Genomic DNA, 46,601 nt, shown 5'->3' with positions numbered 1-46,601 from the left:
ACGTCAATCACTCCTGGTCTCCTGCTGCACATAAAAGCAGCAGGCTAGGGTTAATGCGTGGGTCAGATTGAGATGGAAAAACCGGGGGCTAGTGGGTCACTTCTGGATGGAAATCAACAGTCCACATCCAGCATCAGCAGCGACAGTGGAGTTTTGGAGCGGTGCGCGCGCTGCCACTCGGACTCCAGCACTTCATCGAAGCGGCGGCGGTTGGCCAGGCCGGTCAGCGCGTCCTTGATCGCCAGCGACTCCAGGTGCTGGGTGAGCTGCTTCAAGGCTTCCTGCTGTTGCCGGGATTCCGTCACATCGACATGGGAGAGAAAGTTGCTGCCATTGGTCTGGGTGCCACGCAGTTCCACCACGCGCACCCAGCGGTTGTTGGGCAGTGCCAGCACGTAGGGGGCGCCTGAAAAGCGCTGGTGTTCCTTGAGGAGACCCAGGCTGGCGACATACTCCGCCGTGGGGACTTCGTGTTGCCAGGCCTGGGTGTAGAGCTGTGCAAAATCGCGCAGCTTCAGCGCATCGGTGCTGGGCAGCCCGTAAAGCTCCAGAAATGCGTGGTTGGCCCAGATGGCACGACCGATCTCATCGACCATCAAGATCCCGTCCGCCAGGCTTTCCAGTGCCATGGCTGTGTCTGGCAGGATTTGTGTGGGCAGTGGCTTGGTGTCAGGATTGATGCGGTCCTGCATGCCGGTCAGCAGTGGTGCCGTTTTGCGCCACAGCCTGACGCGACCATAGGCACCCAGTGGCAGGGACGCCACGCGCACGCGGTAGTCGTGGTGGTCAAACTCAAAAGCCCGCAACTGGTTGCGGTGCCGCAGCACACCTTCCTCGATGTAGCGATCGATCTGTGGCAACTCCTCGGCCGAGAGCCTTTGCAGATAGAAACGCCGCAGGTTATCGCGGTAGTCCTCCCCCACATGGACATGGCCTGCATGCTCTGGAAAGAACTGCAGGAAGGTGTCGTTCCAAACGAGTGCCTTGTCCTCTGCATCAAAAATGCAGATGGCGACCTCAAGCTGGTCGAGGGCTACTGCTATTGGTTTGAGGATTGAGATCAAGTGGGGCTATCCAAAAAGCTGTCTGAGTCTAGCTTGTAAGTTTTTTGTAACGAACCATGCTAAACCCGTGTAACACCCGCCATCCGCGGTGGCTGCCATCGCCATGTGCGCACGCGTCGGACGGGGCCTTTGCCTGGGTAGGTGTGCGCTGACGGCAGTCTGTCCAAAGGATAGGCATCAAAAGTGGTGCTGGCGCTGATGGAGAAAGCGCGAGCAGCTATGGAAGTTGATAGCGCTCACGTGCAGGAGCGGGGGCTGTACGGTGTGCAACGGGCACGAGGAGGTGGGGTACCACAAGTCGCGTGCGCGTCACCAAAAATTACAAATTCACTGTACTGAAGCATCTGGGTGAATCCAGGTTTCATCGACGGCCGAAGGGCGGTTGGGGAACCGCGGCTGCCCCCACCACCACACCGATGGCGCCAGACGCAGGTTCTTGGTGTGGCACAGTTGGCTGTAATACCCCCACAAAAAAGCCCAACCGGCAGGTCGGGCTTGGTGGGCTGCGCTCCGGGCTGGGCCAGGGAACGCGGCAATTGCAGCGTGGGTTATTGGATGGTGGCGCCCGAAGCTTCCACCACCGCCTTGGAGTTGGCGAAGTCTGCGCGGTACATCTTGTCAAACTCGGCAATGCTCATGGCCTTCGGCTCGGCGCCTTGGGCCAGGATGGCTTCCTGGGTTTCGGGCTTGGCCAGCAGCTTGTTGACTTCGGCATTCATCTTGGCCGTGATGTCGGCCGGTGTGCCAGCCGGCATGAACAGGCCGTACCAGGTGCTGACATCAAAACCCTTCATGCCCTGTTCCTGCATGGTGGGCACATCGGGCAGCGAAGTGGACCGTTTGGCCGAGGTCACGGCCAGCGGGCGCAGCTTGCCGGCCTTGATCTGTGCGATGGCAGAAGGGATGGAGGAGACCAGCAGATCCACGTTGCCAGCAATGGCATCCATCAGCGCCGGGTTCGAGCCCTTGTAGGGCACGTGGGTCAGCTGCACGCCCGCTGCCTTTTCGAACATGTGGCCGGCAATGTGGATGCTGGTGCCGTTGCCGGGCGAGCCGTAGGTGATCTTGGCGGGCGAGGCCTTGGCGGCGGCCACCACGTCGGCAATGCTCTTGTAGGGCGAATTCACGCTGGTGGCGATGATGACCGGGGTGTAGGCAATGTGGGCCACCGGCGTCAGGTCCTTGGTGGGGTTCCAGGGTAGGTTCTTGTACAGGTAGGGGCCGAGGATCAGGTTGTCCTTTTGGCCCATGACCATTTCATAGCCTGTGGCAGGGGCCTTGGCCGCCTCGGTGATGCCGATGGTGCCGCCGGCGCCGGCCTTGTTCTCGGGAACAATGGTCCACTTGGTGGCTTCGGTCAGCTTGTTGGCCATCACGCGCGACAGGATGTCTGTACCGCCGCCGGGGGGGAAGGGGATGACCAGCCGGATGGGTTTGCCGGGGTATTGGTCTGCTGATTGTGCGAGCACGGGGGCGGCAGCGCCTGCGGCCAACGCCAGGGTCGTGCAGGTAATCAGTGTGCGGTACATGAAGGTCTCCAAAAAACTCAGACATCAAAACTGCGGCTGGAGGCGCAAAGTACAGCGAGCCAGCCGCTTTCAAGCAGATTTGTGGGCCGTTGGATGGCACGGGGTGCAGGCCATCAGGCATGGAGTACCGGGTGAGCGCCTGTTTGCACGCAGCCTGCAGGGGTGGCCTGCAGATTGATCACTGGCTGCAGACACCGATCAGATGGTGCAGCACTGTGTGGCCCACGTAGCGCAAACAGGTTCTTGGGATAGCCGAATGTTAGCGCTGGAATCCTTCTCAAAAGACGGATCCTGCAAAAAATGCCTGCTGTTGGTGCATCAAGGCCGGTGCTTAGGCGGTGCGCACATCGGCCAGCACCGGATTGCCGAAGTCGGCACGCTCCAGCCAGGCCAGGACCCGTGCAGCGGCTTCGTCGGCCGACGTCAGTGCCCCTGAGCTGTGCAACTGGGCAAAGCGCTGCACGTCCGGGAAGGCCTGGCTGGAGGCGCTGCGCAACTGGCGTTGCATGTCCGTGTCGATAACGCCAGGGGCCAGCGAGCAGATTTTTGCGCCATTGGGTTTGAGGGCTTCGTCCAGCGCCACGGACACCGAGAAGTTGTCCATCCCGGCCTTGGCGGCGCAATAGGTGGCCTGCGAGGCGATGGCGCGGCGGCCCAGGCCCGACGAGATGTTGAGCACCTGGCGTGGAATGTCCCAGGCCTCGGTGGCTTGCAGGAACGCTGCGGTCAGCAGCATCGGGGCTTCCAGGCCCACACGCAGGGCCTGGGCAATCGCATTCCAGTCGCTGTCAGCCAGCGGGGCGATGGGGGGGATGACCCCTGCGTTGTTGATCAGGACCACGCGGGCGTAGTCGCCGGGTGTTTGCGCGCGGAGCCAGTCTTTCAATTGCTGGGCCGCAGCCTGCGGTGCTGCCAGATCGTGCTGCCATTGCAGCAGCGTGGCGTGGCCTTCGCGGGCTGTGGCGTCCAGGTCTGCGTTGCGGTGGCGCGCAATGCCCACCAGGTGGTGGCCCTGGCGCAGGATCTGCCGGGCCATGGACAGGCCCATGCCGCGCGAGCCGCCGGTCAGGATGTAAAGCTGAGGTTTCATGCGCCGTATCGTAGCGGCTCCATCCGGCGCATGAACCCTCAGGGGGGCGATCAACCGCCCAGGTAGGCTTTGCGCACGGCGTCGTTGCGCAGCAGGTTGGCGCCGGTGTCTTCCAGCACCAGCTGCCCGGTTTCCAGCACGTAGCCGCGGTCGGCAATCTGCAGGGCGCGGTTGGCGTTCTGCTCCACCAGGAACACCGTGACGCCTTGGCTGCGGATGGTCTGGATGATGTCGAAGATCTGCGCAATGATCAGCGGCGCCAGGCCCAGCGTGGGCTCATCCATCAACAGCAGACGCGGCTTGGACATCAGCGCACGGCCAATCGCCAGCATCTGTTGCTCGCCGCCCGACATCGTGCCCGCGCGTTGTGCCGCACGTTCCTTCAAGCGTGGGAACAGGTGGAATACGTGGTCCATGCCCGCTTCAATGTCGTGCTTGTTCAGGAAGAAGCCCCCCATCTGAAGGTTCTCCGTGACTGTGAGGTCCGGGAAGATGCGCCGCCCCTCGGGGGAGACGGCGATACCGCGCTGCATGATGTGGTGCGTGGGCAGGCTGGTGATGTCCTCGCCTTCGAACTGGATGGTGCCACTGGAGGCGCGGGGATTGCCGCACACCGTCATCAGCAGCGAGGTCTTGCCGGCGCCGTTGGAGCCGATCAGGCTGACGATCTCGCCCTTGTTGACGTGCAGCGACACCTTGTTGACGGCACAAATCGAGCCGTAATGCGTGCTGATGCTGTCCAGCTCCAGCATCGGTGGGTGTGTGCTCATCATGCCTCTCCCAGGTAGGCCTTGATGACCCGTTCGTTGTTTCTGACTTCCTCCGGCGTGCCATGGGCAATCGGCTTGCCGTATTCCATGACGGTGATGCGTTCGGAGACGCCCATGACCAGGCCCATGTCGTGCTCGATCAGCAGGATGGCGACGCCGTACTGGTCGCGCAGCTGGCGGATCAGGGCTTGCAGATCGAGCTTTTCCTGGGGGTTCAGGCCGGCGGCGGGTTCGTCCAGCATCAGCACCTTGGGCTCGGTGATCATGCAGCGCGCGATTTCCAGGCGGCGCTGGTGACCATAGGCCAGGTTGCCTGCTTCACGGTTCGCGAAATCGCGCAGCCCCATGTAGTCCAGCCAGTGCAGGCTGCGCGCGATGGACTCCGCTTCCTGGCGGCGGAAGCTGGGGGTGTTGAACAGGCCGGCCAGGACGGAGGCGCGATTTTTCTGGTGCTGGGCCACCAGCAGGTTTTCCAGCACCGTCATCTTCTTGAACAGCCGTACGTTCTGGAAGGTGCGCACGACGCCCTTGCGGGCGACCGTGTGGCTGCCCAGTCCGGCAATGCTGGCGTTCTGCAGCAGGATGCTGCCGCCTGTGGGGTTGTAGAAACCACTGATGCAGTTGAACACCGTGGTCTTGCCGGCCCCGTTGGGGCCGATGATGGCGAGAATCTGCTTCTCACCCAATTCGAGGCTGACGCCATCGACCGCAAGCAAGCCGCCAAAGCGCATGCTCAGGTCCTTGACGTCCAACAAATGACTGCTAGGCATGCTGGAGTGTTTTCTTCAAAGAGTGCATGGGATGGAGGGTCAGGCGCTGCGTTTGGCGGGCACCTTCACATGGTTGCGCGTGACCGGGAACAGTCCCTGGGGGCGCCACACCATCATCAGGATCATCACGAGACCGAAGATCAGCATGCGGTATTCGGAGAACTCGCGGGCCAGCTCCGGCAGCACGGTGATCAAAATCGCCGCGACGATCACCCCCAGCTGCGATCCCATGCCCCCCAGCACCACGATGGCCAGAATCAGGGCCGACTCGATGAAGGTGAAGGATTCGGGGTTCACGATGCCCTGGCGCGCTGCGAAGAACGCGCCCCCAAAGCCTGCGAACATGGCCCCCAGGGTGAAGGCGGACAGCTTGATGTGCATGGGGTTCAGCCCCAGGGAGCGGCAGGCAATCTCATCCTCGCGCAGGGCTTCCCAGGCGCGGCCGATGGGCATGCGGATGAGGCGGCTGGAGATCCACAGCGTCACCACTGCCAGCATCAGTGCCATCAGGTACAGGAAGATGACCATGTGCACGGAGCTGAACTCCCAGCCCATGAACTGGTGGAAGGTGGTGGCGCCTTCGACGCTCGGATTGCGTGTCATTTCCAGACCCAGCACCGTGGGCTTGGGAATGCCGGAAATCCCGTCAGGGCCACCGGTCCAGTCGTTCAGGTTGATCAGCAGCAGGCGGATGATTTCACCGAAGCCCAGTGTCACGATGGCCAGGTAGTCACCGCGCAGTCGCAGCACAGGAAAGCCCAGCACGAAGCCGAACAGGGCCGATGCAGCCCCTGCCAGTGGCAGGGCCTCCCAGAAGCTCCAGCCGGCCCAGTGGAACAGCAGGGCGTAGGTGTAAGCGCCGACGGCATAGAAGCCGACAAAGCCCAGGTCCAGCAGGCCGGCAAAGCCCACCACGATGTTCAGGCCCAGACCCAGCATGATGTAGATCATCGCCAGGGTGGCAATGTCCACGGCGTTGCGGCCCGCAAAGAAGGGCCAGGACACGGCCATCAGCAGGGCGGCGAACACCAGGGCATTGCGCAGTTTGGGCGTCAGTGCCGGCAGGCTGGGCAGGCGCAGGCCCTGGGTGGCACCGCGCAGGGTGGGCTTGAGCAGTTGCACCACGAACACCAGCACAGCGGCGCCGAGGACGTAGTTCCAGTGCGGCTCCAGCGTCATGCGGCCGCCGACGCGCTGCAGCTGCAAACCAAAGATGGGGGTGACGACCACGGCGGTGATGACGGCTGCCATCAGGGCCGGGCCCAGGTTCAGGAGAAGGCGTTGCATCAGACTTTCTCCACTTCAGGCTTGCCCAGCAGACCTGTGGGGCGGAACAGCAAGATCAGCACCAGCAGGCTGAATGCCACGATGTCCTTGTACTCGGAAGAGATGTAGGCGGCCGCCAGGGTCTCGGCGACGCCCAGGATCACACCACCCAGCATGGCGCCGGGGATGCTGCCGATGCCCCCCAGCACGGCGGCGGTGAAAGCCTTGATGCCAGCCAGAAAACCGATGAAGGGGTTGAGCTTGCCCACGGCCAGGGCAATCAGTACGCCGCCCACGGCCGCCAGCATTGCCCCCAGGATGAAAGTGAACGAAATCACGCGGTTGGTGTTGATACCCAGCAGGCTGGCCATGTGCATGTCCTGGGAGCAGGCGCGCGAGGCACGGCCCATGCGCGAGTGCTTGATGTACAGGGTCAGGGCAATCATCAGCACGACCGCCACGGCAATGATCAGCACGCGGGTGTAGGGCACGAACACCTCGAATCCGCTGCCCATCTCAAACTGGAAAGCACCAGGCAGCAGCGAAGGCACGGCCATGTCGCGCGCACCCTGGCCCAGGGCGACCCAGTTCTGCAAGAAGATGGACATACCGATCGCGGAGATCAGTGCCACCAGCCGGGGGCTGCTGCGCACCGGCTTGTAGGCCACCTGTTCGACGGCAAAGCCATAGATGCCGGTGATGACCACGGCCACGATGAGCATCAGGCCGATCACCATCCATATGGGCACGGTGCCCTGGATGCCGACGGCCGACAGGGTCACCAGCCCCACGTAGGCACCAATCATGTAGATGTCCCCGTGAGCGAAATTGATCATACCGATGATGCCGTAGACCATGGTGTAGCCGATGGCGATCAAAGCGTAGATGGCCCCGAGTGAGAGCCCGTTGAAAAGCTGCTGTAGCAGTTGGGGGAGAAAGTCGTTCATGTGCGCAAAGGCCTAACTAAATTGGAGGGCGCAGCAATACCCGTGTTGAACTGAAAAGCTCACAGGCTTGGTGCAAAGCGCTGTGGGCTTGGTCAGTGGCTACGGATTACTTGGTTGCAGGCGTCTTGCTGCCGTCCTTGTGCCACTGGAAGATCTGGAAGTCGAACGCGTTCAGGTCGCCTTGCTTGTTCCAGGACACAGGGCCGATCACGGTGTTGATGGTCGCCTTGTGCAGGTGGTCGGCCACCTTCTTGGGATCGTCACCCACGGCCTTGATGCTCTCGGCGATCGCCTGCGTTGCCGCATACGCGGTCAGCTGGAACGCGCCGGAAGGATTGCGCTTCTTGTCCTGGAACGCCTTCACGATGGCCGCATTCTTGGGGTTGGTGGAGAAGTCAGCAGGCAGGGTCACCAGCATGCCTTCGACGGCATTGCCGGCAATCGCATTAACTTCAGGGTTGCCCACGCCTTCGGGGCCCATCATGCGCACCTTCAGGCCTTGCTCGCTGGACTGGCGCAGCAGCAGACCCATTTCGGGGTGGTAGCCGCCGTAGTAGACAAAGTCGACGCCCGCGCTCTTGAGCTTGGTGATGATGGCGGAGTAGTCGCTGTCGCCGGCGTTGATGCCTTCAAACAGGGCCACGTTGACCTTGGCCTTTTGCAGTTGGTCGCGCACGGACGAGGCAATGCCCTGGCCATACGACTGCTTGTCGTGCAGCACGGCGACCTTGGTGGGCTTGGCCTTTTCGATGATGAACTTGGCGGCGGAAGGACCTTGTTGGTCGTCGCGACCGATGGTGCGGAAGATGTAGTGGAAGTTCTTGCCTTCGGTCAGCGCGGGCGACGTGGCCGAAGGGGTCACCACCACCACGCCTTCGTTGTCATAGATGGGGGCTGCGGCAATCGCAGCGCCGGAGCAGACGGGGCCGATCATGTAGCCGATCTTGCTGTTGACCACGCGGTTGGCAGCCACAGGGCCTTGCTTGGGTTCGCAGGCATCGTCCACGGTGGTGACTTCGATCTTCTTGCCATTGATGCCGCCGGCCGCGTTGATTTGTTCCACGGCGGTGGAGACGCCTTCCTTCACCATGTCCCCGTACTGGGTCAGCGGACCGGTGGTTGGGATCACCATGGCGAACTTGATGTTTTGTGCGTAGGCTTGGCTGGTGACGGCTGCGCCCAGCAGGCCCAGGGTTGCCACGATGGTTTCAATTGAAACGAAGCACGCATGGTTGTATGTCCTCTTGGTTGGTTTTGCATCCGGCATTTGCATGCCCTTGAGGGATAGCTGCAAATTGCATGCCTGATGCGCGAGGTGCCAAGCTTAAAAATTTGCTAGCAAAGGCGCAACCGGGTTTGTCTCTATGGCGCTGCGTGCAGAGGGAAAGTTTGCAAATCGCTGCGGAGAATCAAGATTAATGCGCGCGTGGTCGCTTATTTAGAATTTGCTGTTGTGGCATGGGGTAAGCCCGGGTGCTCAAAACGGAGCCGGGCTTTGAACCTGCAATGGGCTGCCGGATACCGGGTGCTGGAACTGCAACATGGTCGCGTGCAGCAGCAGTCTGGGGGCCATGGCGACGACGGCCGCAGGGGCGTACAAGGCGTCGCCCAGCATCGGGTGACCCATGTGGGTCATGTGCACCCGCAATTGGTGGGAGCGGCCAGTGATGGGTTCTAGCCACAGCCGGGTGCTGTGCGGGGGAATTCCGCGCTGGTCGGGATGCAACTGGTAGCGGGTCTGGCTGGGCTTGCCGGTCTCTGGACACACGATCTGCAACGGGCGGCGCTCCCAGTCGCACACCAACGGGGCATCCACCATGCCCCAATCCTGTTCGGGCGCAGCGACCTGGCCGAAGACCACGGCGGTATAGCGCTTGTGAACTTCGCGGCCCGCAAAGGCCTTGCCCAGATCGCTTTGCACTGTCTTGGTGCGCGCCAGGATGACCAGACCCGACGTGGCCATGTCCAGGCGGTGGACCACCAGGGCGTCGGGCCAGTGCTGCAAGGCACGGTGGATCAGGCAGTCCTGCTTGTCCTCGCCGCGGCCTGGAACGCTCAGCAGGCCGGAGGGTTTTTCGAGCACCAGCAGGTGCTCGTCTTCATACAGACAAGAAGGACGGGGCGCAACAACAGTCATCAGGGCTTTTGGTGGAGGAGGCGGTCCACCGTCTCGCACAGTTCGTCCACATCGTTCGGTTTATGAATCAGGGCCAGGGCCCCGGCGTCCAGGGCCTGGGCCTCGATCTCGGCGGTGACATAGCCGGATGCCAGTGCGACGGGCAGGTCCGGGCGGATGCGTTTGGAGTCCCGCACCAGATCGACCCCGCAGTAGCCAGGCATGTTGTAGTCGGTCACCAGCAAGTCGTAGGCGTGTGGGTTTTGCTCCAGCGCCGCCGTGGCTTCACGGGGGTCCAGAAAGCCGGAGACTTGGTAGCCGCGGCGGCGCAACAGGCGTTGCACTAGCGAGACCAGGGCGTGGTCATCGTCCACATACATCACATGCGGGCACTCTTGCGTGGATACGGCGGCACTGGCCGGGGGCAGGGTGCTGAGGTGTGGGGCGGCAAAGCGCGGGGGTGGGACCGGTGGGACCGAGGCCAGGATGTTGACAGGAAAATACAGGGTGAATGCGCTGCCCTGGCCGAGTTTGCTGGTCACGTCCACGGCGCCCCCATGGGTGCGCATCACGCCATGCACCACCGCCAGCCCCAGGCCGGTGCCCTGGCCCACGGGCTTGGTGGTGAAAAAGGGTTCAAAGATGCGCTGCAGGGTCTCGGGCGACATGCCAGGGCCGTTGTCCTGCACCGTGATGGCGATGTAGTCGCCCAGGCTCAGACCCAGTCGTTCGCACAGGCGCTGCTCGGACATGCTGAGCGTGGCCTCCATGCGGACCAGGCCGCGTTGGTCGCCAATCGCGTGCACGGCGTTGGTGGTCAGGTTGAACAGCGCCTGCTCGACCTGGGTGGGGTCGGCCAGCATGTGGGGCAGTTCCGAAGGGGCATCCACCTGCAGCTCAATCGCCGGCGGCAGGGTGACGCGCAGCAGGCGCTCGGTGTCGCGCATCACTTCCGAGGCGCGGACGGCATAACGCTTGGGCGGCTCATTGCGGCTGAAGGTCAGGATCTGGCGCACCAGATCACGGGCTCGGCGGCCGGCTTTTTCGATCTCCAGCAGGCTTTCCATGGCCAGCGGGTTGTGGCTGCAGTCCGCTTTGGCCAGCTCCACATTGCCCAGAATGGCGCCCACGATGTTGTTGAAATCGTGCGCAATGCCACCGGCCATGGTGCCCAGGGCCTGCATCTTGTGCGACTCACGCAGCTGCAGCTCCAGCTCGCTGCGCTGGGCTTCGGCGCGCTTGCGGCTGGTCAGGTCGCGTGCGAAGACGGTGGTGATCTCGCCGTCGGACAGGCGTTCGAAGGACATGCCCACTTCCACCGGCAAGGTCTTGCCCGTGGCGGTGAGGGCGGTCATCTCGCCCAGCATGGCCTGGGTGGTCAGGGGGGCGAACTCCAGGGCGTGCACAGCGTCCGGCAGGAAGCGCGACAGCTGGCTGCCCAGGGCATCCGTGGCCGGGCACAGGAACAGGGCCGCCGCCGTGGGGTTGAAGACCGTGATGCACTGGTTCTGGTCCACGCAGATGATGGCATCCAACGAGCTGTTGATCACCGATTCCAGGCGACGCTCGCTGGCATGCAGCTGGTCGTTGCGCTGCTGCAGTTGCTGGCGCTCGGCCAGCAAGGGCCCCTGGTCCACCAGGGCGCACATGAATTGCGCAATCGTCGGGCCTTCGCGCTGGGGAATCTGGATGCAGGCGATGTGCAGGTCACCCTGCATTTGTTCGCCGTTGCCCAGGCTGAAGACCACTTCCTGCACTTCGCTGCGCCCGGCCTGGCGTGCCAGCACAAAGCCTTCTGCCACGCGGTCATTGTCGGCGGGGCTGACCAGGGGCATGAACGAGACAAACAGTCGGTCTTGGTCTTCGGCCTGGAAAGCGTTGTAGGCCATGGCATTGGCCTGGATGACCATGTCATGCTCATCCAGCACCAGCAGCGGCAGCGGCACGCTGGAGAACAGGGCCTCAAAGCGCTCCGAGGCACTCTCGGCCACGGCTTGGCTGTAATCCAGCACCTTGTTCTGGATTTCCAGCTCGTTCTGGTAGTTGCGCAGCTCGGCGATCAGGGCCGCCAGCGGGTCGTCGCTCAGCGATTCCTCGCTCACCTGCAGCGCCGGCAGCACATCCAGCGCGGCGGGGTCCAGTTCGGGCAGCAAATCCTGGACGGGCGTGGAAGCGTCTGCTTCGCGGGTGATCAGAAAGGAAAGGTCTGGGCGACTCATGGGCGGCAGCACCGGCAGCGGGACGTGGAGGCGCAGTGTAAGCGCCCTCCGTGAAGGGCACGACGGGAAACCCCCAGATGACTGGGGATCAACTCAGGTAAGCCGCCAGCGGAGGGCAGGTGCACACTATGTTGCGGTCGCCATAGACGTTGTCGATACGCGACACTGGCGGAAAATACTTGTGCGCCAGTGCGGTCTGGCCAGCGGCCTGCTGGCGGCTGTAGGCGTGCGGCCAGGGCTCTTGCAGCAGTTGCGCGGCAGTGTGCGGGGCGTGCTTGAGCGGGTTGTCGTCCCGGGTCCAGTCGCCGCGTTCGATCTGGCGGATTTCCTCGCGGATGGCCAGCATCGCGTCGATGAAGCGGTCCAGCTCCGACAGCGGCTCGCTTTCCGTGGGCTCCACCATCAGGGTCCCGGGCACGGGGAAGGACAGGGTCGGTGCGTGGAAGCCATAGTCGATCAGGCGCTTGGCCACGTCCTCGGCGGTGACGCCGCTGCTGTCCTTCAGGGGGCGCAGGTCCAGGATGCACTCGTGCGCCACCAGCCCGCCAGGGCCGGTGTATAGCGTGGGGTAGTGGCCTTGCAGGCGGGCGCTGATGTAGTTGGCGTTGAGGATGGCCGTCTCCGTGGCGTGGCGCAGGCCGTGTGCACCCATCATGCGGATGTACATCCAGCTGATCGGCAGCACGGAGGCATTGCCATAGGGCGCGGCCGAGATGGCTCCCACCGGGCTGGTCGTGGTGCTGGCCGGGTGCCCGGGCAGGTAGGGCACCAGATCGGCGGCCACGCAGACCGGGCCCACGCCGGGGCCGCCACCGCCGTGCGGAATGCAGAAGGTCTTGTGCAGGTTCAGGTGGCTGACGTCGCCGCCGAAGGCGCCGGGCGCCGCCACGCCGACCAGGGCGTTCATGTTGGCGCCGTCCACATAGACGCGGCCGCCGTGTTGGTGCACCAGGTCGCACAGCGGGCGCACGGCGTCCTCGAACACGCCATGGGTGCTGGGGTAGGTGATCATGATGCAGGCCAGCCGGTCGCTGTGCGCCTCGCACTTGGCCTGCAGGTCCGCCATGTCGACGTTGCCCTGCGCATCGCAGGCCACCACCACCACCTGCATGCCGCACATCTGGGCGCTGGCCGGGTTGGTGCCGTGGGCGCTGGACGGAATCAGGCAGATGGTGCGCTGGGGCTGCCCCTGGGCGGCGTGCCAGGCGCGGATGGCCAGCAGGCCGGCGTATTCGCCCTGCGAGCCGGCGTTGGGCTGCAGGCTCACGTCGGCATAGCCGGTGATGCCCGACAGCCACTGGCGCAGCTGCTGGTCCAGCAGGGCATAGCCTTGCTGCTGGTCGGCCGGCGCGAAGGGGTGGATGTGGGCGAAGTCCGGCCAGGTGATGGGCAGCATCTCACTGGTGGCGTTGAGCTTCATGGTGCACGAACCCAGCGGGATCATGCAGCGGTCCAGTGCCAGGTCCTTGTCCGACAGGCTGCGGATGTAGCGCAGCATGGCGGTTTCGCTGCGGTGGCGGTGGAACACCGGGTGCGTCAGATAGGGGGAGTGGCGCTGCAGCGCCGCCGGGATCAATGGAGCGGCCTGGCTGTCCAGCACCGGCGTGGCGGTGGCGCCAAACAGGCGCAGCAGCAGGGCCACATCGGCCGGGGTGCTGGTTTCATCCAGCGAGATGCCCAGCGCGGATTCAGAGACTTTTCGCAGGTTGACGCCCGCCAGCTCTGCGCGGGTAGCTATATTGATCGCAGCATGCGGCACGCGCACAGTCAGGGTGTCGAAGGCCGTGTCGTGGACCAGGGCATGGCCTTGGGCCTGCAGACCGTGGGCCAGGGTGGCGGTCAGGTCGGCAATGCGCTGCGCAATCTGGCGCAGGCCGTCGGGGCCGTGGTAGACCGCATACATGCTGGCCAGCACGGCCGGCAGTACCTGGGCCGTGCAGATGTTGGAGGTGGCCTTTTCGCGGCGGATGTGCTGTTCACGCGTTTGGAGTGCCAGGCGCAGGGCAGGTGCGCCCTGGCTGTCCACACTGACCCCGACCAGACGCCCGGGCAGGGCGCGCTTGTAGGCCTCCTGGCAGGCCATGAAGGCTGCATGCGGGCCACCGGCCCCCAGCGGCAGGCCCAGGCGCTGGCTGCTGCCGACCACGATGTCGGCGCCCCATTCGCCGGGCGGTGTCAACAGCGTCAGGGCCAGCAGGTCGGTGGCGACGATGAACAGCGCCTGCTGCTGGTGGCTGTGTGCGGCCGCATCGCGCCAGTCGGTCAGGGCCCCGGTGCTGCCGGGGTACTGCACCAGGGCACCAAAGTGCGGCGCTTGCAGGGCGGTGTGGAAGGCGGCGTCGTCGGCGGGGCAGTCCAGTTGCCAGCCCAGGGGCTCGGCGCGGGTGCGCAGCACGGCCAGGGTCTGAGGGTGGGTGTCGGGGTGGACCAGGAAGGTGCTGCTGGGCGAGGCTGCGCTGCGGCGCGCCAGCGCCATGGCTTCGGCAGCGGCGGTGGCCTCGTCCAGCATGGAGGCATTGGCCACGGGCATGGCCGTGAGGTCGCAGACCAGGGTCTGGAAGTTCAGCAGGGCCTCCAGGCGCCCTTGCGAGATTTCGGCCTGGTAGGGGGTGTAGGCCGTGTACCAGGCAGGATTTTCCAGGATGTTGCGCTGGATGACGCCCGGGGTGTGGGCGGCGTAATAGCCCTGGCCGATGAAGCTCTTGAGCACGCGGTTGCGCGCGGCGATGGTCTTGAGTTCGTGCAGCGCCTCGGCTTCGCTGAGTGCCGGGGGCAGGTCCATGGGGCGGTTCTGCACGATGTCGGGGGGCACCAGCGCATCCATCAGGGCCTGGCGTGAGGACTGGCCGATGGCCCGCAGCATGTGCGCTTCGTCCGGCGCACTGGGCCCGATGTGGCGCCGCGCGAAGGCGTCGCTCTCGTGCAGTTCAGACAGGGGTGCTTGCAGTCGCTGATTCATCATCCCACCTTCCCTCTCATCGATACAGTGCGCGGGCCGGGTTGCGGCTGCGGCGGCAGGCGCGCAGCCACCCCGATCTGGGCGGCGCAGGCCCAGAGCAGGGTGCAGGCGCTCAGGCGCTGGCGGCGAAGTTGCCGTAGGCGGTTTCGTCCATCAGGCCGTCGAGCTGGCTGGGGTCGCTGAGCTTGACCTTGAAGAACCAGCCGGCGCCCAGCGGGTCGGTGTTGGCCAGCGAGGGATCGGCGCGCAGGGCTTCATTGACTTCGACGATTTCGCCGGTCACGGGCATGAAGACGTCGGCTGCGGCCTTGACGGACTCGACCACGCCGGTCACGTCGCCCTGCTGGAAGGTGGTGCCCACGGCGGGCAGGTCCACAAACACCACGTCACCCAGGGCGTCCTGGGCGTGCACGGTGATGCCGACGATGGCGGCTTCAGGCTGGGCGGCGTTGACCCATTCGTGTTCTTTGGAAAATTTGAGGCTCATGGGAAAAACTCCGTGATGCAAGAAAAGGCAAAAAGCGTGCCGCAGGCCGGCGCGCGTTGGCTCACACTGTAGCCGGGTTGGCAGGCGCCGACGGCGTTGCCAGCCTAGCTTTTGCGGTAGCGGGTCCCTATGAAAGGCAGAGGAATGACCTCCATGGGCACGGGCTTGCCACGCACCATGGCATCCAGCCGGGTGCCGTGGGCGGCGCAGTCGGGCGGGACATAGCCCATGGCGATCGGGCGGTCGGTGCTGGGTGACAGCAGGCCGCTGGTGACCTGGCCGACCGCGATGCCCCCCGGGCGGTGCAGGGGGCTGCCGTCGCGCACGGGGATGCGCTCCATGGCGTGCAGGCCCACGCGCACGCCGGCCACGGGCGCCTGGCCCTCAATCTGCGGCAGCACCACGTCGGCGCCGATGAAACCGCCGGCACGCTGGCCCCCGGTGCGGCGCACCTTGGGGATGCTCCAGTTCAGGGCAGCCTGGGTGGGGGTGGTGCGCTGGTCCATGTCGGTGCCGTACAGGCACAGCCCTGCCTCCAGGCGCAGCGAGTTGCGGGCCCCCAGGCCGGCCGGCAGCACGCCGGGCTGCTTGAGCAGCCAGCGCGCCAGGGCATCGGCGTGGCTGGCGGGGATGGAGATTTCAAAGCCGTCCTCCCCGGTGTAGCCGCTGCGGGTGATGTAGCCGCGCGCATCCTTGAAGTCGAACGGCGTGCCCTGCATGAACAGCAGCGGGCCGGTGGCCGGCACCGGGCGCTGCAGCACGGCACCGGCCTGCGGGCCTTGCAGGGCCAGCAGGGCCATCTCGGGCAGGGGCTGGACCTGGCATTCGTGGCCGATGTGGGCCTGCAGCCAGGCCAGGTCTTCGTGCTTGCGGGCGGCGTTGACGATCAGCAGGTAGTCCTGGCCGCGGTTGATGACCATCAGGTCGTCGAGGATGCCACCGTCCTCGGCCAGCATCAGGGCGTAGCGCTGGCGGTGCAGGCCGAGGTCCATCACGTCGATGGGCAGCACCTGTTCCAGTGCGGCGGCGGCCGAGGGGCCGCTGACGCTGATCTGCCCCATGTGCGAGACGTCGAACAGACTGACTTTCTCGCGCGTGTGCTTGTGCTCGGCCAGCAGGCCGGCGGGGTATTGCACGGGCATGTCATAGCCGGCAAAGCGCACCATGCGCGCGCCCAGCTCCAGGTGCAGGGCGTGCAAGGGGGTGCGCAGGGCGGGGGCCTCGGTGGGCGGCACGGTGGTCATGGCCAGGTCCTCGTTCTTGGTGGTTGGAACGATTCTAGGGGGCTGCCGCCGCTTGTGGCTGCGCGTTGTCGCGGGAGCGCACGTGCAGTTGACAGCCCCGTGGCGGGCGCACCTGGGCGGGGTGTGCCGCGCACGGGCCATGCCTGCCAGGAGCCGCTGGCGCTGGTTTCACCTGACTTTCAGAGCGAAAAGTGCCCGAAGTGCAGGCAGGGCGTGCACCAGCAGCTCTCTTTTTGAGTGAATGTGCTCAGTGGGGGCGTACCTCGAAATAGCAGCCTTCCTCGCCGCCCAGGCCTTGCATGCCGGCCTCGGCCGCGGCGCGGGCGGCCTTCATCCAGCGTTGGTAGATGGCCTTGGCATCGTCGGTGATTTCCTCGGGCGGGGCGTCTTCCAGGCGCTCCAGCGTGCGCAGGGCGTCGGCCACCTGGGCCTCGCCGCCGAGTTGGCGCGCCAGCGTGCGGGCGTAGCGGGTTTCGGCGCGCTGGCGCTCGAACTCCGGCAGGCCGGGGTAGTCGCACAGGGCCACGGTGAAGCAGGGTTGGTCTTGAACAGTATCGGTTGCGAACATGGATATGTATAAAACAACAGTGACTGTATGAATGTACAGTTTTTTGTGACCGCTGCGCAAGTGTTTTTGCAGGGCCCATCACCCGGGGGGCCACTGCGTTGGTCGCCGTGGCGCGGTGGCTGGCGGGCCGTGGGTCTGCGTGGCCGCCTTGGTGGATTCACTAGGTGGTGGCTTCACCCGTGCGACAGCGCGATGCGGGTGGGGCATTTCACAATGCAGGCGCAGGCCCCGAACGAGGGCCGTTTCCATCCATGACCACCAGGAGACTTCGTCCATGACGCGTACCGTGCAACAACTCTTCAACCTGCAAGGCAAGACGGCCTTGGTGACCGGTGGCTCGCGCGGCCTGGGGCTGCAGATGGCGCAGGCCCTGGGGGAGGCCGGTGCGCGCGTGGTGCTGACCTCGCGCAAGGCGCAGGACCTGGAGGCGGCCGCGGCCGAGTTGCAGGCCCAGGGCATCGACGCGCAGTGGATTGCCGCGGACTGTGCCAAGGAAGAGGACATCCTGCGCCTGGTGGCCGAGACCGTGCAGCGCGTCGGCCCCATCGACATCCTGGTCAACAACGCGGGCGCCAGCTGGGGCGCCCCGGCGGAAAGCCACCCCGTGGCGGCCTGGGACAAGGTGATGAACCTGAACATCCGGGGTTATTTCCTGCTGAGCCAGGCCGTGGCCAACGCCGGCATGCTGCAGCGCGGCGGGCGCATCATCAACCTGGCCTCGATCGCCGGCCTGGGCGGCAACCCCATCGAGATGAAGACGATTGCCTACAACACCTCCAAGGGCGCGGTGCTGAACTTCACGCGCGCGCTGGCGGCCGAGTGGGGTCCCCACCATGTGACGGTGAATGCCATCTGCCCGGGCTTCTTTCGCACCAAGATGGCCGAGGTGCTGATCGACACCATGGGCGAGGACAACATGGCCAGCCGCGCACCGCTGCGCCGCCTGGGCGATGACGAAGGCCTGAAGGGCCTGACCGTGCTGCTGGCCAGCGATGCCGGCAAGCACATCACCGGCCAGTGGGTGGCAGTGGACGGCGGCGTGAGCGCGGTGCTGGGCTGATGGGCATGCGCGCGCGGTCATCGGCCCTGTCCCAGTGGTGTGTCTGCAGCGCCCAGGGTCCAGCCCGCGCGGGCGGCGGCCTGCGTGGACGGGATTGTCGCCATTACTCCAATGCGACAGCTTTTTGCCCAGAGCCCACCGCCTGCGCCGCTATGCTTGCGCGCATTTCCCCCTGATATGAATGACGGAGACACCGCATGCTGAGTTTTGGCGCCCACCCCATCCCCTTTGTGAACCACCTGGGCTTCACCCTGCACCACATGGCCAACGGGGAGTCCGAGCTGCGCTACACCGCCAAGCCCGAGCACCTGAACACCTTCGACGTGACGCACGGCGGTGCCAGCATGACGCTGATGGACGTGGCCATGGCCGTGGCCGCGCGCAGCCTGGAGAGCGACGATTTCGGTTGCGTCACCATCGAGATGAAGACCAGCTTCATGCAGGCCGCGCGCGGCCCGCTGGTGGCCAAGGGACTGGTGCTGCACCGCACCAAGACCATGGCCTATTGCGAAGGCAAGATCTATGACAGCGAGGGCCGCCTGTGCACCCATGCCACCGGCACCTTCAAGTACATGCCGCGCACCGTCAAGCCTGGTCAGAAACCCGGTAGCGCCACCACCGTGATTGCCACAGACTGAGCCAGCGGCCAGCCAGGGCTGGCTTGAGTTTCATGTATCAAATGTGCTGTTTGCGCTTATCTGGCAAGCGCTGACAGCTATCAAAAGGAGACAAGTCACATGCCCGCCAATCAACAGATCCTGCTGGACAACCGCCCCCAGGGCGAAGCCACGGTCGACAACTTCAAGCTGGTCGAGACGGTCACCCCCGCGCTGCAGGACGGCGAGGTGCTGGTGCGCCACCACTACCTGAGCCTGGACCCCTACATGCGCGGCCGCATGAACGACAGCAAGAGCTATGCGGCCAGCCAGGCCCTGGGCGAAGTGATGATCGGCGGCACCGTGGGCGAGGTGGTGGAAAGCCGCCACCCCAAGTTCCAGCCCGGCGACCAGGTCGTGGGCATGGGCGGCTGGCAGCTGTACAGCGTGGTCGACGGCCATGCCCCCGGCATGCTGCGCAAGGTGGACACTACCCACGTGCCGTTGTCCTACTACCTGGGCGCCGTGGGCATGCCCGGTGTCACCGCCTGGTACGGGCTGGTGAAGATCATCCAGCCCAAGGCGGGCGAGACCGTGGTCGTCAGCGCCGCCACCGGTGCCGTGGGCAGTGCCTTTGCGGCCCTGGCCAAGGCCCGCGGCTGCCGCGTGGTGGGCATTGCCGGCGGGGCGGAAAAATGCGCCTACGCCACGGGCGAGCTGGGCTTTGACGCCTGCATCGACTACAAGGCCCACCCCGACCTGAAGTCCATGGCCAAGGCCCTCAAGGAAGCCTGCCCCGACGGCATCGATGGCTACTTCGAGAACGTCGGCGGCTACATCCTCGACGCCGTGCTGCTGCGCGCCAACGCGTTCGCTCGCGTGGCCGTGTGCGGGATGATCGCCGGCTACGACGGACAGCCCCTGCCGCTGGCCAACCCGGCGCTGATCCTGATCAACCGCATGAAGGTCGAAGGCTTCATCGTCAGCGAACACATGGACGTCTGGCCCGAGGCCCTGACCGAGCTGGGCACCCTGGTGGCCCAGGGCAAGCTGCGCCCGCGCGAGAGCATTGCCCACGGCCTGCCAAACGCCCCCGAGGCCTTCCTGGGCCTGCTCAAGGGCAAGAACTTCGGCAAGCAACTGGTTCAGCTGGTCTGAGCCACCTCCCTGCAAGGCGCTCCGGTGGCGCCTTTTTTGCGGGCGGCGGCGGGCAGTGACGGATGCGAGGACAGGATCACACACAAGGAGACACAAAGATGCTGAATGGACTGGCAGGCAAGACGGCGGTGCTGACGGGCGCGGGCTCGGGCTTTGGACTGGAGTGCATGCGCATCGCCGCCCACGGCGGCATGCGCCTGGTGCTGGTGGATGTGCAGGCCGACGCCCTGGTCGCGGCCGAGGCCGAAGCCCGGCGCCTGGGCGCGGCCGACGTGCTGGCGCGGCAGGTGGACGTGAGCCAGGCGCCGGCCATGGAGCAACTGGCGGCCGAGGTGCAGGCCCGCTTCGGGGCGCCGCACTTCGTGTTCAACAACGCCGGCGTGGGCGGTGGCGGCCTGCTGTGGGAGCAGTCCGTGCAGGACTGGGAGTGGGTGCTGGGCGTGAACCTGTGGGGCGTGATCCACGGCGTGCGCCTGTTCACCCCGATGATGCTGGAGGCCGCGCGCCAGGACCCGGACTGGCAGGGTCACATCGTCAATACGGCCAGCATGGCCGGGCTGCTGGCGCCGCCGAACATGGGCGTGTACAACGTCAGCAAGCATGCCGTGGTCAGCCTGACCGAAACCCTGTACCAGGACCTGCGGCTGGTCAGCGACCAGGTGCATTGCAGCGTGCTGTGCCCGTATTTTGTGCCGACCGGCATAGCCAACAGCGAGCGCAACCGCCCCGGGGGCGTGGACACGCAGCAGCTGACCACCAGCCAGCAGATTGCGCGCGCCATGTCGCAAAAGGCCGTCAGCTCCGGCAAGGTCACGGCCGAGGACATCGCCAGCAAGGTGTTCGCGGCCATGGCCGACAACCAGTTCTACATCTTCAGCCACCCGCATGCGCTGGGGAATGTGCAGACGCGCCTGGAGGACATCCTGGAGATGCGCAACCCCACCGATGCCTTTGCGGACCGCCCCGACGTGGGCACCCAGCTGCGCAACGCCCTGCGCACGCCGGCCGCCGCCTGATTACGCCCCGCACGGGCCGCGGTCCCTGTACCCGCCGCACGGACCTGCAGCCCCGCTGGCCGGGGCTGTGTCGCATCTGGCGGGTGCGTGCCGGAATTTGTGTGGACAGGATGTAGGGAACTGTTACAGACTCTCGCAGTCTCAGCACAAGGCGCAGGCAGGCCGCGGCTGCAATCTGGCGCAAAGCAGGTGATGGCGCGCGGTCTTGCTACCAATTTCCCCGGTTTTGGGCCGGGCGCTTTACAAAAACTCAACATTGCGGGCCCAGAATGGCGCCGTTTCGCTCCACTGATTGCCTCTCCATGACGCACTGCCTTGTCACTTCACGCGCCGCTTCCCGTTTGCCGGACTGTTTTTCACCCGGGCACCAGCGGCCACAAGGCAGGTGGCGCATGGCCGCCGCAGCGCTGGCGGTGGTGCTGGTGGCTGCGTGCGGCAAGACCGCGGACAAGCCCGCCGCGCAGAATGCACCGGCCAAGGTGGGCGTGGTGGTGCTGCAAAAGCAAAGCCAGATGCTGGACACGGTGCTGCCCGGGCGCACCCAGGCCTTCCTGAGCGCCGAGGTGCGGCCGCAGGTCAGCGGCATCGTGCAAAAGCGCCTGTTCACCGAGGGTGGCATGGTCAAGCAGGGGCAGCCGCTGTACCAGCTGGATGCGGCCAGCCTGCGCGCGGCCGAAGCCAGCGCGGTGGCGGCCCTGGCCAAGGCCGAAGCCAGCCAGCAGACCCTGGAAGCCACGGCACGGCGCAATGCCGAGCTGGTGAAGATCACGGCCATCAGCCAGCAGGCCTATGAAGAAAGCCAGGCCGCGGCCAAGCAGTCGCGTGCCGACGTGGCCGTGGCGCGCGCCAACCTGGAGAACGCGCGCATCAACCTGAAGTACAGCCGCATCGAGGCCCCGATCTCGGGCCGCATCAGCCTGTCCAGCGTCACGCCCGGCGCCCTGGTCACGGCCAACCAGACCACGCCGCTGACCAACATCGTGCAGATGGACCCCATGTACGTGGACTTCACCCAGTCTTCGGCCGATTTGCTGCAATTGCGGCGTGACTGGGAGGAGGGGCGCTATCAAAAAATTGAAGGCGAGCAGATGCCGGTGCGCATCCGCCTGGAAGACGGGAGCGACTACCCACACGAAGGCAAGTTGCAGTTTGCGGGCCTGATCGTCAACGCCACCATGGGCACGGTCACGCTGCGCGCGGTGGTGCCCAACCCCGAAGGCCTGCTGATGCCCGGCATGTTCGTGCAGGCGCAGTTGCCCACGGGGCTGGCGCCGGAGGCCATCCTGGTGCCCCAGCAGTCGGTGACACGCGACCTGACGGGCCGCCCCAGCGTGCTGGTGGTCAAGGACGGCGATGTGGTGGAAAAGCGCGCTGTGGAGCTGAGCCGCGCCGTCGGCACCTACTGGCTGCTGGACAGCGGCCTGCAACCCGGGGAGCGCGTGGTGGTCGACGGCTTCCAGCGCATCAAGCCGGGCGATACCGTCAGCGTGGTCGAGGTGGACCTGAAGGCCAAGCAAGGGCCCAAGCGTGTCGATGCCCAGGCCGCTGCCGCGAATTTGCGAGCGGCCGTGCAGGCTTCCAAGTAAGCGGGAAGCGATCGCACCATGGCGCAGTTCTTCATCAACCGGCCCATCTTCGCGTGGGTCATCTCCATCGTCATCATGCTGGCGGGGGGGCTGTCGATCTACACCCTGCCGCTGGAGCAGTACCCCGACATCGCCCCGCCGCGGGTGACGATCGGTGCACAGTACACGGGCGCCTCGGCCGAGACGGTCGAAAACTCGGTCACCCAGATCATCGAGCAGCAGCTCAAGGGCATCGACAACATGCTCTACATGAGCTCGACCTCGGATGCCTCGGGCCGTGCGCGCACCACCTTGACCTTCGCGCCGGGCACCGACATCGATGTGGCCCAGGTGCAGGTGCAAAACAAGCTGCAGTCGGCCATGAACCGCCTGCCCGAGGCGGTCAAAAGCCGCGGCGTGTTCGTGAACAAGGGGGGGCAGGACTACCTGGTCACCTACAGCTTTTACTCGACCGATCCGTCCATGACGCAGGTGGACATCGGCGACTACCTGAACTCCAACCTGGTCGATGTGCTGGGCCGGCTGGACGGGGTGGGGGACATCAGCGTGTTCGGCACCAACTACGCCATGCGCATCTGGATGGATCCGGCGCTGATGCAGAAGTACGCGCTGATGCCGTCGGACCTGATCAATGCCCTGAATGCCCAGAACGCCCAGGTGTCGGCCGGCCAGCTGGGGGCATTGCCCGCCGTGGCCAACCAGCAGCTCAACGCCACCATCACCGCGCGCACCAAGCTGCAGACGGTGGAGCAGTTCGAGAACATCGTGCTCAAGGCTGCCACGGATGGTTCGGTCGTGACCATGAAGGATGTGGCCCGGGTCGAGCTGGGGCCGGACAACCTGACCGTGAAGTCCAAGCTCAACGGCATGGTGGGCGCGGGCCTGGGCATCGTGCTGGCCGATGGCGCGAATGCCATGCAGGTTTCGGATGCGGTCGCCGCCAAGCTGGCGGAAATGAAGGCCTTCTTCCCCAACGATATCGACTACTTCGTCAGCTCCGACTCGACGCCGTTTGTGCGCGCCTCGATCCACGAGGTGGTCAAGGCCCTGGGCGAGGCCATGGTGCTGGTGGTGATCGTGATGTTCATCTTCCTGCAGAACTTCCGCGCCACGCTGATTCCGGCGATTGCCGTGCCCGTGGTGCTGCTGGGCACCTTCGGTGTGCTGTCTGCGGCGGGCTACTCGATCAACACGCTGACCATGTTCGCCATGGTGCTGGCGATCGGCCTGCTGGTGGATGACGCCATCGTGGTGGTGGAAAACGTCGAGCGCGTGATGCACGAGACCGGGCTGTCGGCCAAAGAGGCCACGCGGCGTTCGATGCGCGAGATCACCTCGGCGCTGGTCGGCATCGGCGTGACGCTGTCGGCAGTGTTCGTGCCCATGGCCTTTTTCGGTGGTTCCACGGGGGTCATCTACCGCCAGTTCTCCATCACCATCGTGGCGGCCATGGCCTTGTCGGTGTTTGTGGCGCTGACCCTCACGCCGGCCCTGTGCGCCACCATCCTCAAGCCGCCCTCGCAGCACGGCCATGAACGGCAGCTGCGCCGCGGCATCCTGGGGCTGAACGACCGCTTCTTCCGCTGGTTCAACCACCACTTTGACGCCACGGCCCTGCGCTACCAGGGCGGGGTGGTGTGGGCGCTGCGCCGGACCAAGCGCATGACCCTGGTCTTTGTGCTGATCCTGGCGGCCGTGTGGCTGCTGCTGGCGCGCCTGCCCACGTCCTTCCTGCCCGATGAGGACCAGGGTTTTGTCAGCGTCAGCGTGAACCTGCCCGCCGGTGCGGCCGATGCGCGCCTGCAGGAGGTGCTGGACCAGGTGCGCGATTACTTTGCCCAGCAGCCGGAGGTGATCAGCTTCAACCAGGTCTCGGGCCTGAGCGGGGACCAGAGCTCGGCGCGCGGCTTCGTGCGGCTCAAGCCCTGGGAGGCCCGCCCGCTGGCGTCGCAGTCGGCGGCAGCGATTGCCCACCGGGCCACCCAGGAGCTGGCGGCCATCCGTGACGCGCGCATCTTCGTGACCCAGCCACCCGCCGTGCGCGGCCTGGGCTCGAACGCCGGCTTCAACTTCATGCTCAAGGACCTGAATGGCCTGGGCCACGAAGCCTTGCTGGCAGCCAAGGACAAGTTCCTGGCCGAGTCGCGCAAGCACCCCGAACTGTCCAGCGTGCGCACCACCAACCTGGACGATGCCACCGAGCTGCGCCTGGACATCGACGACCGCAAGGCCGCCGCGCTGAACCTGTCGTACAGCGACATCAACAGCGTGCTGTCCAGCGCCATGGGCGGGACCTATGTGAACGACTTCTTGAACAACGGCCGCGTCAAGCGGGTGTACATCCAGGGCGATGCGCCGCACCGCATGCTGCCCCAGGACATTGCCAAGTGGAGCGTGCGCAACAAGAACGGCGAGATGGTGCCTTTCAGCGCCTTCTCCACCTCGTACTGGGCCTACGGCTCGCCCCAGCTGGTGCGCTACAACGGTGCGCCGGCCTATGAAATCGTGGGCAATGCGGCACCTGGCGTGAGCTCTGGTGTGGCCATGCAGATTGTGGAGAGCACCCTGCGCGACATGCCCAACGGCATTGGCTATGAATGGACGGGGGCCTCGCTGCAGGAGCGCCAGTCGGGCGCGCAGGCGCCGCTGCTGTATGCCATCTCCATCCTGTTCGTCTTCCTGTGCCTGGCCGCGCTGTACGAAAGCTGGACCGTGCCGCTGTCGGTGATGCTGGCCGTGCCGCTGGGCGTGGTGGGTGCGCTGCTGGCCACCTATACCCGCGGGCTGTCGAACGACGTGTATTTCCAGGTGGGCCTGCTGACCACGGTGGGCCTGGCCTCCAAGAACGCCATCCTGATCGTGGAGTTTGCGGTGCAGTTGCAGGAGCAGGGCAAGAACCTGTTCGATGCCACGGTGGAAGCCGTGCGCATGCGGTTGCGCCCCATCCTGATGACCTCGCTGGCGTTCGGTTTTGGCGTGGTGCCGCTGGCGCTGGGCACGGGCGCGGGCGCCGGTGGGCGCAATGCCATCGGCACGGCGGTGCTGGGGGGCACGGTGGCCTCCACGGTGCTGGGCCTGTTCATGGTGCCGGTGTTCTTCCTGCTGGTGCGCAGCTGGTTCAAGAGCCGCTCGCGCCGCGATGACACCCCCGACCACCAGGAAAGCGCTGCATGATGACTTCTTTGAATTTGCGGCCTGCGGCCGCCGCTGCCCTGGCTGCCGTGCTGCTGTCAGCCTGCAACCTGGCACCCCATTACGTTCCGCCGGTGCCCGGCGTGCCGGATACCCTGAGCGGGCAGACGGGCACGCCCGTGCAAGCCAGCACGGGCGCGCTGGAGTTCGCGCAGGCGCAAACCTGGATCCAAAGCCCGCAGCTGCGCGAAGTGGTGGCACTGGCCTTGAGCCACAACCGCGACTTGCGCGTGGCCGTGGACAACATCGAAAAAGCGCGGGCCCAATACGGCATCACGCGCGCCGATTTGCTGCCGGGCATCTCCGCGCAAGGCCAGGGCACGCGCAGCCGCAGCAGTGCGGAGCTGAGCAATTCCGGCCAGTCCACGGTCACTGAGCAATACACCGCGCAGCTGGGCTTTACCAGCTATGAGATCGACTTCTGGGGCCGGGTGCGCAACCTCAGCGAGGCGGGCTTGCAAGCGTTCCTGCAGTCGGAGCAGAACCAGCGCAATGTGCAGATCGGCCTGGTGGCCGATGTCAGCAATGCCTGGTTGACCTTGGCCGCCGACCTGGCGCGCCTGGAACTGGCGCAGAACACCTTGGACAGCCGTGAAAAGGCCTACGCGCTGACCAAGCGCATGTTCGATATCGGTGCCACCTCGGGGCTGGTGATCGCGCAAAACCTCTCAACCGTAGAATCGGCCCGCAGCGATGTGGCCGCCTATACCTCGCAAGCCGCACGCAGTCGCAATGCCCTGCAATTGCTGGTCGGCGGCGCGGTGCCCGAGGCCTTGCTGCCCACGGCACAGACCATGGCCGCGAACGATGCCAACAACATGGCATTTGTGCCGGTGCCGCTGAACCTGCACTCCAGCGTGTTGTTGCAGCGCCCGGATGTGCAGGCGGCAGAGCACAACCTGCGCGCCATGAGCGCCAACATCGGTGCCGCGCGGGCGGCCCTGTTCCCCAGCATCACGCTCACGGGCAGCATCGGTTCGGGCAGCCGGGAACTGGACAGCTTGTTTGGCGGTGGCAATGGCACCTGGAGCTTCATGCCGCAAATCAAGCTGCCCATTTTTGATGGGGGTCGCTTGAGTGCCGGCGTGCAGGTGGCCGAGGCCAACCAGCGAATTGCCACTTCGCAGTACGAAAAAACCGTGCAAACGGCCTTCAAGGAGGCCGCCGATGCGCTGGCCGACCGGGCACAGTGGGCCAACCGCCTGGGCGCGCAGACCGGCATGGTCTATGCCACGCAGAAAGCATTCGATTTGTCGGATGCGCGCTTTCAGGCCGGTGTCGACAACTACCTGACGGTGCTGGACGCGCAGCGCAGCCTGTATGCGGCCCAGCAGACCTTGATCACCTTGCGCCTGGGCGAGCAAACCAACCGTGTCACGCTGTGGAAGGCACTGGGCGGGCAGGAGGCGGTCAATATGCCGGAGGTGCCTGCAGGCACCGCAGGCTAGCCGCCTGCACGCGTGCGCAGGGCGCCCTGGCGCGGTCTGCGGCAGGCACCAACAAAAAGGCCGATCTGCGAGGGGTATTGCAGATCGGCCTTTTTGCACAGTGCGTCCAGCGTGGGTCACATGGCCACGGGCAAACGGTAAATTGCCTTGGCGATGAAATGGCGTTCTACATCGCCGGTGGGCGTTGCTTCCATGCCTTGTAGTTTGCATGTCGCGCCGCAAAAAATGCTGCTGTCCTGCTATGAAATTCGAATGTTTTCGAAAAAAATGCTGCGTTTTATGAAATTGCAGCAAAATTTGCTTCATGGATAAAATTGATCGGAAAATCCTTGCTGTATTGCAAGGCAATGCGCGTGCCAGCCTGCAGGACATCGGCCAGGCGGTGGGACTCAGCGCCTCGCCCTGCTGGACACGCATCAAGCGCATGGAGGACGAGGGGGTGATCGAGGGCTATACCGTGCGCATCAACCCCCAGACCCTGGGGTTTGCCGATACGGTGTTGTTGATGGTCACGCTCAACAGCCACAGTGACAACACGCTGGAGAAGTTTGGTGAACAGCTGGCCACCATCCCCGAGGTGGTGGAAGCGCACCTGGTCTCGGGTACCTACGACTACCTGCTGCGCGTGGTGGTCAAGGACACGCGCGATTACGAGCGCCTGCTGCGTGAAAAGCTCTACAAGATCAAGGGCATCCAGCACAGCCAGTCCATGTTCGTGCTGCGCACGCTCAAGCGCACCGAACTGCCGCTGGGCGGGTGAGGGGGCACACCTGCTGCGTAAGCGCTGCCCCCTTGATCTGGCGATGGTCGGCAGCATCTAAGGCACACTGCAGGCGTGCGCATCCTGCGGTCTCTCCCGCTCACCATTGACGAAGCCCCCTTATGAAGACCATCGATGAAATGCTGAACCTGGATCTGCTGACACACGAGCAGCACGGTGCCATCAGCGCCTGGATTGCACGCTCTGCGTCGCCGGATGACATCCTGCAGATGCCGGCCCCCCTGTGGCAGGCCGTGGAGCGTGCCAGTGAGGTGATGGGGGTGAACGAGGACTTGCTGCGCGTGCCTGCGCTGGATGCCGGCGGTGTGATGGAGGTGTGAGCCGCAAGCGCCTGAATGCCCGCTGCAGGCATGGCGTATGTCCCAGATGCCGAGGATTGGGCGTCTGCTTGGGGCCACACACAGACAGCGGGCTCTGTTCTCGAGCATTGCGATTGCAGCATCCCAGATGCAGAGTCCAATTTGAAATTAGCTCTGCAACCTGCGGGCGCGATTACCTGCCTTTCGCTGTTGGCTATGTATGGCTGTGCACAGTCAGGACTAGGCGGCTGTGGACATGATCTTTGCAGCGTCAATCACCTTGATAGTGATGTTTTCCCCCTTAGAGGTGGCCCTGCTGCGTTCAACCACCGAACCTGTATCTGCGGCGCACACAAGCGCATCACTGTGGTACGCACGCGACGAATTTGCCTTTTGACTTGAGTTAAATCTTATTGAGATTGATTGTTGTTTACATTAACGCTCTTTCATTTTCAAGGGCTGATACAGCCCAGAGGGAAGCGCGTGATGACGCACAACAAACCAAGCCTGCAGCAGGGCGCAAGCAAGGGACAACGCGGCGGGCTGCACCCTGTGGCAGCACTGGTACTGCTGGCATTGCCCAGTCTGGCCCAGGCCCAGCAGGACGCGGCCGAAGACATGGCGGCCTTGCCGGCCGTGCAGGTGAAAGCCTCGCAGTACGACGCCGACGATGTGCGCCCAGAAGGGGTGACCACGGCGACCAAGACCTACCTGGCGCCCAAAGACATACCGCAGACCATCGACACGCTGGAAGTCAACAAGTACAAGAGCTACGGGATCAACGACCTGGCTGTGATGCTCGACGGCGTTCCCGGCGTGAACACCAACTACGACATGCGTGGGGAGGGTGTGATGATCCGCGGCTTCAGCGCAGACGCCGGGGACATTTACCGGGATGGCATCCGTGAATCGGGCCAGGTGCGCCGCAGCACGGCCAACGTAGAGCGCATCGAAATCCTCAAGGGACCGGGCTCGGTGCTGTACGGCCGGGGCGGGGGCGGGGGCATCATCAACCTGGTCAGCAAGCAGGCCCGTTTTGATGCCAAAAGCAGCGTGACTCTGCGCGGCGGCTCCTGGGAGAACTTCGGTGGAACCATCGACATCAACCATGTGGTCAATCCGAATGTGGTGGTGCGGCTCACAGCCGATCGCGAGCAGGCGCACAGCTTCCGCAGTGGCATTCGCAACAAGAACGAGATGATCTCGCCCAGCATCCTGGTGGACACGCGCACCGGGCTGCGCTGGACGGCACAGTACACCTATGACAACGTCTGGCGGGTGCCCGACCGTGGACCGTCGTACGAAACGCTGCCGGCCGGGGTGTCTATCCGCAACGGTTTTCAGCATCCGGGCGACTATGTGGAGGACCGCCTGCGTGTGGCCCGCTCGGACCTGAGTTACGACTTCAACGACGACTGGAGTGTGCGCTGGGTGGCCAGCCAGCGTGAAGCCGATCAGGACTTCGACCACTACTTTGTCGGCACCTACAACGCGGTCACCGGGCTGATCCGCCCGAATTACGCCTGGCAGTAAACCCAGAACCGCACCACCTCCAATACGGTGGACCTGTCCGGCAAGTTCCAGACCGGCCGCATCGGGCATGAGCTGCTGGTGGGCGTGGAGGTCAGCGAGGAGCTGCGCCGGCCCAAGGTCTATGGCACGGTGGCGGGATTGTTCACCTACGATCCGCTCAACCCCAATACCGGCGCATGGCCGGCCAGGCCAGTCCGCGTTGCTCCGACGCAGAACAACCGCCATGAGGGGGAGACGCAGGCCGTGTACTTTCAGGACCTGATCAGCCTGACGTCCCAGTGGAAGCTGTTGGCGGGTTTGCGCCACGATCGCTTCAAGTTCCACTCGACCAACTACGTGACGGGGTTCCAGCGCGGCTATGAGGGGTCATCCACCAGCCCCCGCGTTGGGGTGGTCTGGCAACCTGTTCCCAGCCAGAGCCTGTATACGTCCTACAGCAAGAGCTATTCGCCCTATGGTGGGCGCGGCACCATTTCGGTGGACACCGCCGCGACGGCGGTGTACGACGACCAGCCGCAGCATTCCCGCCAGGTCGAGGCCGGCCTCAAGAGTGATTGGCTGATGGTGCCTTGTCGACACAGCTGGCTGTTTACCAGCTCGAGCACTACAACATCCGCTATCGCCCCGATGCCACCAACCAGCCCACCGTGTGGGCGATCCGTGGCAAGGAGCGCTCGCGCGGGGTGGAACTCAGCGCCTCGGGGCGCGTGGCCTCCAGCTGGTATGTGCGCGGTGGCGTGGGCCTGATGAGTGCCAAAGTGGTGGAAGACCAGCAGGCCCCTGCGAATGTCGGCCTGGATCTGCAGAACACCGCCAAGCGCAATGGCAATTTGTTCGTGCGCTATGCACCGTCCGGCCCCTGGTACGGGGAGTTGGGGGTGACCTACACCAGCGCCCGCTGGAGCAATGCGGCCAACACGGCGCGCCTGCCGGGCTATACCCGCTGGGATGCACTGGTGGGCTGGCGTGCAGCTCCCTGGACGGTGACGATGGCGGTCTCGAACCTGCTGGACACGGAGTACTGGCGCTCCAACGCCATGCCCGGAGCGCCGCGCACGTTCCTGCTGAGTGCGAACTACCAGTTCTGAGTGCGCATCAGACACGGATGCGCTACGTGGCGCATCCCCACAAGCCTGGCGCAATCCCAAGTGGCCAGGCTTTTTGGTTGGTGCAGGCTTCAAGCGCCATCAGGCCTCCGTGTGTGGGCTGTCAGTGCGCCTGCCAGTAGGGTGGCGGGTTGTGGTTGGTGAAAAGGATCTGCCCGGATCTAGCTGGAATGTGCAGGAATGCGGGGTGCATCGATGCTGGAATGGGCAACTTTCGGTGCGGGCACCGCGCCCTCAAAGCTCGCGGCGGATCAGCGCCCCCTTGAACAACACCGGTCCTGTGGGCCCCATGCTGCTGGGAACGCCGCCCTTGGGCTCCAGGCTGATGGCCAGCGCCGGGATCGTGTGCACATCCTGTTCTTGGGCTTTGAGCTCGTCCAGCTTGCCCTGGCCCAGGACGCCCAGGGACCGTGGGGCGCCTTGCTGTGGCAAGGCCCACAGTTGCAAGGATTGGTTGTCGGCTTCCTGGAATCCTCCCACGCGCTGCAGCACGAGCTGGTCGTGTCGGGCATCAAACGTCACCAGCACCGAGGCATCTGCCTTGGCATCGGCCAACACCGCCACATACCGGATCTGCGGCGTCGCCTGCAAGGCCGCCTGTGTGCTCTGGAGCTGCGTTTGCAGCAAAGCCAGCTGCTGCCGTGTGCTGTGCTGCAGGCCCTGGTGCGACCACAGTCCCAGCGCAACTGCTGCCACCGTGGCAAAGCTGCCGGCCAGCGCCCAGCCACGCCACCATGTCAATGCCCGCGCCGCCTGCCTGGACGTTCCGGCCTGGCGCTGCGCGCTCCACAGGGCATTCGACGTCTCGGCTTGCACCAGGTTGTGGATGCGGGTCCAGACCGCTGCATCGGGCACCACCGGCGCTTGGACTTCCCCGAAAGCCGACCAGCGCCCCTGCCACAGCAGTGCCGCGGCGCGCACCTGGGGGTATTCCCGGGCCAGTTGCTCGAAACGCCGGCGGGCCCCTCCGCGCAGGCTGCCCAGTGCGTAAGCGGCTGCCAACTGGTCAAGCAGTTGTGGATTGCGTGTCAGGTTCATGGGTGAGGCTCCAGGGGCTCAAACATGGCGCGCCATGCACTTGCGCAACTGCTCCAGGCTGCGGCGCATCCATGTCTTGACCGTGCCCAAAGGCAATTTCAGGTAGCTGGCCAGTTCGCTGTGACTGAGATCCTTCAGGTACGCCAGGCTGACCACCTGGCGCTGGGCATCTTCCAGGCGCTGCATGCACTGGTGCAGCACGGCGGCTTGCTCACTGGCTTCGACCAGTTGCATCGGCCCCTGCGCCTGTGGGTCCTGCGGCAGCTCCTCCATGTCTTCGATGGGAACATTCAGGTGCAAGCGCTCCGCACGGCGTCTGCGCAAAAAGTCCAGGGCCCTGCTGCGCACCAGCATGCCCATCCACGCCAATGGCGGACTCAGCGAGTCGCGGTAGGTCCCGGCATTGCGCCAGATGCCCAGAAAGCTCTCTTGCAGCACATCCTCGGCCCACTCCTTGTTGCCCACGATGCGCAGTGCCAGGCCATACAGCCGCGATGCGGTCTGGTCGTACAGCTGTTTGAGCGCCGCTTCGTCCCGGGCGGCTATGCGGTCTAGGAATTCCATCAGTTGCTGGTCCGGTGTGGTGGCGTTCATGCCGCCATTGTGATGAGAAGCACCTGCTTGTTGGGGCGCTGTTGCATTGCCGCCAACGCAGCTTGCAGGCCTTGTCTTTGGGCATATACGCAGCATCCGGGCGATTGGATGCACGCGCAGTAGCAAAAAATTCTTAAAAACTTGAATCCATTGATGCCACGGCTGCGTATTCCCTACGTCGAACACACCAATTCGTCGACACAGCCCCATCATCAACAAGGAGTCACCATGAGCAGTAATTTGGTTGAAGGCCGTTTCTCCACGACCGCCTCGCGGCGAGGATTTCTGGGAGCCACCGGCAGCTTGTCGGCCGTGGCGGTCGCCATGCTGGCCGGCAACGAGGCCCTGGCGCAGGGCATGGGCAACGATCCCGCCAAGGACGTCGCCATCCTGAACGTGGCCCTGGGGCTGGAGCATGAAGCCATCAATGCCTACCAGTTGGGCGCGGGCAGTGGTCTATTGCAAAAACCTGCACTGGATGTGGCCCTGCTGTTCCAGAGCCATCACAAGGGACACCGCGACGCACTCGTCGCCACCATCCAGACGCTGGGGGGGCAGCCCGGTCGCCGAAGCGCCGCTGCAGACCTACGCGGAATCGCTGAAGGCCGCCACGCTGAAAAGCCAGGCCGACGTGCTGGCGCTGGCGGCCAGGCTGGAACTGGGTGCCACCAATGCCTACCTGGGCGTTATTCCCGCGTTCGAGCACCGTGATCTGGCCAAGGTCGCAGGCCGCCTGGCGGCCGATGAAGCCATGCACTACACCGCGCTGTTGTCGGCGCTGGGCCGTTCCTTGCCGAGCAATCCCTTGTCCTTCGGCGGCTGACAGGCCGCTTCCCCGCACCCGGCCGACCGGCCGGATGCCTTGATTCACTTCATCGTTCCAGGAAATCATCATGCAACATCAACGCGTACCCTTTTCGACGGCCCTGGGTGTAGCGGCCCTGGTGCTCAGCGCATGTGCACCCATGCAGCGGCATCCCACTTTTTCGCAGGCGCAATTGCCAGCACCCGTGCAGGTGCCGGCTGGCCATCAAGTGGTCATGGAAACCGTGGGCGTGGGCCACATCACTTATGAATGCCGCGCCAAGAAAGACATGCCCAGCGAGCACGAATGGGTCTTTGTGGGCCCCGATGCCAAGCTGCAAACCCGCGGCGGCGAGGTGATCGGCAAATACTGGGGGCCGCCTGCGACGTGGGAGAACAACGATGGCTCCAAAGTCACTGCCACGCAGGTCGCGGTCTCGCCGGCCGGGGCGGGCAACATTCCATTGCAACTGGTCAAGGCCAATCCAGCCAGTGGCATGGGCGCCATGCAGGGGGTGACGTACATCCAGCGCGTGGCGACCAAGGGCGGTGTGGCGCCCAGCATGGCTTGCGGGGCAAGTAGCGTGGGCAGCAAGCAGGTCGTGCCCTACCAGGCGGACTATATTTTCTGGAAGACGTCCTGATCGGCCGTGCCCGCGGCGCATGTTCTAGGATCCAGCCCTTACCTGCGCCGCAGGGCTGCTGCACGCCGGCAAAGGACCTACCGCGCTAGCATCCGAATGGCTGGGGTAGTGAGAGAGAGGGCGTAGAACGATCTGCGCTCATCTCGCTTTTGCGGGTGCTATGCGCTCGGGCACCATGCTTACTGCCTCGGGCGTGGGCAGCAATTCCTGCTGCAGGTGGGTGCGAAAGGCCTGGGCCGAGGGGCCCAGCACCCTGTCGCGGCGCTGCAGGAAACCCAGCGTGCGCCAGAGGTCGGGTTCCGTCAGCGGAATGGCGCACAAATTCGGGTGGTCTGGCCGCAAGGCCAAATGAGGAATGGCACTCAGCCCCAAGCCGGCTTCCACCAAGGCCAGGGCGCCGGCCACGTGGTTGCACTGGTACCAAGCCACGGGTTGGTGCGGCAGTTCGGCCATGACCTGGTCCAGCAGCAACCGGTTCCCGCTTTTGTGCGACACCGACACCAGGCGCTGGCCTGACAGTTCGGCCCAGTGGATATGGGGGCGGGCGGCCCAGGGGTGGCTGCGCGGCATGGCCAGCATGTAGCGCTCCCGTGTCAGGGCTTCAAACCGCAGCGACGATTCCTGGCTGCCGGTGAAGCTGATGCCGAAGTCGGCATCCCCTTTGAGTACGGCGTCCAGCACCTGGGGGGCACTTTCATCGATGACATGCACCTGGACGTCGGGCTGCTGCACGGCAAACTTTGCCAGCAGGTTGGGGAGCAAATTGATGGCCACGGACGGAATGCAGGCGATGGACACGCGCCCGCGGCGCAGTTTTTGCTGGTCGTTCACGCGCTGGATGGCCTCTTCCAGGCCGGCTAGGGCGGCCCGCGCCTCTTGCAGGAATTCCTGGCCAATCGCCGTCAATTCCACGTGCCGGGTGGTGCGTTCCAGCAGGCGTGCTCCCACGGCCGCCTCCAGGCGTTCGACGCGACGGCTCAATGCCGGCGGCGACAGGAACAGGGCATCCGCAGCGTGGCGAAAGCTGGCTTTTTCGGCAGTCACCACAAAGGCGATCAGCTCGCCCATGTCGAATTTGATGCGTTGCATGCAATAGTCTCTTTATAAATTGCAATTCACAGAATATTGTCCTCTGCCTAGGATGCGGGCTTTTACAAAGCCGTCAAAGCCCGGCAATTCTGGAGACAAAATGAAACGACGCACATTGCTTGCGACCGGGGCCCTGGCCGCGGGTGCCTGCCTTGCCACGAACCTGGCGCATGCACAGGACTTCCCTCCCAAAAAAGCGGTGACCTTGGTGGTGGGGTTTGCGGCAGGCGGCTCGGCCGACATTGCCGCCCGGGTGATTGCCAAGAAACTCGGCGAAAACATCGGCCAATCCGTGATCGTGGAAAACAAGCCCGGTGCCGGCGGCAACCTGGCCCATGGCCAGGTGGCGAATGGCCCTGCGGACGGCTCCATGCTGCTGTTTGGCTCCATCGGCCCCTTGAGCATTTCTCCCCACTTCATGAAGGTCAGCTACGACCCGCTCAAGGATTTGGCGCCGATCACGATGGGGGTGACCTTCCCGAATGTGCTGGTGGTGCCGGCCAGCACCGGCATCAAGAGCCTGGGCGAGTTTGTGGCCAAGGCCAAGCGTGAACCGGGCAAGTTGGACTTCGCCTCCACAGGCCCGGGCTCGGCCGCCCACCTGGCGGGCGAGTTGCTCAACGATGTCGCCAAGATCGATACCGTGCACGTGCCTTACAAGGGCGGGGCGCCTGCGCTGCAGGACGTGCTCGGTGGGCGTGTCACGTCGTTCTATGCGGCACCTCCCACGGCGCTGCCGCACATCGAATCGGGCAAGCTGATTCCGCTGGCCACCACGGGCCTGAGCCGGCCTGCCTACCTGCCGAATGTGCCCACCGTGGCCGAAAGCTACCCAGGCTTCAACGCCACCAACTGGTACGCCTTTGTGGCTTCCGCCAAAACGCCCAAGGCCCTGCTGGACCGCTGGAACACCGAGCTGGTCAAGGTCTTGAACACCCCCGAGGTGCGCGACAACCTGCTCAAGCACGGCCAGACCGCAGCACCAGGGACGCGCGAAGAACTGGGCAGCTTCATCGCCGCCGAGCATGCGAAGTGGGGCCGCATCATCCGCGAGCGCAAGATCTCGGCCGATTGATGGTCTGCAGCGACAACTGACAACAACACAGGAGACATTCCATGCACACCATCACTCACAAGCATGCCGTATCCCGGCGTGGCGCTGTCCGCAGCTTCCTGGGCCTGCTGGCGGGCGCAGGCCTGGCCGTCAGCGCCTTGTGCACCACGGTCGTCCATGCCGCGGAAATCCGGGTGGTGACCTCCGGCGGGTTTTCGGCCGCGTACGACCAACTGATCCCGCTCTACGAGCAGGCCACAGGGCACAAAGTGATCACCTCACGTGGCGCCTCGATCGGCAATGCGCCCGATTCCATCCCCAGCCGCCTGGCGCGGGGCGAGCAGTTCGATATCGTGATCCTGGCTGACTCGGCCCTGGACCAGTTCATTCAGCAAGGCAAGGTGAAGACCGGCAGCCGTGTGGATCTGGCGCGCTCCATGATCGGTATGAGCGTGCGCAAAGGCACGCCCAAGCCTGACATCAGCAGCGTCGAGGGACTCAAGCAGACCTTGCTGGATGCAAAGTCGATCGCTTATTCCGCCAGTGCGAGCGGGACGTACCTGTCCAACGAACTGTTTCCACGCCTGGGCGTGGCCGAGCAGATCAAGTACAAGGCCACCAAGATCTACAGCGAACGCGTGGGGGCCGTCGTGCTGCGCGGGGATGCTGAAATTGGCTTCCAGCAGGTCAGCGAACTCTTGCCATTCAAGGAGCTGGAGTTCGTCGGCCCTTTGCCTGAGGAAGTTCAGCAACGAGTCTTCTTTTCCGCCGGGGTCGCTGAAGGTGCTGCGGACACGGCCGTGGCCTCGCATTTGATCCGCTTCCTGGCCGCGCCTGCCGCAGCGCCCATCGTGCGCAGCACTGGCATGGAGCCCGCAGCCGCTGCGGCACGTTGAACCCCCAGATTGCCGGAAGGTGAGCCGCTCGGGTTGTGCCGCCCGCGGCCCCTGACCCAGCCGGTCAGCCCGTCAATGGCGGTCTCGCTGACCACCTGTGACCTGCACAGGTGGTCAGTTTTTTTGGGGGGCAGGATGCCGAGTGCTATCGTTTCTAGTAGCAAGCACGGCTCGAACGCACAGGCGTTGCGCTTCCTTGCAGGGTCGCTGAGAACATCCCTGTCCTCGTCGCCTGTGTGCTGTCCCAAGCCCTGTGGTGTTGGGTCGCATGCACGGCATGGCTGCTTGCAGTCCGGTTAGCAGGCAGTTTTATCAAACAATAATTCAACAAATGTTGTATTATTGGCTTATGCAAGAAGCACAAGTCATTCGATCCCTGGCGGCGCTGGCCCACGAGGCACGCTTGCGTGTGTTCCGGGCACTGGTGGTCGCAGGCCCCGAGGGGCTGACGCCCAGCGCCTTGGCCGAGCAGCTGGGAATTGCTCCCAATGCCCTGTCGTTCCACCTCAAGGAGCTGTTCCACGCCGAGCTGGTCAGCCAGGAGCGCCTGGGTCGCAATGTGCTGTACCGGGCCGCGTTCCCTGCGATGAACGGATTGCTTGCGTACATGACCGAAAACTGCTGTCAAGGCGCGGCCTGCACGCCGGCCGGGGCCGCGTCCTGCCACTGCTGAAGGAGCTGACGATGAAACGCTTTCATGTCCACCTGCACGTCGATGATCTGGCCCAGAACATCGCCTTCTATACCCAGCTGTTTGGCGCAGCACCAGCACGCGTGGAGTGCGACTACGCCAAATGGATGCTGAACGATCCCCGCGTGAATTTCGCCATCTCCACGCGTGGTCACCACCCGCCGGGTCTGGACCATCTGGGTTTTCAGGTGGATGCCAAGGAGGAGCTGGCCGACCTCAAGGCGCGTGCGCAGGCCGCGGACATGGCTGTGTTGGACGAGGGCAGCACCACCTGCTGCTACGCACGCAGTGACAAGCACTGGATCACCGATCCCCAGGGGATTGCCTGGGAACATTTTCATTCGTTGGGAAACATTCCGGTCTTCCACGAAACATCCGACGCAGCGGCCACGAACAGTGCTTGCTGCGCCCCAAAAGCGGCAGCACCTGCACCGGCCACCACCACCAGTTGCTGTGCTCCCCGCTCTGGCTCCAACCCATCGACCTGTTGCTGAGATTTCATGACTTCTGCTCAACCATTGCATGTTCTGTTCCTGTGCACCCACAATTCGGCGCGCAGCATCTTGGCTGAGGCCTTGCTCAACCATCTGGGGCAGGGGCGTTTTCAGGCCTTTTCGGCCGGCAGCAGCCCGCGCGCCAACCAGCAGCCCAACCCCTTGGGCCTGCAGGTGCTGGAGCGGGCCGGCATCGCCACGCAAGGGCTGCACAGCAAGAGCTGGGAGGTGTTTGCCGCCCCTGGGGCGCCCCACATGGACCTGATCATCACGGTCTGCGACAGCGCGGCGGGTGAGGTTTGTCCGATCTGGCCCGGCCATCCCGCCACGGCACACTGGGGCTATGCCGACCCTTCCGCCGGCGACGGCAGCGATGACGCCAAGCTGGAGGCCTTCCGCCAGACCCTGCACCTGATGCGCCAGCGTCTGGAGCTCTTGGTCAACCTGCCGGCGGACAAGCTGGCACGCACATGCCTGCAAGGCACGGCGCGTGCACTGTCTGCCTCTGCCAGCCAGTAACCGGCCGCACTGCTGCAGCAGCGTTCCGAGCGGTCATGCCTCCATATGGGGGAATGGGTGCCCATGCGGAACACTGCGCGGCCGGCCAAGCCCGTTGACCGGCTGTTCCCGATTCCCGGCACCACCATGGTGGTGCCTCGTTTGTTTTCTGAAAAACCCTGCACCATGCTCACGGCCATCCTGATCTTTGTTTTCACCCTGGTGCTGGTCATCTGGCAGCCGCGCGGCCTGGGCATCGGCTGGAGCGCCTCCATCGGTGCCACCATCGCACTGCTGCTGGGCGTGGTGCACCTGGGCGACATTGCCGTGGTTTGGGGCATTGTGTGGAACGCGACGGCCACCTTTGTCGCCATCATCCTCATCAGCCTGCTGCTGGATGAGGCGGGATTCTTCGAATGGGCAGCCTTGCACGTGGCCCGCTGGGGGGGCGGGCGGGGCCTGCGGCTGTTTGCCTTCATCGTGCTGCTGGGGGCGGTGGTGTCGGCGCTGTTTGCCAACGATGGCGCTGCGCTCATCCTGACGCCCATCGTCATGGCCATGCTGATGGCACTGGGCTTTTCCCCAGCGGCCACGCTGGCCTTCGTGATGGCGGCGGGTTTCATCGCCGACACCGCCAGCCTGCCACTGATCGTGTCCAACCTGGTGAACATCGTGTCGGCCGACTTCTTCCAGATCGGTTTCAACGCCTACGCGGCCGTGATGGTGCCAGTCAACATCGCCTCGGTGCTGGCCAGCCTGGTGGTGCTGATGCTGTGCTTTGGCCGCAGCATCCCGGCCCGGTATGAGCTGGCGCAGCTCAAGGCCCCGGCCGATGCCATCCGCGACCCGGCCACCTTCCGTGCCGGCTGGGTGGTGCTGGTGCTGCTGCTGGTCGGCTTCTTTGGCCTGGAGCCGCTGGGCGTGCCGGTCAGCGCCGTGGCGGCGGTGGCCGCGGCCCTGCTGCTCGCGGTGGCCGCGCGCGGCGCGGTCATCAGCACCCGCAAGGTGCTGCGCGGGGCGCCCTGGCAGATCGTCGTGTTCTCGCTGGGCATGTACCTGGTGGTCTATGGCCTGCGCAATGCCGGGCTGACGGATGAGCTTGCCGGCTGGCTGGACTGGTTTGCGCAGGGCGGCATCTGGGGCGCGGCCCTGGGCACCGGGCTGCTGTCGGCGCTGCTGTCATCGGTCATGAACAACCTGCCCACGGTGCTGATCGGGGCCTTGTCCATCGATGCCTCCGGCGCCACCGGGCTGGTCAAGGAGGCCATGGTCTACGCCAACGTGATCGGCTGCGACCTGGGGCCCAAGATCACACCGATTGGCAGCCTGGCCACCTTGCTGTGGCTGCATGTGCTGGCGCAAAAGGGCCGCACGATTGGCTGGGGCTACTACTTCAAGGTGGGTGCGGTGCTGACACTGCCGGTGCTGCTGGTCACGCTGTCGGCCCTGGCCGTGGTGCTGGGCGCCCGGGCCTGAGTTCCAAGGCCCGGTGCCGGCCCGTGCGCCGGGCGTTCACTGGCGCAGGTCGGCAAACACCTGCGCCCAGTCGCTGTCTTGCAGCGGCAGCAGGTCCATGAAGCGCAGCATCAGCGCACCTTCCAGCGCGCACAGACGCAGGATCTCCTGGCGGCCTTCGGGGGTGGCGGCCGACAGCTGGTCGAACACCTGGGCATACCAGGCGCGCAGGCAGGCGCGGCTTTCCGGCTCCTGGGTGATGGCCAGCGAGAAGGCCGCAATCCGCTGGTTCACGGCCGAAGCCGCCGTGGTCACAGCATCCACATAGGCATTCACCGACGAGGCGCCTTCGGCCCGGGCGCTGTCGAAGCGCGCCTGGTAGCCGCTGTCCAGGTGCTCATAGAGCGCCGCCAGCAGGCCTTCCTTGGTGCCGAAGGTGTTTTGCACACCGCCCTTGCTGACCCCGGCCGCCTTGGCGATGGCGTCGAAAGACAGGGCGGCCGCGCCGCGCGCCACGATGATCTGCTCGGCGGCTTCAAGCAGGCGGGCTTTGTCGATGGAAGGTTTTCGGGCCATGGCAGTGGGGCAGGAAATAAAAATACGAACGCATTACAATGCGGTCGTATTTTAATTGAATGTGGGACACATGGAGAGACCCTTTCAAAATCGCTGGCTGACGCTGGCGATTGTTTCCGCGGCCTTGTTCCTGGTCGTGATCGACATTACGGTGCTGTACACCGCATTGCCCAGCCTGGCTCAGGCCCTGCGCACCACGGCCTCCGAGAAGCTGTGGATCCTGAACGCCTACTCCCTGGTCATGGCCGGGCTGATGCCGGTGCTGGGCGCACTGGGCGACCGCATCGGGCACCGCCGCATCTTCATCGCCGGCATGGTCGTGTTTGGCGTGGCCTCCATGCTGGCGGCCCTGGCGACGACCTCCGCGGTGCTGATCGGCGCGCGGGTGCTGCTGGCGATCGGTGGCGCCGCCATGCTGCCGGCGACCATCGCCATTATCCGGGTGACGTTCCAGGACCCGCGCGAGCTGGCGCTGGCCATCGGCATCTGGGCCGCAATCGCCTCCGGTGGCGCGGCTGTAGGGCCGTTGCTGGGCGGCGCCTTGCTGGAGCATTTCTGGTGGGGCTCGGTGTTCCTGATCAACGTGCCCATCATCGCCGTGGCCACACTGCTGGCGCTGCGCTACGTGCCGGTGCGTCCGGGCAATGCCGCCATCACCATCGACCTGCCCAGTTGTGGCTTGAGCATGGTCGGCATCATCGCGCTGGCCTATGGCATCAAGGAGCTGGCCAAGCCCGGCGGCAGCGCCGCGCTGGCCCTGGGCATGCTGGTGCTGGGCGGCGCCACGCTGGGGGGCTTCGTGCGCCGGCAGCTGCGGCTGGAGCGCCCGCTGATCGACCTGCGCCTGCTGGCCCAGGCGCCGATTGCCACCGGCATGCTGGTGGCGCTGGTGGCGTCCATGACCCTGATCGGCTTCGAGCTGGTGCTCAGCCAGCGGCTGCAGCTGGTGGTGGGCAAGAGCCCGCTGGAGGCCGGGGCCTTCGTGCTGCCGATTTCGCTGGGCTCGTTCTTTGCCGGGCCGCTGGCCGGCGCGGTGATCGGCCGCATCGGCTGCGTGCGCGTGATTGCCGCCGGGCTGGCGATGACGGCCCTGGGCATCGTCGGCTATCTGCTGCTGCGCGACGGCAGTGTGCTGGCACAGGTGCTGGTGCTGACGGTCTGCGGCATCGGCATCGGCGCCAGCCTGACGGCGTCCAGCACCCTGGTGATGAGCAATGTCTCGGAAGACCGCGCCGGCATGGCCGGCTCCGTGGAGGGCGCGGCCTACGAGTTTGGTGGCGGTTTTGGCGTGACCATCTTCGGCTCGCTGATGACGGCGGTCTACGTGTCCACGGTGGACCGCCTGGGCTTTGCCGTGCAGGCGGGCGGCAGCCTGGATGAGGCGCATGCCCACGCCCGTGCCCACCCCGAGGCGCAGGCCATGCTGCAGGCGGCGATGCAGGCGTTCGAGACGTCCTTCACCTGGGTCAGCGTGGCCGTGGCGGCCATCCTGCTGGCCCTGGTGCTGGCCGTGCTGGGCCAGCGGCGCAGACTGGGCGCAGCGGGTGAAGCGCCCCGCGTGGCCGCGCATTGATCCAAAAAAAGAGCTGCCAGCGCAGGCCCACATTGGGTTTCAGCGATAAAACAGCTGAAAACCCTTGTGGCACGAGCGCTGACAGCTCTTTTCAGAGTAGCGGCCCCGGCTGTCCAGCCCTTGGCCGCGGCCCGGTGGCTCAGCGGGCGCCGCTGATGTCCATGTCCTGCAGCTGGATGAAGCGCGTGCCCTTGCCCAGCTTGTAGCCCCACCAGATCGCCAGGAACAGCGGGATGCCGATGTAGGTGGCGATCACGCCGGTCCAGTCGATGGTCTCGGCCAGGAAGGCCTGGTAGTTCTGGCCCAGGGTGATGATCAGGCACAGCGCGAACGCAAAGATGGGCCCGATGGGGAAGGCCGCAGCGCGGTAGGGCAGTTGGTGCGTGTCAAAGCCCTGCACCTCGCAGGCGCGGCGGAAGCGGTAGTGGCTGATGGCAATGCCCAGCCAGGCGATGAAGCCGCACATGCCCGACAGGTTCAGCAGCCAGATGTAGACCGACTCGGGGCTGAACACATTGGTGAAGAAGCACAGGGCCGCGATCACGGTGGTGGCGATCAGCGCCATGATGGGCACGCCGCGCGCATTCACGCGGGCGAAGATCTTGGGCGCCATGTTCTGCTGCGCCAGGGCGTACAGCATGCGCGTGGAGGCGTACATGCCGGAGTTGCCGGCCGACAGCACCGAGGTCAGCACCACGGCATTCATCACCGCCGCTGCGCCCAGCAGGCCGGCGTGCTCGAACACCAGGGTGAAGGGGCTGACGCTGATGTCGCCCAGGTCGTTGCGCAGCAACTGCGGGTCGGTGTAGGGGATCAGCAGGCCGATGATCAGGATGGAGAAGACGTAGAACAGCAGGATGCGCCAGAACACCTTGCGCACCGCGCGGGGCACGTTCTGGGCGGGGTTCTCGGACTCGCCGGCGGCAATGCCGATCAGCTCCGTGCCCTGGAAGGAGAAGCCCACGATCATGGCCACGCCGATCAGCGCCGCAAAACCGCCGGCAAACGGCGCGTCGCCGGCCGTGAAGTTGGCGATGTTGCCCCACAGGCCGTCGGGGGCGCCGCCGGTCAGGATGCCGAAGACCATCAGCAGGCCCACGCCGATGAAGACCAGCACGGTCACCACCTTGATGGCGGCAAACCAGAACTCGGATTCGCCGAAGCCCTTGGACGACAGCGAGTTCAGGCCGAACATCAGCGCCAGGAAGATTGCGCTCCACAGCAGGCCGTTGACGCCGGGGAACCAGTAGGCCATCACCAGCTGCGCGGCCACCAGGTCCACGGCAATCGTCACCGCCCAGTTGTACCAGTAGTTCCAGCCCAGGGCGAAGCCGAAGCCCTCGTCCACGTACTTGGCGCCGTAGGTGGCGAACGAGCCCGAGACGGGCAGGTGCGAGGCCATCTCGCCCAGGCTGGTCATCAGGAAGTAGACCATCAGGCCGATCACACAGTAGGCCAGCAGCGCGCCGCCGGGGCCGGCCTGCGAGATGGTGGCGCCCGAGGCCACGAACAGCCCGGTGCCGATGGAGCCGCCAATGGCGATCATGGACATGTGCCGGGCCTTGAGGCCCCGGCGCAGGGAAGACACTTGCGAGTCAGCAGACATAGAAAGGGGGGAAATCCGTTGCAATCACCCGGCGGGCCCGTGGGGCCGACCGGACAGGCCCACAAAAAAGCCGCACTGCTGCGGCCTTGGCGGTGGCGTAAGGGGCTGGATTTTGGGCGATGGCCGACCTCTTGTGTGGCGATGGCGTTAATGACCCTACAGCCAGTTAAGAGAAGCTAACGCGCCGCCCCTTTCTCGAAGCAGCGCGACCGGAGGTTGTTGTGCAAAATGGACTGTAGCGCGCATGCAGTCTGCGCAGGCTGCTCTGCTTTTTCGCCACGGCAGCGCCGCAGGGGCCCGGCCTCAGGGCAGCAGCTGGATGGGCATTTCCACCAGCAGGCGGATCTGGTCGATGTTGGCTTCGCCCTGCGTCCGGTTGGCGCGGTGCACGCTGTAGCGCAACTGCAGCGCCATGCCCTTGGTCATGCCTTGCTGCACGGTGTAGCGCAGCAGCAGGTCGCGCTCCCAGTGCTTGCCGCCGCTGCCGCTGTAGCCCAGGTAGTTGGCGTAGACGCTGTTGAGGTGGCGGTGGTCGATGCCCGAGCCGCGCGTGTAGGCCACGCCCGCGCTCAGCCCGGGGGCGAGTAGGGGGCCCAGGTCCACGTCGTACTTGAGCTGCCAGGAGGCTTCGCGCGGGCCGTTGAAGTCGGACAGCTGCATGGCGTTGTCCAGCCAGATGGAGCCGCGGTTCACATAGTCGAACGGGTTGTCACCCTGCACCTTCTGGTAGCCCAGCCCCAGCTTGTGCGGGCCGAAGGCGTAGCTGCCCATCAGGCTCCAGGTGGTGGTGTCGATGTGGCCGGCCCGCGCCTGGCCGGTATCGGTGTTGCGGTACAGGTTCAGGTTGAACGCCAGCTTGCGCTGCTCGGCCAGTGGCAGCTGGTAGGCACTACCCAGGTACCAGGTGTTCCAGTGCTCGGCATAGCGGCCGTAGTAGCTGCTGACGGACAGGTGGGGGACGGGGGTGGTCCAGGTGCCGCCCAGGAAGCTGAAGGCATCGCCGGGGCTGCCGGCATAGTTGGCCAGCAGCCGGCCCCCGTTCTGGCGCGCGTTGCGGTCGCTCCAGCGCGTGAAGCGGCCGGCCTGCAGGCTCAGGCCGGGCAGGTCGGTGCTGGTGAGCTGCCAGCCGCGGTTGGTCTCGGGCAGCAGGCGGCTGTCGGAGGAGCTGAAGATGGGGTTCTTGGTGCGCATCTCGCCCAGCTTCAGCTCGGTCGAGGCCAGGCGCAGCTTCAGCGCGGCGCCGGCGCGGCCAAAGCGGTCGGCAATGTCTGCACCGTCCTTGGCCACATAGCGCGGCGTGGCACGGGCGCTGTCGGCCTGGGTGTCCAGGTTCAGGGCGCCATAGGCGTGGGCATCCAGGCCGACGCCCACCAGGCCGCGCGTGTAGCCCGATTGGTAGTTCAGCATCAGCCCGTAGGCCGATTCCTGGGCCTGGGTCTGGCCGCGCAGCCCGTTCGTGGCGCGGAAGCTGCTGCCTTTTTGGTAGTCCAGCTGCTCCCACACCACGCGGTTCAGCAGGCCCAGGCGGCTGCCGGCGACAAAGCCCTGGGCCTCGTCCTGGGCGCTGGCCTGGGCGTTGGCGGCGGCGCACAGCAAGGCGGCGCCCAGGGCGGAAAGGGGGGAGATCTTGCAAGGCATGGGGTCGGGTCCGGGAGAGGTGGGGGGCGCTGCCGCTGAAGCTGCAGCGGACAGGTGCTGCAGCCGCGGTACCAGAAATTTCATGAAATACCGCGCCAGCCCGCATGGGGTCTGCGCAGGATGCTCTTTTATTTGGTGCCGGCCTGGGCGCGCGCCACAATCGCCTGGAAGCGCTGCTGCGCCTGCGGCGGCACCGCCTCAGGCACGGCCAGGGCGGACAGCGGGGCCTCGCCGACCTGGATCAGCATCACCATGCCCATGGCGTAATGCGGCAGGCATTTGACGCCGTACAGCCCGGGTTCGGTCAGCGTGACGGTGATCTCCTGGTTGACCTTGCCGCGAAACGGCGTGGCCCCGGCGGGCGCCATGCCGTCGATGGAGACCGCATCGTGGCCGCTGCTGGCCACCACGAAGCGGATGGTGTCGCCCGGTGCGGCGCGCACGAATTCCGGCTCGTAGGCCATGGGGCCGTGCGGGCCGCGGTTCAGCATCCGGACCTCCCAGGTCTCGGCGTGGGCCAGGGTGGTGGCACCGCCGCACAGCAGGAGGGCCGCCAGGCGGCTGGGGGGCAGGAGGGTCATGGAGGGGCCTTTCAAACTCAGGGAGCAGGGGGCGCCAGCGGCTGAAAGCGCAGCACGTGGCGGCCGTCCTGGGGGTCGATCAGGGTGCGCGCCTGCACCTGGAAGACGCTGCGCAGCAGTTCGGGGCTGAGCACCTCGGCCGGCGGGCCGAGCTGCACCAGCCGCCCGTGCTGCAGCACCGCCAGCCGGTCGCAGGCCAGGGCCTGGTTCAGGTCGTGCAGCGCCACCACCTTGGTGATGGGCAGGCCCTGGATCAGCTGCATCAGCGACAGCTGCTGGTGGATGTCGAGGTGGTTGGTCGGCTCGTCCAGTAGCAGCACGCCGGGCTGCTGCGCCAGGGCCCGTGCCAGGTGGGCGCGCTGGCGTTCACCGCCCGACAGGGTGCTCCAGGCGCTGTGCGCCTTGGCCTGCAGGCCCACGGCGGCCAGCGACTGGGCCACCACCGCGGCGGTCGTGGCCGACAGCGGCGCAGCGCGGACAGCCAGGGCGTGCGCCCCAGCTTCCACCGCGAGTCCCCAGACGCTGATCGCATCTTGTGTATGGGCCATCTGCGGCACGAAGGCCAG

The 46,601-nt window shown here is 65.2% G+C and carries 41 protein-coding genes and 2 pseudogenes; 21 read left to right on the top strand and 22 right to left on the bottom strand.

All coding sequences use genetic code 11. From position 1 onward, the window contains the following. Positions 1-113: 113 nt before the first annotated feature. From SJH88_RS07755 to SJH88_RS07690, 14 genes are all read right to left on the bottom strand, one after another. Entirely contained in the window at positions 114-1,064 is a 951-nt protein-coding gene (locus SJH88_RS07755) for a sensor domain-containing diguanylate cyclase (protein ID WP_274754087.1), read from the bottom strand. A gap of 548 nt (positions 1,065-1,612) precedes the next feature. Beyond that, on the bottom strand, positions 1,613-2,593 hold the full coding sequence (locus tag SJH88_RS07750; RefSeq protein WP_274754086.1) for a Bug family tripartite tricarboxylate transporter substrate binding protein: 981 nt from the start codon (positions 2,591-2,593) through the stop codon (positions 1,613-1,615). A 331-nt stretch (positions 2,594-2,924) separates the two neighbouring features. Beyond that, positions 2,925-3,683: an SDR family NAD(P)-dependent oxidoreductase gene (locus tag SJH88_RS07745; RefSeq protein ID WP_274754085.1), complete on the bottom strand. Its 759-nt coding sequence runs from the start codon at positions 3,681-3,683 to the stop codon at positions 2,925-2,927. A 50-nt stretch (positions 3,684-3,733) separates the two neighbouring features. Next, the gene (locus tag SJH88_RS07740) at positions 3,734-4,435 is read right to left on the bottom strand and encodes an ABC transporter ATP-binding protein (RefSeq protein ID WP_274754088.1); all 702 of its coding nucleotides are present in this window, start codon (positions 4,433-4,435) and stop codon (positions 3,734-3,736) included. A 17-nt stretch (positions 4,436-4,452) separates the two neighbouring features. Then, entirely contained in the window at positions 4,453-5,223 is a 771-nt protein-coding gene (livG, locus tag SJH88_RS07735) for a high-affinity branched-chain amino acid ABC transporter ATP-binding protein LivG (RefSeq protein WP_274754084.1), read from the bottom strand. A gap of 39 nt (positions 5,224-5,262) precedes the next feature. Then, complete coding sequence (locus tag SJH88_RS07730) at positions 5,263-6,510, bottom strand: high-affinity branched-chain amino acid ABC transporter permease LivM (RefSeq protein ID WP_274754083.1); 1,248 nt, start codon at positions 6,508-6,510, stop codon at positions 5,263-5,265. After that, entirely contained in the window at positions 6,510-7,436 is a 927-nt protein-coding gene (gene livH / locus SJH88_RS07725) for a high-affinity branched-chain amino acid ABC transporter permease LivH (protein WP_042412591.1), read from the bottom strand. The genes SJH88_RS07730 and livH overlap by 1 nt, the downstream gene beginning before the upstream one ends. A 106-nt stretch (positions 7,437-7,542) precedes the next feature. After that, positions 7,543-8,703, bottom strand: coding sequence for a branched-chain amino acid ABC transporter substrate-binding protein (locus SJH88_RS07720; protein ID WP_274754082.1), 1,161 nt, complete (start codon positions 8,701-8,703; stop codon positions 7,543-7,545). A 210-nt stretch (positions 8,704-8,913) separates the two neighbouring features. Beyond that, positions 8,914-9,573: an RluA family pseudouridine synthase gene (locus tag SJH88_RS07715; protein ID WP_274754081.1), complete on the bottom strand. Its 660-nt coding sequence runs from the start codon at positions 9,571-9,573 to the stop codon at positions 8,914-8,916. Then, positions 9,573-11,771, bottom strand: a complete 2,199-nt coding sequence (locus tag SJH88_RS07710) for a PAS domain-containing hybrid sensor histidine kinase/response regulator (protein ID WP_274754080.1) — start codon at positions 11,769-11,771, stop codon at positions 9,573-9,575. The genes SJH88_RS07715 and SJH88_RS07710 overlap by 1 nt, the downstream gene beginning before the upstream one ends. A gap of 88 nt (positions 11,772-11,859) precedes the next feature. Further along, positions 11,860-14,730 carry an aminomethyl-transferring glycine dehydrogenase gene (gcvP, locus tag SJH88_RS07705; RefSeq protein WP_274754079.1) on the bottom strand — a complete coding sequence of 957 codons (2,871 nt, stop codon included), beginning with the start codon at positions 14,728-14,730 and terminating at the stop codon, positions 11,860-11,862. Between the two features lie 112 nt (positions 14,731-14,842). After that, positions 14,843-15,217, bottom strand: coding sequence for a glycine cleavage system protein GcvH (gcvH, locus tag SJH88_RS07700; protein ID WP_154162685.1), 375 nt, complete (start codon positions 15,215-15,217; stop codon positions 14,843-14,845). Positions 15,218-15,321: 104 nt separating this feature from the next. Next, positions 15,322-16,461 carry a glycine cleavage system aminomethyltransferase GcvT gene (gene gcvT, locus SJH88_RS07695; RefSeq protein ID WP_274754078.1) on the bottom strand — a complete coding sequence of 380 codons (1,140 nt, stop codon included), beginning with the start codon at positions 16,459-16,461 and terminating at the stop codon, positions 15,322-15,324. Positions 16,462-16,708: 247 nt separating this feature from the next. After that, entirely contained in the window at positions 16,709-17,029 is a 321-nt protein-coding gene (locus SJH88_RS07690; RefSeq protein ID WP_042412606.1) for a hypothetical protein, read from the bottom strand. 274 nt (positions 17,030-17,303) lie between these two features. On the opposite strand from SJH88_RS07690, the gene SJH88_RS07685 reads away from it, so the two are divergent. From SJH88_RS07685 to SJH88_RS07630, 12 genes and pseudogenes are all read left to right on the top strand, one after another. Further along, positions 17,304-18,089, top strand: a complete 786-nt coding sequence (locus tag SJH88_RS07685; protein WP_234688174.1) for an SDR family oxidoreductase — start codon at positions 17,304-17,306, stop codon at positions 18,087-18,089. Positions 18,090-18,286: 197 nt separating this feature from the next. Beyond that, entirely contained in the window at positions 18,287-18,727 is a 441-nt protein-coding gene (locus SJH88_RS07680; RefSeq protein WP_042412611.1) for a PaaI family thioesterase, read from the top strand. Between the two features lie 99 nt (positions 18,728-18,826). After that, positions 18,827-19,843, top strand: a complete 1,017-nt coding sequence (locus SJH88_RS07675; protein ID WP_274754077.1) for an NADP-dependent oxidoreductase — start codon at positions 18,827-18,829, stop codon at positions 19,841-19,843. A gap of 98 nt (positions 19,844-19,941) precedes the next feature. Further along, on the top strand, positions 19,942-20,859 hold the full coding sequence (locus tag SJH88_RS07670) for an SDR family oxidoreductase (RefSeq protein ID WP_154162689.1): 918 nt from the start codon (positions 19,942-19,944) through the stop codon (positions 20,857-20,859). A 392-nt stretch (positions 20,860-21,251) separates the two neighbouring features. Next, on the top strand, positions 21,252-22,445 hold the full coding sequence (locus tag SJH88_RS07665) for an efflux RND transporter periplasmic adaptor subunit (protein ID WP_274754076.1): 1,194 nt from the start codon (positions 21,252-21,254) through the stop codon (positions 22,443-22,445). A gap of 18 nt (positions 22,446-22,463) precedes the next feature. Next, positions 22,464-25,619 carry an efflux RND transporter permease subunit gene (locus SJH88_RS07660; protein ID WP_274754075.1) on the top strand — a complete coding sequence of 1,052 codons (3,156 nt, stop codon included), beginning with the start codon at positions 22,464-22,466 and terminating at the stop codon, positions 25,617-25,619. Continuing rightward, a complete protein-coding gene (locus SJH88_RS07655) occupies positions 25,616-27,085 on the top strand; it encodes an efflux transporter outer membrane subunit (RefSeq protein ID WP_274754074.1) in 1,470 nt (489 codons plus the stop codon). The genes SJH88_RS07660 and SJH88_RS07655 overlap by 4 nt, the downstream gene beginning before the upstream one ends. Before the next feature lie 304 nt (positions 27,086-27,389). After that, a complete protein-coding gene (locus tag SJH88_RS07650; RefSeq protein WP_042412621.1) occupies positions 27,390-27,845 on the top strand; it encodes an Lrp/AsnC family transcriptional regulator in 456 nt (151 codons plus the stop codon). A gap of 122 nt (positions 27,846-27,967) precedes the next feature. After that, the gene (locus SJH88_RS07645) at positions 27,968-28,186 is read left to right on the top strand and encodes a hypothetical protein (protein ID WP_042412622.1); all 219 of its coding nucleotides are present in this window, start codon (positions 27,968-27,970) and stop codon (positions 28,184-28,186) included. Positions 28,187-28,651: 465 nt separating this feature from the next. Next, complete coding sequence (locus SJH88_RS07640; protein WP_331699466.1) at positions 28,652-29,698, top strand: TonB-dependent receptor plug domain-containing protein; 1,047 nt, start codon at positions 28,652-28,654, stop codon at positions 29,696-29,698. A gap of 27 nt (positions 29,699-29,725) precedes the next feature. Then, positions 29,726-30,196, top strand: a pseudogene (locus tag SJH88_RS07635) (TonB-dependent receptor domain-containing protein); the annotation flags it as partial. Positions 30,197-30,267: 71 nt separating this feature from the next. Continuing rightward, positions 30,268-30,786 carry a TonB-dependent receptor domain-containing protein gene (locus SJH88_RS07630; protein ID WP_331699465.1) on the top strand — a complete coding sequence of 173 codons (519 nt, stop codon included), beginning with the start codon at positions 30,268-30,270 and terminating at the stop codon, positions 30,784-30,786. Positions 30,787-31,038: 252 nt separating this feature from the next. Here SJH88_RS07630 and SJH88_RS07625 read toward each other — a convergent pair whose 3' ends face one another. Both SJH88_RS07625 and SJH88_RS07620 read right to left on the bottom strand, forming a co-directional pair. Then, positions 31,039-31,842, bottom strand: a complete 804-nt coding sequence (locus SJH88_RS07625; RefSeq protein WP_274754073.1) for an anti-sigma factor — start codon at positions 31,840-31,842, stop codon at positions 31,039-31,041. A gap of 18 nt (positions 31,843-31,860) precedes the next feature. Then, positions 31,861-32,436 (bottom strand): RNA polymerase sigma factor, encoded by a 576-nt coding sequence (locus tag SJH88_RS07620; RefSeq protein ID WP_042412625.1) that lies wholly within the window; start codon positions 32,434-32,436, stop codon positions 31,861-31,863. A gap of 228 nt (positions 32,437-32,664) precedes the next feature. Between SJH88_RS07620 and SJH88_RS07615 the strand changes: the two are divergent. Together SJH88_RS07615 and SJH88_RS07610 are read left to right on the top strand one after the other, a co-directional pair. After that, a pseudogene (locus SJH88_RS07615) lies at positions 32,665-33,259 on the top strand (ferritin-like domain-containing protein). A gap of 70 nt (positions 33,260-33,329) precedes the next feature. Next, a complete protein-coding gene (locus tag SJH88_RS07610) occupies positions 33,330-33,884 on the top strand; it encodes a DUF3455 domain-containing protein (RefSeq protein WP_260673615.1) in 555 nt (184 codons plus the stop codon). A 138-nt stretch (positions 33,885-34,022) separates the two neighbouring features. Here SJH88_RS07610 and SJH88_RS07605 read toward each other — a convergent pair whose 3' ends face one another. Further along, positions 34,023-34,973 (bottom strand): LysR family transcriptional regulator, encoded by a 951-nt coding sequence (locus SJH88_RS07605; protein ID WP_260673614.1) that lies wholly within the window; start codon positions 34,971-34,973, stop codon positions 34,023-34,025. Between the two features lie 100 nt (positions 34,974-35,073). Between SJH88_RS07605 and SJH88_RS07600 the strand changes: the two genes are divergently transcribed. The 6 genes from SJH88_RS07600 to SJH88_RS07575 all read left to right on the top strand — a co-directional run bounded on the left by SJH88_RS07600 (position 35,074) and on the right by SJH88_RS07575 (position 40,082). After that, on the top strand, positions 35,074-36,048 hold the full coding sequence (locus tag SJH88_RS07600; protein WP_274754072.1) for a Bug family tripartite tricarboxylate transporter substrate binding protein: 975 nt from the start codon (positions 35,074-35,076) through the stop codon (positions 36,046-36,048). Positions 36,049-36,089: 41 nt separating this feature from the next. Then, the gene (locus SJH88_RS07595) at positions 36,090-36,923 is read left to right on the top strand and encodes a substrate-binding domain-containing protein (protein WP_260673612.1); all 834 of its coding nucleotides are present in this window, start codon (positions 36,090-36,092) and stop codon (positions 36,921-36,923) included. 349 nt (positions 36,924-37,272) lie between these two features. Then, a complete protein-coding gene (locus tag SJH88_RS07590; RefSeq protein WP_274754071.1) occupies positions 37,273-37,596 on the top strand; it encodes an ArsR/SmtB family transcription factor in 324 nt (107 codons plus the stop codon). Between the two features lie 11 nt (positions 37,597-37,607). Next, entirely contained in the window at positions 37,608-38,108 is a 501-nt protein-coding gene (locus tag SJH88_RS07585; RefSeq protein ID WP_274754070.1) for an ArsI/CadI family heavy metal resistance metalloenzyme, read from the top strand. A 6-nt stretch (positions 38,109-38,114) separates the two neighbouring features. Beyond that, positions 38,115-38,627, top strand: coding sequence for an arsenate reductase ArsC (locus SJH88_RS07580; RefSeq protein WP_274754069.1), 513 nt, complete (start codon positions 38,115-38,117; stop codon positions 38,625-38,627). Between the two features lie 165 nt (positions 38,628-38,792). Beyond that, complete coding sequence (locus tag SJH88_RS07575) at positions 38,793-40,082, top strand: arsenic transporter (protein WP_274754068.1); 1,290 nt, start codon at positions 38,793-38,795, stop codon at positions 40,080-40,082. Between the two features lie 36 nt (positions 40,083-40,118). On the opposite strand, the gene SJH88_RS07570 is transcribed toward SJH88_RS07575, so the two are convergent. Then, complete coding sequence (locus SJH88_RS07570) at positions 40,119-40,637, bottom strand: TetR/AcrR family transcriptional regulator (protein WP_274754067.1); 519 nt, start codon at positions 40,635-40,637, stop codon at positions 40,119-40,121. Between the two features lie 70 nt (positions 40,638-40,707). On the opposite strand from SJH88_RS07570, the gene SJH88_RS07565 reads away from it, so the two are divergent. Then, positions 40,708-42,210: an MFS transporter gene (locus SJH88_RS07565; RefSeq protein WP_274754066.1), complete on the top strand. Its 1,503-nt coding sequence runs from the start codon at positions 40,708-40,710 to the stop codon at positions 42,208-42,210. Between the two features lie 139 nt (positions 42,211-42,349). Here the strand turns inward: SJH88_RS07565 and SJH88_RS07560 are convergent, their stop codons facing one another. From SJH88_RS07560 to SJH88_RS07545, 4 genes are all read right to left on the bottom strand, one after another. Further along, on the bottom strand, positions 42,350-43,816 hold the full coding sequence (locus SJH88_RS07560) for an amino acid permease (RefSeq protein ID WP_043378033.1): 1,467 nt from the start codon (positions 43,814-43,816) through the stop codon (positions 42,350-42,352). 303 nt (positions 43,817-44,119) lie between these two features. Next, complete coding sequence (locus tag SJH88_RS07555; protein WP_274754065.1) at positions 44,120-45,454, bottom strand: OprD family outer membrane porin; 1,335 nt, start codon at positions 45,452-45,454, stop codon at positions 44,120-44,122. 128 nt (positions 45,455-45,582) lie between these two features. Then, positions 45,583-46,035, bottom strand: a complete 453-nt coding sequence (locus SJH88_RS07550; RefSeq protein WP_274754064.1) for a pseudoazurin — start codon at positions 46,033-46,035, stop codon at positions 45,583-45,585. Between the two features lie 17 nt (positions 46,036-46,052). After that, positions 46,053-46,601: ABC transporter ATP-binding protein (locus tag SJH88_RS07545; protein WP_274754063.1), on the bottom strand; the 549-nt coding region annotated here is incomplete at its 5' end.

The sequence above is a fragment of the Comamonas sp. GCA5 genome (assembly GCF_036541385.1).
Classification (GTDB): domain Bacteria; phylum Pseudomonadota; class Gammaproteobacteria; order Burkholderiales; family Burkholderiaceae_C; genus Comamonas; species Comamonas aquatica.
Note: the sequence above shows the minus strand (reverse complement) of the source record. Positions and strands in the feature narration are given on the sequence as shown.

What these genes read in the sequence shown, in the direction of transcription:
- SJH88_RS07720 (WP_274754082.1), bottom strand. Translation starts at nt 8,703, where the DNA reads ATGCCGGATGCAAAACCAACCAAGAGGACATACAACCATGCGTGCTTC.
- SJH88_RS07595 (WP_260673612.1), top strand. Translation starts at nt 36,090, where the DNA reads ATGCACACCATCACTCACAAGCATGCCGTATCCCGGCGTGGCGCTGTC.
- SJH88_RS07710 (WP_274754080.1), bottom strand. Translation starts at nt 11,771, where the DNA reads ATGAGTCGCCCAGACCTTTCCTTTCTGATCACCCGCGAAGCAGACGCT.
- SJH88_RS07730 (WP_274754083.1), bottom strand. Translation starts at nt 6,510, where the DNA reads ATGCAACGCCTTCTCCTGAACCTGGGCCCGGCCCTGATGGCAGCCGTC.
- SJH88_RS07675 (WP_274754077.1), top strand. Translation starts at nt 18,827, where the DNA reads ATGCCCGCCAATCAACAGATCCTGCTGGACAACCGCCCCCAGGGCGAA.
- SJH88_RS07665 (WP_274754076.1), top strand. Translation starts at nt 21,252, where the DNA reads ATGGCCGCCGCAGCGCTGGCGGTGGTGCTGGTGGCTGCGTGCGGCAAG.
- SJH88_RS07600 (WP_274754072.1), top strand. Translation starts at nt 35,074, where the DNA reads ATGAAACGACGCACATTGCTTGCGACCGGGGCCCTGGCCGCGGGTGCC.
- SJH88_RS07645 (WP_042412622.1), top strand. Translation starts at nt 27,968, where the DNA reads ATGAAGACCATCGATGAAATGCTGAACCTGGATCTGCTGACACACGAG.
- SJH88_RS07620 (WP_042412625.1), bottom strand. Translation starts at nt 32,436, where the DNA reads ATGAACGCCACCACACCGGACCAGCAACTGATGGAATTCCTAGACCGC.
- SJH88_RS07750 (WP_274754086.1), bottom strand. Translation starts at nt 2,593, where the DNA reads ATGTACCGCACACTGATTACCTGCACGACCCTGGCGTTGGCCGCAGGC.
- SJH88_RS07575 (WP_274754068.1), top strand. Translation starts at nt 38,793, where the DNA reads ATGCTCACGGCCATCCTGATCTTTGTTTTCACCCTGGTGCTGGTCATC.
- SJH88_RS07655 (WP_274754074.1), top strand. Translation starts at nt 25,616, where the DNA reads ATGATGACTTCTTTGAATTTGCGGCCTGCGGCCGCCGCTGCCCTGGCT.
- SJH88_RS07625 (WP_274754073.1), bottom strand. Translation starts at nt 31,842, where the DNA reads ATGAACCTGACACGCAATCCACAACTGCTTGACCAGTTGGCAGCCGCT.
- SJH88_RS07555 (WP_274754065.1), bottom strand. Translation starts at nt 45,454, where the DNA reads ATGCCTTGCAAGATCTCCCCCCTTTCCGCCCTGGGCGCCGCCTTGCTG.
- livH (WP_042412591.1), bottom strand. Translation starts at nt 7,436, where the DNA reads ATGAACGACTTTCTCCCCCAACTGCTACAGCAGCTTTTCAACGGGCTC.
- SJH88_RS07585 (WP_274754070.1), top strand. Translation starts at nt 37,608, where the DNA reads ATGAAACGCTTTCATGTCCACCTGCACGTCGATGATCTGGCCCAGAAC.
- SJH88_RS07680 (WP_042412611.1), top strand. Translation starts at nt 18,287, where the DNA reads ATGCTGAGTTTTGGCGCCCACCCCATCCCCTTTGTGAACCACCTGGGC.
- SJH88_RS07690 (WP_042412606.1), bottom strand. Translation starts at nt 17,029, where the DNA reads ATGTTCGCAACCGATACTGTTCAAGACCAACCCTGCTTCACCGTGGCC.
- SJH88_RS07745 (WP_274754085.1), bottom strand. Translation starts at nt 3,683, where the DNA reads ATGAAACCTCAGCTTTACATCCTGACCGGCGGCTCGCGCGGCATGGGC.
- gcvT (WP_274754078.1), bottom strand. Translation starts at nt 16,461, where the DNA reads ATGACCACCGTGCCGCCCACCGAGGCCCCCGCCCTGCGCACCCCCTTG.
- gcvH (WP_154162685.1), bottom strand. Translation starts at nt 15,217, where the DNA reads ATGAGCCTCAAATTTTCCAAAGAACACGAATGGGTCAACGCCGCCCAG.
- livG (WP_274754084.1), bottom strand. Translation starts at nt 5,223, where the DNA reads ATGCCTAGCAGTCATTTGTTGGACGTCAAGGACCTGAGCATGCGCTTT.
- gcvP (WP_274754079.1), bottom strand. Translation starts at nt 14,730, where the DNA reads ATGAATCAGCGACTGCAAGCACCCCTGTCTGAACTGCACGAGAGCGAC.
- SJH88_RS07590 (WP_274754071.1), top strand. Translation starts at nt 37,273, where the DNA reads ATGCAAGAAGCACAAGTCATTCGATCCCTGGCGGCGCTGGCCCACGAG.
- SJH88_RS07570 (WP_274754067.1), bottom strand. Translation starts at nt 40,637, where the DNA reads ATGGCCCGAAAACCTTCCATCGACAAAGCCCGCCTGCTTGAAGCCGCC.
- SJH88_RS07660 (WP_274754075.1), top strand. Translation starts at nt 22,464, where the DNA reads ATGGCGCAGTTCTTCATCAACCGGCCCATCTTCGCGTGGGTCATCTCC.
- SJH88_RS07685 (WP_234688174.1), top strand. Translation starts at nt 17,304, where the DNA reads ATGACGCGTACCGTGCAACAACTCTTCAACCTGCAAGGCAAGACGGCC.
- SJH88_RS07740 (WP_274754088.1), bottom strand. Translation starts at nt 4,435, where the DNA reads ATGCTGGAGCTGGACAGCATCAGCACGCATTACGGCTCGATTTGTGCC.
- SJH88_RS07565 (WP_274754066.1), top strand. Translation starts at nt 40,708, where the DNA reads ATGGAGAGACCCTTTCAAAATCGCTGGCTGACGCTGGCGATTGTTTCC.
- SJH88_RS07580 (WP_274754069.1), top strand. Translation starts at nt 38,115, where the DNA reads ATGACTTCTGCTCAACCATTGCATGTTCTGTTCCTGTGCACCCACAAT.
- SJH88_RS07715 (WP_274754081.1), bottom strand. Translation starts at nt 9,573, where the DNA reads ATGACTGTTGTTGCGCCCCGTCCTTCTTGTCTGTATGAAGACGAGCAC.
- SJH88_RS07640 (WP_331699466.1), top strand. Translation starts at nt 28,652, where the DNA reads ATGACGCACAACAAACCAAGCCTGCAGCAGGGCGCAAGCAAGGGACAA.
- SJH88_RS07610 (WP_260673615.1), top strand. Translation starts at nt 33,330, where the DNA reads ATGCAACATCAACGCGTACCCTTTTCGACGGCCCTGGGTGTAGCGGCC.
- SJH88_RS07550 (WP_274754064.1), bottom strand. Translation starts at nt 46,035, where the DNA reads ATGACCCTCCTGCCCCCCAGCCGCCTGGCGGCCCTCCTGCTGTGCGGC.
- SJH88_RS07650 (WP_042412621.1), top strand. Translation starts at nt 27,390, where the DNA reads ATGGATAAAATTGATCGGAAAATCCTTGCTGTATTGCAAGGCAATGCG.
- SJH88_RS07605 (WP_260673614.1), bottom strand. Translation starts at nt 34,973, where the DNA reads ATGCAACGCATCAAATTCGACATGGGCGAGCTGATCGCCTTTGTGGTG.
- SJH88_RS07560 (WP_043378033.1), bottom strand. Translation starts at nt 43,816, where the DNA reads ATGTCTGCTGACTCGCAAGTGTCTTCCCTGCGCCGGGGCCTCAAGGCC.
- SJH88_RS07670 (WP_154162689.1), top strand. Translation starts at nt 19,942, where the DNA reads ATGCTGAATGGACTGGCAGGCAAGACGGCGGTGCTGACGGGCGCGGGC.